Origin of the sequence: Rhodoferax sp. (genome assembly GCF_025354435.1) — a bacterium.
Taxonomy (GTDB): domain Bacteria; phylum Pseudomonadota; class Gammaproteobacteria; order Burkholderiales; family Burkholderiaceae_C; genus Rhodoferax_B.
Genome location: NZ_JANXMU010000049.1, coordinates 1 through 56,876 on the forward strand (window position 1 = coordinate 1; position 56,876 = coordinate 56,876).

The 56,876-nt window shown below is 65.0% G+C and carries 49 protein-coding genes and 2 pseudogenes (1 of these 51 running past the window's edge); 22 read left to right on the plus strand and 29 right to left on the minus strand.

The features are described 5' to 3' along the window. Nucleotides 1–380: 380 nt before the first annotated feature. From Q0T48_RS12970 to Q0T48_RS13010, 9 genes are all read right to left on the minus strand, one after another. Nucleotides 381–3,047, minus strand: coding sequence for an EAL domain-containing protein (locus Q0T48_RS12970; protein ID WP_295956987.1), 2,667 nt, complete (start codon nt 3,045–3,047; stop codon nt 381–383). 72 nt (nt 3,048–3,119) lie between these two features. Further along, nucleotides 3,120–6,092, minus strand: coding sequence for an EAL domain-containing protein (locus tag Q0T48_RS12975; RefSeq protein ID WP_366887955.1), 2,973 nt, complete (start codon nt 6,090–6,092; stop codon nt 3,120–3,122). A 165-nt stretch (nt 6,093–6,257) separates the two neighbouring features. Beyond that, nucleotides 6,258–7,052 carry a siderophore-interacting protein gene (locus Q0T48_RS12980; protein WP_295956988.1) on the minus strand — a complete coding sequence of 265 codons (795 nt, stop codon included), beginning with the start codon at nt 7,050–7,052 and terminating at the stop codon, nt 6,258–6,260. Then, nucleotides 7,052–7,678, minus strand: coding sequence for a PadR family transcriptional regulator (locus tag Q0T48_RS12985; protein ID WP_295956990.1), 627 nt, complete (start codon nt 7,676–7,678; stop codon nt 7,052–7,054). The genes Q0T48_RS12980 and Q0T48_RS12985 overlap by 1 nt, the downstream gene beginning before the upstream one ends. 158 nt (nt 7,679–7,836) lie before the next feature. After that, the gene (locus tag Q0T48_RS12990) at nt 7,837–9,204 is read right to left on the minus strand and encodes an aldehyde dehydrogenase family protein (RefSeq protein ID WP_295956992.1); all 1,368 of its coding nucleotides are present in this window, start codon (nt 9,202–9,204) and stop codon (nt 7,837–7,839) included. Beyond that, on the minus strand, nt 9,201–9,992 hold the full coding sequence (locus Q0T48_RS12995) for a gamma-glutamyl-gamma-aminobutyrate hydrolase family protein (RefSeq protein WP_295956994.1): 792 nt from the start codon (nt 9,990–9,992) through the stop codon (nt 9,201–9,203). The genes Q0T48_RS12990 and Q0T48_RS12995 overlap by 4 nt, the downstream gene beginning before the upstream one ends. Beyond that, a complete protein-coding gene (locus Q0T48_RS13000) occupies nt 9,989–11,122 on the minus strand; it encodes an iron-containing alcohol dehydrogenase (protein ID WP_295956997.1) in 1,134 nt (377 codons plus the stop codon). The genes Q0T48_RS12995 and Q0T48_RS13000 overlap by 4 nt, the downstream gene beginning before the upstream one ends. After that, entirely contained in the window at nt 11,119–11,634 is a 516-nt protein-coding gene (locus tag Q0T48_RS13005) for a GNAT family N-acetyltransferase (protein ID WP_295956999.1), read from the minus strand. The genes Q0T48_RS13000 and Q0T48_RS13005 overlap by 4 nt, the downstream gene beginning before the upstream one ends. Beyond that, a complete protein-coding gene (locus Q0T48_RS13010) occupies nt 11,634–13,010 on the minus strand; it encodes a glutamine synthetase family protein (RefSeq protein WP_295957000.1) in 1,377 nt (458 codons plus the stop codon). Before Q0T48_RS13010 ends, Q0T48_RS13005 begins: the two co-directional genes overlap by 1 nt. A gap of 219 nt (nt 13,011–13,229) precedes the next feature. Between Q0T48_RS13010 and Q0T48_RS13015 the strand changes: the two genes are divergently transcribed. Both Q0T48_RS13015 and Q0T48_RS13020 read left to right on the plus strand, forming a co-directional pair. Further along, on the plus strand, nt 13,230–14,699 hold the full coding sequence (locus Q0T48_RS13015; RefSeq protein WP_295957002.1) for an amino acid permease: 1,470 nt from the start codon (nt 13,230–13,232) through the stop codon (nt 14,697–14,699). Between the two features lie 27 nt (nt 14,700–14,726). Beyond that, complete coding sequence (locus Q0T48_RS13020) at nt 14,727–15,452, plus strand: phosphonate utilization associated transcriptional regulator (RefSeq protein WP_295957004.1); 726 nt, start codon at nt 14,727–14,729, stop codon at nt 15,450–15,452. Here Q0T48_RS13020 and Q0T48_RS13025 read toward each other — a convergent pair. Both Q0T48_RS13025 and Q0T48_RS13030 read right to left on the minus strand, forming a co-directional pair. Beyond that, entirely contained in the window at nt 15,417–16,793 is a 1,377-nt protein-coding gene (locus tag Q0T48_RS13025; protein WP_295957006.1) for a tetratricopeptide repeat-containing glycosyltransferase family protein, read from the minus strand. The genes Q0T48_RS13020 and Q0T48_RS13025 overlap by 36 nt on opposite strands. A gap of 154 nt (nt 16,794–16,947) precedes the next feature. After that, nucleotides 16,948–17,559 carry a TetR/AcrR family transcriptional regulator gene (locus tag Q0T48_RS13030; protein WP_295957008.1) on the minus strand — a complete coding sequence of 204 codons (612 nt, stop codon included), beginning with the start codon at nt 17,557–17,559 and terminating at the stop codon, nt 16,948–16,950. A 133-nt stretch (nt 17,560–17,692) separates the two neighbouring features. On the opposite strand from Q0T48_RS13030, the gene Q0T48_RS13035 reads away from it, so the two are divergent. Together Q0T48_RS13035 and Q0T48_RS13040 are read left to right on the plus strand one after the other, a co-directional pair. Further along, nucleotides 17,693–18,394 carry a glutathione S-transferase N-terminal domain-containing protein gene (locus tag Q0T48_RS13035; protein WP_295957011.1) on the plus strand — a complete coding sequence of 234 codons (702 nt, stop codon included), beginning with the start codon at nt 17,693–17,695 and terminating at the stop codon, nt 18,392–18,394. Nucleotides 18,395–18,543: 149 nt separating this feature from the next. Further along, the gene (locus Q0T48_RS13040; RefSeq protein WP_295957013.1) at nt 18,544–19,533 is read left to right on the plus strand and encodes an MDR family oxidoreductase; all 990 of its coding nucleotides are present in this window, start codon (nt 18,544–18,546) and stop codon (nt 19,531–19,533) included. An 82-nt stretch (nt 19,534–19,615) separates the two neighbouring features. Here Q0T48_RS13040 and Q0T48_RS13045 read toward each other — a convergent pair whose 3' ends face one another. From Q0T48_RS13045 to Q0T48_RS13090, 10 genes and pseudogenes are all read right to left on the minus strand, one after another. After that, nucleotides 19,616–21,397: an IlvD/Edd family dehydratase gene (locus Q0T48_RS13045; RefSeq protein ID WP_295957015.1), complete on the minus strand. Its 1,782-nt coding sequence runs from the start codon at nt 21,395–21,397 to the stop codon at nt 19,616–19,618. Between the two features lie 31 nt (nt 21,398–21,428). Next, complete coding sequence (locus Q0T48_RS13050; RefSeq protein WP_295957017.1) at nt 21,429–22,151, minus strand: SDR family oxidoreductase; 723 nt, start codon at nt 22,149–22,151, stop codon at nt 21,429–21,431. Nucleotides 22,152–22,155: 4 nt separating this feature from the next. Then, on the minus strand, nt 22,156–23,304 hold the full coding sequence (locus Q0T48_RS13055; RefSeq protein WP_295957019.1) for a fumarylacetoacetate hydrolase family protein: 1,149 nt from the start codon (nt 23,302–23,304) through the stop codon (nt 22,156–22,158). 51 nt (nt 23,305–23,355) lie between these two features. Then, a complete protein-coding gene (locus Q0T48_RS13060; protein ID WP_295957020.1) occupies nt 23,356–23,997 on the minus strand; it encodes a ThuA domain-containing protein in 642 nt (213 codons plus the stop codon). After that, on the minus strand, nt 23,990–25,129 hold the full coding sequence (locus Q0T48_RS13065; protein ID WP_295957022.1) for a Gfo/Idh/MocA family oxidoreductase: 1,140 nt from the start codon (nt 25,127–25,129) through the stop codon (nt 23,990–23,992). The genes Q0T48_RS13060 and Q0T48_RS13065 overlap by 8 nt, the downstream gene beginning before the upstream one ends. 81 nt (nt 25,130–25,210) lie before the next feature. After that, complete coding sequence (locus tag Q0T48_RS13070; protein WP_295957024.1) at nt 25,211–27,604, minus strand: glycoside hydrolase family 3 N-terminal domain-containing protein; 2,394 nt, start codon at nt 27,602–27,604, stop codon at nt 25,211–25,213. 25 nt (nt 27,605–27,629) lie between these two features. Beyond that, nucleotides 27,630–28,761: pseudogene (ugpC, locus tag Q0T48_RS13075) on the minus strand (sn-glycerol-3-phosphate ABC transporter ATP-binding protein UgpC). A 14-nt stretch (nt 28,762–28,775) separates the two neighbouring features. Beyond that, nucleotides 28,776–29,642, minus strand: a complete 867-nt coding sequence (locus tag Q0T48_RS13080; RefSeq protein WP_295957026.1) for a carbohydrate ABC transporter permease — start codon at nt 29,640–29,642, stop codon at nt 28,776–28,778. Nucleotide 29,643: 1 nt separating this feature from the next. Further along, entirely contained in the window at nt 29,644–30,570 is a 927-nt protein-coding gene (locus Q0T48_RS13085) for a sugar ABC transporter permease (RefSeq protein WP_295957028.1), read from the minus strand. A gap of 26 nt (nt 30,571–30,596) precedes the next feature. Next, complete coding sequence (locus tag Q0T48_RS13090; protein ID WP_295957030.1) at nt 30,597–31,889, minus strand: extracellular solute-binding protein; 1,293 nt, start codon at nt 31,887–31,889, stop codon at nt 30,597–30,599. 158 nt (nt 31,890–32,047) lie between these two features. Here Q0T48_RS13090 and Q0T48_RS13095 point away from each other — a divergent pair, with 158 nt between their 5' ends. The 9 genes from Q0T48_RS13095 (at nt 32,048) to Q0T48_RS13135 (ending at nt 38,763) form a co-directional block, all read left to right on the plus strand. Next, a complete protein-coding gene (locus tag Q0T48_RS13095) occupies nt 32,048–33,082 on the plus strand; it encodes a LacI family DNA-binding transcriptional regulator (protein ID WP_295957032.1) in 1,035 nt (344 codons plus the stop codon). Nucleotides 33,083–33,463: 381 nt separating this feature from the next. Beyond that, nucleotides 33,464–34,462 carry a GTP-binding protein gene (locus Q0T48_RS13100; RefSeq protein WP_295957034.1) on the plus strand — a complete coding sequence of 333 codons (999 nt, stop codon included), beginning with the start codon at nt 33,464–33,466 and terminating at the stop codon, nt 34,460–34,462. A 10-nt stretch (nt 34,463–34,472) separates the two neighbouring features. Beyond that, a complete protein-coding gene (locus Q0T48_RS13105) occupies nt 34,473–34,973 on the plus strand; it encodes a DUF1097 domain-containing protein (protein ID WP_295957036.1) in 501 nt (166 codons plus the stop codon). Between the two features lie 26 nt (nt 34,974–34,999). After that, nucleotides 35,000–35,746 (plus strand): nitrile hydratase subunit beta, encoded by a 747-nt coding sequence (gene nthB / locus Q0T48_RS13110; protein WP_295957038.1) that lies wholly within the window; start codon nt 35,000–35,002, stop codon nt 35,744–35,746. Nucleotides 35,747–35,758: 12 nt separating this feature from the next. Next, nucleotides 35,759–36,385, plus strand: coding sequence for a nitrile hydratase subunit alpha (gene nthA / locus Q0T48_RS13115; RefSeq protein WP_295957040.1), 627 nt, complete (start codon nt 35,759–35,761; stop codon nt 36,383–36,385). Nucleotides 36,386–36,394: 9 nt separating this feature from the next. Next, nucleotides 36,395–36,751: a nitrile hydratase accessory protein gene (locus Q0T48_RS13120; RefSeq protein WP_295957042.1), complete on the plus strand. Its 357-nt coding sequence runs from the start codon at nt 36,395–36,397 to the stop codon at nt 36,749–36,751. Next, the gene (locus tag Q0T48_RS13125) at nt 36,748–36,936 is read left to right on the plus strand and encodes a CbtB domain-containing protein (protein WP_295957044.1); all 189 of its coding nucleotides are present in this window, start codon (nt 36,748–36,750) and stop codon (nt 36,934–36,936) included. The genes Q0T48_RS13120 and Q0T48_RS13125 overlap by 4 nt, the downstream gene beginning before the upstream one ends. Nucleotides 36,937–36,947: 11 nt before the next feature. Beyond that, complete coding sequence (locus Q0T48_RS13130; RefSeq protein ID WP_295957046.1) at nt 36,948–37,730, plus strand: CbtA family protein; 783 nt, start codon at nt 36,948–36,950, stop codon at nt 37,728–37,730. A 34-nt stretch (nt 37,731–37,764) separates the two neighbouring features. After that, nucleotides 37,765–38,763, plus strand: coding sequence for a GlxA family transcriptional regulator (locus tag Q0T48_RS13135; RefSeq protein WP_295957048.1), 999 nt, complete (start codon nt 37,765–37,767; stop codon nt 38,761–38,763). Nucleotides 38,764–38,805: 42 nt separating this feature from the next. Here the strand turns inward: Q0T48_RS13135 and yjjJ are convergent, their stop codons facing one another. Both yjjJ and Q0T48_RS13145 read right to left on the minus strand, forming a co-directional pair. Then, nucleotides 38,806–40,110, minus strand: a complete 1,305-nt coding sequence (gene yjjJ, locus Q0T48_RS13140; RefSeq protein WP_295957050.1) for a type II toxin-antitoxin system HipA family toxin YjjJ — start codon at nt 40,108–40,110, stop codon at nt 38,806–38,808. 87 nt (nt 40,111–40,197) lie between these two features. Then, a complete protein-coding gene (locus tag Q0T48_RS13145) occupies nt 40,198–40,758 on the minus strand; it encodes a DUF2062 domain-containing protein (RefSeq protein ID WP_295957052.1) in 561 nt (186 codons plus the stop codon). A gap of 325 nt (nt 40,759–41,083) precedes the next feature. On the opposite strand from Q0T48_RS13145, the gene Q0T48_RS13150 reads away from it, so the two are divergent. Genes Q0T48_RS13150 through Q0T48_RS13175 form a run of 6 tightly spaced genes read left to right on the plus strand, consistent with a single transcriptional unit; the run spans nt 41,084 to nt 47,528 of the window. Further along, nucleotides 41,084–42,118, plus strand: coding sequence for a substrate-binding domain-containing protein (locus tag Q0T48_RS13150; RefSeq protein ID WP_295957054.1), 1,035 nt, complete (start codon nt 41,084–41,086; stop codon nt 42,116–42,118). Between the two features lie 19 nt (nt 42,119–42,137). Continuing rightward, nucleotides 42,138–42,521, plus strand: a complete 384-nt coding sequence (locus Q0T48_RS13155; protein WP_295957056.1) for a Gfo/Idh/MocA family oxidoreductase — start codon at nt 42,138–42,140, stop codon at nt 42,519–42,521. Between the two features lie 3 nt (nt 42,522–42,524). Then, on the plus strand, nt 42,525–43,211 hold the full coding sequence (locus tag Q0T48_RS13160; protein WP_295957058.1) for a hypothetical protein: 687 nt from the start codon (nt 42,525–42,527) through the stop codon (nt 43,209–43,211). Between the two features lie 16 nt (nt 43,212–43,227). Then, nucleotides 43,228–43,983, plus strand: coding sequence for a sugar phosphate isomerase/epimerase (locus Q0T48_RS13165; RefSeq protein WP_295957060.1), 756 nt, complete (start codon nt 43,228–43,230; stop codon nt 43,981–43,983). A gap of 6 nt (nt 43,984–43,989) precedes the next feature. After that, a complete protein-coding gene (locus Q0T48_RS13170) occupies nt 43,990–45,051 on the plus strand; it encodes a sugar phosphate isomerase/epimerase (RefSeq protein ID WP_295957061.1) in 1,062 nt (353 codons plus the stop codon). A 14-nt stretch (nt 45,052–45,065) separates the two neighbouring features. Then, the gene (locus tag Q0T48_RS13175; RefSeq protein WP_295957063.1) at nt 45,066–47,528 is read left to right on the plus strand and encodes a glycoside hydrolase family 3 C-terminal domain-containing protein; all 2,463 of its coding nucleotides are present in this window, start codon (nt 45,066–45,068) and stop codon (nt 47,526–47,528) included. A gap of 239 nt (nt 47,529–47,767) precedes the next feature. On the opposite strand, the gene rarD is transcribed toward Q0T48_RS13175, so the two are convergent. After that, nucleotides 47,768–48,634, minus strand: coding sequence for an EamA family transporter RarD (gene rarD, locus Q0T48_RS13180; protein WP_295957078.1), 867 nt, complete (start codon nt 48,632–48,634; stop codon nt 47,768–47,770). Nucleotides 48,635–48,879: 245 nt separating this feature from the next. Next, entirely contained in the window at nt 48,880–49,329 is a 450-nt protein-coding gene (locus tag Q0T48_RS13185) for an Lrp/AsnC family transcriptional regulator (RefSeq protein WP_295957064.1), read from the minus strand. 117 nt (nt 49,330–49,446) lie between these two features. Between Q0T48_RS13185 and Q0T48_RS13190 the strand changes: the two are divergent. Next, nucleotides 49,447–50,055, plus strand: a pseudogene (locus Q0T48_RS13190) (glutathione S-transferase family protein). Nucleotides 50,056–50,191: 136 nt separating this feature from the next. On the opposite strand, the gene Q0T48_RS13195 reads toward Q0T48_RS13190, so the two are convergent. Beyond that, entirely contained in the window at nt 50,192–51,469 is a 1,278-nt protein-coding gene (locus Q0T48_RS13195; protein WP_295957066.1) for a YXWGXW repeat-containing protein, read from the minus strand. A gap of 228 nt (nt 51,470–51,697) precedes the next feature. After that, the gene (locus Q0T48_RS13200; protein WP_295957068.1) at nt 51,698–52,726 is read right to left on the minus strand and encodes a helix-turn-helix domain-containing protein; all 1,029 of its coding nucleotides are present in this window, start codon (nt 52,724–52,726) and stop codon (nt 51,698–51,700) included. A gap of 148 nt (nt 52,727–52,874) precedes the next feature. Here Q0T48_RS13200 and Q0T48_RS13205 point away from each other — a divergent pair, with 148 nt between their 5' ends. Together Q0T48_RS13205 and Q0T48_RS13210 are read left to right on the plus strand one after the other, a co-directional pair. After that, on the plus strand, nt 52,875–53,642 hold the full coding sequence (locus tag Q0T48_RS13205; RefSeq protein WP_295957071.1) for an SDR family oxidoreductase: 768 nt from the start codon (nt 52,875–52,877) through the stop codon (nt 53,640–53,642). Between the two features lie 58 nt (nt 53,643–53,700). Next, the gene (locus Q0T48_RS13210) at nt 53,701–55,233 is read left to right on the plus strand and encodes an amino acid permease (protein ID WP_295957072.1); all 1,533 of its coding nucleotides are present in this window, start codon (nt 53,701–53,703) and stop codon (nt 55,231–55,233) included. 130 nt (nt 55,234–55,363) lie between these two features. Here Q0T48_RS13210 and gap read toward each other — a convergent pair whose 3' ends face one another. Then, nucleotides 55,364–56,362 carry a type I glyceraldehyde-3-phosphate dehydrogenase gene (gene gap, locus Q0T48_RS13215; RefSeq protein ID WP_295957074.1) on the minus strand — a complete coding sequence of 333 codons (999 nt, stop codon included), beginning with the start codon at nt 56,360–56,362 and terminating at the stop codon, nt 55,364–55,366. 78 nt (nt 56,363–56,440) lie between these two features. Beyond that, nucleotides 56,441–56,876 carry part of the coding region annotated (locus Q0T48_RS13220) for a transketolase C-terminal domain-containing protein (RefSeq protein ID WP_295957076.1) on the minus strand (this coding region is incomplete at its 5' end). 254 nt of the annotated region lie beyond the right edge of the window, so 436 of the 690 annotated nt are shown.

Consider the following 56,876-nt stretch of genomic DNA (forward strand, 5'->3'; position numbering starts at 1 on the left):
ACCTCCAGATAAAAAACGCAGCATAGCGCAGCCCAGGAATGGCCGCGCCCGGCAAAGCCTGTGGATAGTTTTTGCATAAGCCACCAGTTATCCACAGCTTGCGACAGATTCCCAAAGTTGTTCATTTGGACGGTACACCCCAGAAGCGCAGTCACACACACCCGTCAAAACAGGCTAAGTGCTTGGCCTGCAAGGCTTAAAAGCACTTATCCACAGCGGAGGGGCATCCTTACTACTACTACTATTGAGTAATAGAAATATTAGAAGTATTAGAAGAAGAGATAACAAAACCGGGACCGGCGAGACCGCCTTGAATTTTCCGTGTTCCGCTATCAAAAAAATAGCTACTCCCCTTGAGGAAATATGCGCTAACCCCGGTTTTATATAAATTCACCAATGTGTCCACCATCCGGCCCGCCAACAAGCACCATGGCGTGTGACAGCTGGTCGGCGGGCAAGGGCCGCCCAAACAGATAACCCTGGTAGGCCAGGCAACCGTGCAAAGCCAAGAAGTTGCGCTGGTCAGCAGTTTCCACACCCTCGGCAATCACATTCAGCCCCAGGCTTTGGCCCAGGCCAATGATGGTGCGCACGATGGCGGCATCGTTGGGGTCGGTCATCACATCGCGCACAAACGACTGGTCGATCTTCAGCAGATCCAGGGGCAGGCGCTTCAGGTAGGCCAGCGATGAATAGCCCGTGCCGAAGTCGTCCAGCGAAAAGCCTACGCCCTGGGCTTGCAAGGCTTCCATCTTGGCGATCACTTGCTCGATATCGTCCACCAGTAGGCTTTCGATCAGCTCCAGCTTGAGCTGAGAGGGCCTGGCTCCGGTGGTGCGCAGAATTTCCAGCACCTGCTGCACAAAACCAGGGTGTTTGAACTGGCGGGAGCTGACATTCACCGCCATGGTCAGGTGCTGGGCGCTGGCGCGGCTTTGCCAGCTGGCAAGCAAGGTGCAGGCTTGCAGCAGCACCTGGCGGCCCAGTTCCAGGATCAGGCCAGTTTCTTCGGCCAGCGGAATAAAGGCAGCGGGCGACACCAGGCCGCGCACAGGGTGGTGCCAGCGTGCCAAGGCCTCCACACCGGTCAGCAGGCCTTGGGCATTGTGCTGGGTCTGGTAGTGCAGAAACAGCGCTCCCTGTGCCAGGGCCAGGCGCAAATCGGCCTCCAGTGTGGCTTTGTCGGTCACGGCGGCCTGCAGTTGCGGGTCGAAAAACCGCAGGGTATTGCGCCCGGCGGCTTTGGCCTGGTACATGGCGATATCGGCTTGCTTTAGCAATTCACCCACGGTATTTGGGCTGCTGCTGAACGGCGCAATACCGATGCTGGAAGTGCTTAGGTGTTCGTGCTGGTCCAACTGGTAGGGTTGGGCCAGGGTGGACAGGATTTTTTCGCCCACCCGTTTGGCTTGTTCGGCTGCCGCGATCGGGTCGTGCCCTAGCTCTTCGAGCATGACCACAAATTCATCGCCGCCCAGGCGGGCCACGGTGTCCATGGTGCGCACGCAGTGGCCCAGGCGCAACGCCACTTGCTGTAGCAGCAGGTCGCCCTTGTCGTGGCCCAGGGTGTCGTTCAAGGTTTTGAAATTGTCCAGGTCGATGAACAGCAGCGCCCCACCCTGGCCATGGCGTGCACTGGTGGCCAGCGCGTGGCCCAGACGGTCCAGCAGCAGCTGGCGGTTGGGTAGCAGGGTTAGCGTGTCGTAAAACGCCAGCTTTTCAATTTCGCGTTCGGTAGCCTTGCGCTGGGTGATGTCGCTGCTGATCGACAGGATGGAATGAGGCTGGTTATCGGTATCGGTGATCAGGGTCCAGCGGACTTCGGCTTCGATGCGCTGGTCGTCTTTGCGGTAAATGGCCAGTTCGCCGCGCCACTCACCCTTTTCCATCACGGCTTCGTAAGCGTGGGCCACGGCTGTGGGGTTTCGGTACACCTGGTGCAGCAAGGCGGAGCCCACGGCTTCTTGCGAGGTCCAGCCGTACAGCTGCTCTGCCCGTTTATTCAGGTACAGCACGCGCTGGTCCAGACCGCGCACGACGATGGCATCCTGGGCCTGGTCCAGCACGGTGGCCTGCTGCCGGATACGGGCATCCGAAAGGCGCTTGTTTTCCTGGGCGCGCAAATGCTGGATGCCGAACGCAATGTCCTCTGCCAGTTGCAGCAGCAGGGGGATTTCATCAGAGGCGATATCCACCGTGGTGTTGGCATACAGATAGAACAGGCCCAGCGTACGTTCTGCGCTACTGTCGCTGCTGCGCAAGGGCAGGCTGGCTACACCGCGCAAATCATCTACCCAGGGCTCTTTCAGCCAGCTTTGGAAGATGGCTTCACGCCGGATGTCGGGCACCACCACCATTTCCCCCGAGCGGATGGCCCGCCCTGCCGGGCCCTGTCCATAGGGCGACTCCGACGACCAGGACATGGGCCAGACGGTGAAGTGCTCGGCAATGCTGCCGGCATGGGCCACGATCAAAATGTTTTTATCGGCATCGTCCTGCGCAAACCCGACCCAGGCCATGCGGTAGCCGCCGATATCCACGGCGATGCGGCAAATATCGTGCAACAGCGTGGATTCCGAGCTGGCCCGCACCAGGGCTTCGTTGCAGGTGGTCACCATGGAATGGGCCCGGCTCAAACGTGCCAGGTCTTTTTCGGTGCGCAGATGCTGGGTTACGTCATGTGCCAGCACCATGCGGGCCGCTTGGCCGTTGAACTGCAGGCGGTCGGTAGATATTTCTACATCAATGGCACTGCCGTCTTTTTTGACATGGCATCGGGGCAGCGCATGCAGGGGGTCTTCGGGCGGCAGGGCTTCTGCCTGCACGCCACCCAGGCCCATGCCCAGAAACTCGGCCCGCGAATACCCGTAGCGGCTGATGGCCGCCTGGTTGACCGCCAGGATGGCAAGGCCCTGCGGGTCGGTGACCCATATCGGCAACGGGTTGTTGTCGAAAAGTGTGCGGTACTGTTGTTCAGATGCCTGCAACTGGGCGTGGAGGGCGACCTGGGTGTCTGCGGGTAGCGTGTTCCGGGGGGTCTCTGCCATATGCTTTTTCTATTTCTGGAGGGGGGTCGTGGTGGTGGCTTACACCGTGGTGCACGCCGCCATACGATGATCTTACGGAATGCCCGGCAGGCCCATGGATTGCGCCAACTGGTCTGCGGGCAGTGGCCGGGCAAAGAAATAGCCTTGAAAGGCTTGGCAACCGTGCTGGGCCAGAAAGTCGCGCTGCTCGGCGGTTTCCACGCCTTCGGCGATCACGTTCAGCCCTAGGCTTTGGCCCAGGCCGATGATGGTGCGGGCAATCACTGCATCGTTGGGGTCGGTCATCACGTCGCACACAAACGACTGGTCGATCTTCAGCTGGTCCAGCGGTAGGCGCTTCAGGTACGACAGCGACGAATAGCTGGTGCCAAAGTCGTTCAGTGAAAAGCCCACCCCCTGGGCTTGCAAGGCTTCCATCTTGGCAATCACCTGCGCGATGTCGTCTACCAGCAGGCTCTCAGTGAGCTCCAGCTTGAGCTGCCGCGGGTTGGCACCAGTCTCGGCCAGGGTGTCCATCACCTGCTGCACAAAGTCGGCATGCTTGAACTGGCGCGAGCTGACGTTGACCGCCATGGTCAGGTGCTGCGTGTCGACCCCCTGGCCCCAATCGGCCAGCAGGCTGCAGGCTTTGGCCAGCACCAGGCGACCCAGCTCCAGGATCAGGCCGGTTTCTTCGGCCAGCGGAATAAAGGCCGCTGGCGACACCAGACCGCGCTGCGGGTGCCGCCAGCGCACCAGGGCTTCCACGCCCGTCATGCCACCTTGGGCGTTGTGCTGCGACTGGTAATGCAGGAAGAATTCGTCTTGTGCCACGGCCTGGCGCAAATCGGCCTCCAGTGCTGCGCGGGCGGTCACCTCGGCCTGCAACTGGGGGTCAAAAAAGCCCAGTGTGTTGCGCCCTGCCCCTTTGGCCTGGTACATGGCAATGTCGGCTTGCTTGAGCAGCTCGCCCACGGTATCGGGCTGGTGGCTGAACGGCGCGATGCCGATGCTGGAGGTGCTTTGGTATTCGTGCCCGGCCAGCGTGTAGGGCATGCTCAGCGCGGCCAGGATTTTTTCGCCGATGTGTTTGGCCTTGACCCCGGCGGCGCGCGGGTCGGGGCCCAGGTCTTCAAGCATCACCACAAACTCATCGCCGCCCAGGCGGGCCACGGTATCGGCGCTGCGCACGCAGGCCGCCAGGCGCAGAGCGACCTGTTGCAGCAGCAGGTCGCCCTTGTCGTGGCCCAGGGTGTCGTTCAGGGTTTTGAAATTGTCCAGGTCGATGAACAGCAACGCTCCACCTTGGCCGTTGCGGGCGCTGGTGGCCAGCGCGTGGCCCAGGCGGTCCAGCAGTAACTGGCGGTTGGGCAGGTTGGTCAAAGGGTCGTAGAAGGCCAGCTTTTGCACTTCGCGCTCGGTGGCTTTGCGCTGGGTGATATCGGTGTTGACGGCCATGATGGAGTGCGGCTGGTCTTGCGCGTCGCGCACCAGCGTCCAGCGGGCCTCGATCACCATCTGGCTGCCGTCTTTGCGGTTCTGGGTAATTTCGCCATGCCATTCTCCCTGCTCCAGCACGCATTGCGATGCGGTCGCAAAGGCCTGCGGGCTGGCGGTGTAAATGTGCTCCACCATCGACCGGCCCAGCACTTCGATGGCCGTCCAGCCGTAAAGCCGTTCGGCGCTTTTGTTCCAGAACAGGATCCGGTGGTCGATGCTGCGCACCACGATGGCATCTTGCGCCTTGTCCAGCAGCGAAGCCTGGTGGTGGATCTGCGTATCGGCCAGGCGCTGGGCTTGCTGGGTGCGCAGGTGGTCGATACCAAAGGCAATGTCGTTGGCCAGCTGCTGCAGCAGCGGCAGCTCGTCCGCCCCGGCTTCCAGGGTTTCTGTAGCCGTGAGGCAGAACAGCCCGTAGGTGCCGCTGGCATTGCGCAGCGGCAGGCAGACAATGCTGAGCGGCGTGGCGGAGGGGTAGCGGGCCAGCCACAGCTGCAGGCTGGGGTCTTGCCGCATATCCGGCACCAGTACCACTTCGCCCGAACGCAGGCAGCGCCCGGACGGTCCTTGGCCAAAGCGCGATGTGGCGGACCAGGAGAACGGCCACTGCTTCATATCGGGGTCGATATCGCCCACACCGGCCACCAGCCGGATGGACTTCGCGTCGTCGTGCTCCGCAAAGCCTACCCAGGCGTTTTTATAGCCCCCAATCTCCACCGTGATGCGGCAGACCTCGTGCAGCAGCGCCGATTCGCTGCTGGCACGCACCAGGGCTTCGTTGCAGGCGCTGAGCATGCGCTGGGCGCGGCCCAGGCGGGCTAGACTGCGCTCGGCCCGCAACCGGGCGGTGATGTCGTTGACCATCACCATGCGGGCGGCCTGGCCGTTGAATTGCACGGTGCTGGTGGACATTTCCACGTCGATCACGCTGCCATCGGCACGCCGGTGGCGGCGGTGGCGGTGCAGCAGGCTGTGTGTGCTGTCGCCCAGCAGGGTGGCCTCGGTATCGGCATCCGTGGGGTTTTCGGCACAGTTGGTCGGGGTCAGAAATTCGGCCTGGCTGTAGCCGTAGTGCGCCACTGCCGCGGAGTTGACCGCCACGATGCGCTGGCTGTGCAGCTGCTGCACCCACATGGGCAGCGGGTTGCCTTCAAACAGGGCGCGGTACTGCTGCTCGGAGGCCTGCAATTGCAGCAGCAGCTGGATTTGCGTGGCCAGGCTGGTCAGCGCTGTGCGCTGGACGGCATCCAGCAAATGCGGCGGGTCTTGAGTCCACATGACCCACAGCACCGCGATGCAGCCCGCGTCGGCGCTCCACACCGGCGTGGCGACGCACAGGCCCAGGCTGTCGCTGGGCAGAACTTGGGGTTCGGACGTGGGGGCCAACTGCTCTGCCACATGTTGCAGTTGCGCTAGTGGCCATTCGCTGGGGCCCGTGTGTGCGACCAGGCTGTGTGTGCCCTGGTAGACCTGGGTCAGGCTGGCGCTGGCCGCGGCGCAGAGCTGGGCCGCCAGTTGCGCCAGTTGCTGGAACTGCCCGGCGCCCAGGGTCCCGGTGCTGGGCATCAATGCCGCACCCCACTAAAAGACCTAAAGCGCCGGACGCACGGCTTCCCGGCGGTGGCAGTGGCTGAAAGACCCAGAGGTGCAGACATGGTGGAGGGGAAGTTGTTAGCAAATGTAGCTTTAATCCCCCCGCAATGTATCTGGCGGGCCCGGCTTTGCGGGTATTTACCCGTCGATGCTGTCGTGCGTGGCCGCGCTGCCCTGGCGCCAGTAGCCTGCGGCCTTGGTCCATTGCGGTTGCACGCCGCGTTCGCCCACCAGGTGGGCACGCAAGGCCTTGGCGGTGTGGGTTTCGCAGCCCACCCAGGCGTGGATGTCGCCGGGCGGCAGGGCCAGGCTGCGCAGGCGCTCCAGCAGCAGCGGCTGCTGGCCGTGCGGCTGGCCCTGGCGGTGCACCCAGACCACGGTGGCCTGGGCGGCGCTGGCCAGGGTTTGTTCGTCGGCGGGACTGTCCACTTCAATCAACACCAGCGCGGGGGCTCCGGCGGGCAGTTCGCCCAAGCGCCGGGCAATGGCCGGAATGGCGGTGTCGTCGCCGATCAGCAGGTGGCCGTCAAAGTCGGTTGGCAAGATGAAGGAGCCACGCGGGCCGCCCACGCCCAGCGTCTGGCCCACCTGCGCCTGCGCCGCCCAGGTGGTGGCCGGGCCTGCGTCGTGCAGGGCAAAGTCGATCACCAGGGTCTGCGCCTGTGGGTCGAACTGCTGCGGCGTGTAGTCGCGCATGGTGGGGCGCGGGCCGTCTTCGGCACCGCCGGGCAAGATGACTTCGCCGGTGGCGGGGTCAGGGAAGAAGACTTTCACGTGGTCGTCAAAGCCGGGGCTGGTAAAGCCCGCCAGATCCGGCCCGCCAAGTGTGATGCGGACCATGTGGGGCGTGAGTTGCTGGGTGCGTGTAACCGTGAGCTGGCGAAATTTCAGCTCGTGGCGGACGCGGGTGGCGGTGCGGTTGGGGGTGTTCATCAAATACGTTCCAGTTGTTGGGCTGCGTTGTCCAGAATCTGGGCAAAGGCGTGGGCTTGTTCGTCGCTCAAGGGGGCTCCGCCCAGGCGCATGCGGGCGGCCAGTTTGAAGTTTTCCAGCGCGCGCACCACCTGGGGCGGGCGGCCGGGGTGGGGTGCGTCGGCGTTGGCCATGCGGGACAGCAGGGCATCGGCTTCGGCGCGGTTTTCGGCCAGAAAAGCTTGGCCTGCGTCGGTGATGCTGTAGAGCTTGCGCCCACCACCGCTCTCGGCCATGGTGGTGTAGCCCAGCTCTTCCAACAGGGTCAGCGTGGGGTAGATCACGCCGGGGCTGGGGCTGTAGCTGCCACCCAGACGGTCGCCGATTTCCTTGATCAGCTCGTAGCCGTGGCGGGGCTTGTCGGCGATCAGTTGCAGCAGCACCAGGCGCAGGCCGCCGTGGCCAAACACCCGGCCCGGCCCGCCGCCGTGGCGACCGCCGCGCCCGGGGTGTTCACCGCCGGGATGGGGATGCTCGCCACGCACATGGTGGCCATGGTGGTGACCGTGCAGGTGGTGGTGATTTGCGCGCCCATGGCGGGGGCCGCCGTGGTCCGAGTGGTCGCAGTGTTTTTCAAAATGGGGCATAGGTTTTTTCGATGCGATTTAGATGCCATTACGATATATCTAAATCAAATCGAAAGATACAAATGAAGACAATACCCCTGCAACGAAAACGGGATATTTGCTATATAATATGTAGCAATTAACGTAAGTAATATATGGGCTATAGGCCTATTTGATGCTTAAACTTGCCGCAGATGCCAGGCTTTGGTCCGGGTAAAGGTCTGGATGCCGTAGGTGGACAGGGTCAGGCCCACGCCCGAATCGCCGTGGCCGCTCCAGGGCAGGCGGGGGCTGACGCGGTCGCAGCAGTTCCAGTAGACGCTGCCGGCGTTCACCTGGGCCAGCACGGCGCGGGCACGGGCCTCGTCGGGGGTGAAGACCCCGGCGGTCAGGCCGTAGCGGGTGTCGTTCATCAGGGCTACCGCCTCGGTATCGCTGGCCACCTTCTGGATGCCGATGACGGGGCCGAAGCTTTCCTCGCGCATCAGGTCCATGCTGTGGCCCACATCCACCAGCACGGTGGGGGCAAAGGTGTTGCCCGGCAGGCGCGTGCCACCGGTGAGCAGCTTTGCACCCTTGGCCACGGCATCGGCCACCTGCGCGTCCAGCACATCGAGCTGGGCAGCGCGGGTGATGGCACCGATGTAAGTGTCGTCCGCCATGGGGTCGCCCACCTTGAAGCCGTGCACCGTGTCGACAAACGCGGCCACAAAGGCATCGAACACTTTTTCGTGCACGTAGATGCGTTCCACCGAGCAGCAGCTTTGGCCGGTGTTGTACATCGCGCCGTCGGCCAGGGACGCGGCGGCGGTGGCGGGGTTGGCATCGTCGCAGACGTAGGTGGGGTCCTTGCCGCCCAACTCCAGCTGCAGCTTGACCATGCGCGGGCCCAGCGCCTGGGTGATCTTGGCCCCGGTGGTATACGAGCCGGTGAAGAACAGGCCGTCGATGCGCTGCGTCTGCAGGGCCGCGCCCACCTCGCCGCCGCCCACGCACAGCGCCAGCACGTCGGCAGGCACGCCCGCAGCGTGCAGCAGCCGGGCGATGGCCATGCCGGTCAGCGTGGCGAATTCGGACGGCTTGTAGAGCACGGCGTTGCCGGTCAGCAGTGCGGGCAAGATGACATTGCAGCCCACAAACCAGGGGTAGTTCCAGGCCGAGATATTGGCCACCACGCCCAGCGGGATGTGCTGGATCTGCTCGGTCATGCCGCCGTCGGTAAACACGGTCTGGGTGGCGGTGCTGGCTTCGGCTTCGGTCAGAAAGAAGTCGATGCGGCCCAGCAAGCCATTGAGCTCATTGCGCGACATGCTGATGGGCTTGCCGGTTTCGGCCGTCATAGTGGCGGCCAGGGCCTCCAGCTCGGCCACCACGGCGGCGCGGAAGCGGGCCACGCAGGCCAGGCGCTGCGGCAGCGGCGTGGCGGCCCAGGCGGGCTGGGCGGCGCGGGCGGCCTGAAATTTGGCGGCGACGCTGGCGGCACCGTCGGCGGGCACCTGGGTGATTTGCGTGCCGGTGGCGGGGTTGTAGATAGCAAGGGTGGTCATGCGGTGTCCTTGGCAGCCTGGGCGGCGGCCAGAAAGTGGGTGAGCAAAGGGGTGTCGTCCAGCGTGCCCAGGGCAGGCTGGTGGAATTCGGGGTGCCACTGCACGGCGGCCACATAGGCCGGGCCGGTGCTGCGGATGGCTTCGATCATGCCGTCGTCCGGGCTACGGGCTTCGACCATAAAGCCGGGCGCCAGGTCTTTGATGGCCTGGTGGTGGATGCTATTGATTTGGTGGCTGCTTGCGCCCGCCAATAGGGCACTGAGGCGTGTTTCGGGCACGATTTCCAGCGCGTGAAAATGGTGGTCGTAGGCATCGGCATCGCGGTGCAGCACGGCCTCGGGGCGCTGGGTGGCGATGTCCTGGTACAGCGTGCCGCCAAAAGCCACGTTGATCAACTGCAGGCCCCGGCACACGCCAAACACCGGCTTGCCTGCCGCCACAAAGGCGCGCACCAGGGCTTGCTCGTAGCCGTCGCGGATGCGGTCGCCGCTCCAGCGCTCTTGCAGCGGGGTTTCGCCATAGCTGCCGGGCCACACGTCGGCCCCGCCGTGCAGCACCAGGCCGTCCAGCCAGTGGGCGTAGTCATCAAAGCCAATCTCGCCGCGGGCGGTGTCGCCCACCGGGGACGGCACCATCACCGGCAGCGCACCGCCGGACATGATCCAGTGCGCCATGGACTGCTCGACGTACTGCAGCGTCTTTTTGGCAAACGCGGCGCGCGCCGGGTCGGGGTGCAAAAAGCAGGCGCTGATGCCGATCTTCAGACGGTCTTTCGGATGGTGTGTCACATCGCCTCCAAAAACAGCGCCTCGAAATCTGCCGCCGTGCAGGGCCGCGGATTGGTCTGGTGGCACATGTCGGCGGTGGCAATTTCCACCAGGCGCGGCAGGTGCTCGGGTTTCACGCCAAAGTCGGCCAGCCGGGTGGTGATGCCCACGTCCACCTTGAGCTGGCGCAGCCAGGCGACAAAGGCCGGGCCACCGCCGGGCACCTTGCACACATGGGCCAGCTCGTCGAACTTGTGCGGTACGGCGGCAAAGTTCCAGGCCATCACGGTGTCGATCATCAGCGCGTTGGCCAGGCCGTGGTGCAGGTCGCACACGGCACCCAGGGCGTGGGCGCAGGAGTGCACTGCGCCCAGGTCTTTCTGGAACGCAATCGCGCCCATCATTGAGGCCATCATCATGTCGGACCTGGCCTGCAGGTTGCCCGGTTCGCGCACTGCGGTGCGCAAGGCGGCGGCGGCGATGCGTATGCCCTCCAGCGCAATGCCGTCGCATAGCGGGTGGTAGGCGGGCGACAGGTAGCTTTCGATGTTGTGGGTGAGCGCGTCCATGCCGGTGGCGGCCGTCACGTGGGCGGGCAGGCCCAGGGTGAGTTCGGGGTCGGCAAACACGGTTTTGGCCAAAATATGGGCGCTGAACACCACACGCTTGAGGTGGGTGTCGTTCTCGCTCACCACGCTGGAGCGGCCCACTTCCGAGCCGGTGCCCGAGGTGGTGGGCAGCGCCACAAAGTAAGGCAGAGGTTGGCTGATGGGGCGCACCTGCGGGTGGTCCCACACGTATTCCAGAATGTCACCCGGGTGCGTGGCCGGAATGCCCACCACCTTGGCCACGTCCAGCGCCGCGCCGCCGCCAAAGCCGATCACGCAGTCGGCGTGGTGGGCTTTGAAGGCTGCGGCACCGTCCATCACCTGGCTACAGGTTGGGTTGCCAAACACGCCGCTGAACACGGCCACGTCCAGCCCCTGCAGGTGGGTCAAAAATTCGGCCATCACCGGCAGCGCGGCCAGGGCCTTGTCGGTGACGATGAGCGGGCGTTTCAGGCCCTGGTCCAAGAGGTGTTGGGCCACCAGTTTGCGGGCACCGGGGCCGAACTTGATCGGCGTGGGGAAGGCGAAGGAGGAGATGGTCATGGTGTATTTGAAGCGAGCGTGTTGATGGGCTGGGTCATATGGGTTTTGCCAAAGGAAATGCCGTCTACGCGGATGGCATCTGGCTCAGTGCCAAAGGCGGTGAAGCCGGTTTTTTGATACAGGGCCAGGGCCGCAGGGTTGTTGTCGGTGACGGTGAGAACTACGCGCGCGATACCGGATGCGCGTGCAGCGTGCAGTGCTGTTTCTACCAGCGCATGTGCCAAGCCACGCCGGGTGTATTCGGGTGCTACGTACATGCCGACCAGGGTAGCTTTATGGTGGTTTTTGGTGCGGGTCTCTACGCTCAAGCCCACCATCGCCGCCAGCGTGCCGTTGACGAAAGCGCCCCAGAGTTTGTCGGTGCCTGCCAGGCGCTTTTCAGTGTCCGCAAGAGGGCGCGCGCTTTCTTCTTCAAAGCTGGAGGTAAATGCGTCGGCATGCTCACGTAAGGCCCGCAAACGCAGGGCCCGGTAGGTGGTGGCATCTGAGGGGTCAAGTCGTCGAATTTGCATCAAATAATTTCAAAATAGCGTTTCATTTCCCAGTCGGTCACCGCATCCAGCCACTGCCGCCATTCCCATTCGCGGGTGGCGGCGAAGTGGTCTACGAATGCGTTGCCCAGCCAGTCGCGGGCGATGGTGGACTGCTGGAAGTTGCGGGTGGTTTCAATCAGCGTGCGGGGGGCTCGGGCGATATGTTCCGCGCCGCCGTTGGTGCCGGTGATGGGCGGGGTGGTGAGTTTGAGGCCCTTCTCCACGCCATCCAGCCCGGCGGCAATCACCGCGGCCATGGCCAGGTAAGGGTTCACGTCGGCCCCGGGGCAACGGGTTTCCAGCCGCGTGGCCTTGGGGCTGCCGGCAATCACGCGGAAGCTGGCAGTGCGGTTATCTATGCCCCAGGTGGGTTTGACCGGCGCCCAGAAGCCATCGACCAGGCGTTTGTAGCTGTTGATGGTGGGCCAGATCATCGGGCCGAATTCCATCAGGCAGGCTACCTGCCCGGCCAGGTAGCTCTCGAACAGCGGGCTCATCCTGCGGGGGCTGGCCGCATCAAAAAACAGGTTGTTCTTGCCGTCGCTCAGGCTCTGGTGGATGTGCCCGCTGCAGCCCGGCATATTCTGGTGCGGCTTAGCCATGAAGCTGGGCATGATGCCGAAGCGGGCACCGATTTCCTTGGCCCCGGTTTTGAACAGAATCGCCCGGTCGGCCTGTGCCAGTGCTTCGCTGAAGCCGATCGCCACCTCGAACACGCCGGGCCCGGTTTCGGTGTGCAGGCCTTCGATGGGTACGCCAAAGGCCAGCATTTCGTCCATCAACGCGTTGAAGAAGGGCCGGTTCTGGTTCATGCGCAAGAGCGAATAGCCAAACATGCCGGGGGTGAGCTGCGTGGCCCCCACGCCTTTTTTGTCGGCCCAGGTTTGCGGCGTTTCCAGGAAGTTGAACCACTCGAACTCCATGCCGGTCATCACCTGGAAACCCATTTTTTCGGCACGCTTGAGTACTTTTTTCAGGGTTTGGCGCGGGCACAGCGGATGGGGGCTGCCGTCGGCCAGCACAAATTCGCCCAGAAAAAACGGCACCTTGTCGTCCCAGGGCACGTTGCGGGCGGTGTCCAGGTCGAGCCGTGCCAGCGCATCGGGAAAGCCGTGCTGCCAGCCGGTGACGGTGGTGTTGTCGTAGCAGGTGTCCGTCATGTCCCAGCCCAGCACCACGTCGCAAAAGCCGAAGCCACCCGCCGGGTAGGGTTCGGCTGCGCCCATGAACTTGTCGATATGCAGGTATTTGCCGCGCAGCACGCCGTCAATGTCGGCCACCGCGACCTTGACCTTGGCGGCGCCGGAGGTTTGCAGCGCGGCCAGGGCCGGGTGCAGGGGGGAAGTTGTTGCCATCTTGTCTCTCGCTGTATTTTTAGTCCTTGTATTCAAGCGCGTCGCCCGGTGCTTGTCAATTGCGATTCTGTAGATTGTTAACAATCTGCATTTTTATCTTGCCTTGGAGGCCTATCGCGGTTACACCGCCAAGGCAGTTTCCATCGTCGCACGCTCTCGGGATCAGGCATGGGATGTGCATGTGTTCATTTTCCATTCATACTTTTTGAGAGGTACTTGATGTCACTATCGCCCCAACAGGTTGTCGACGATGCCAGCGTGCTGCAAAGCATGGGCTACAAGCAAGAGCTGTCGCGCACGATGAATCCGTTTTCCAACTTCGCGATTTCCTTCTCCATCATTTGTATTTTGTCGGGCGGCATCAACTCGCTGTCGCAAGGCATTTCCGGGGTGGGCGGCGCGGCTATCGGCATCGGCTGGCTGGTGGGCAGCGCCATCAGCCTGGTGTTTGCGCTGGGCATGGCGCAGATCGGCTCGGCCTTTCCCACCGCCGGGGGCCTGTACCACTGGAGCTCGATCCTGGGCGGGCGCGGCTGGGGCTGGCTCACTGCCTGGCTCAACCTGCTGGGCCTGGTCACCGTGCTGGGTGCCATCAATGTAGGCACGTTTTACTTCTTTATGGGTGCGTTTGGCACCAGCTTGGGGTGGGAACCCAACTTTGCCACCCAGGCCGCATTCGTGGTGGGCATCACCGCCGTGCAAGCTCTGGCCAACCATGTGGGTATCAAGCTGACGGCGTTTTTGACCGATATCAGCGGCTACCTGATCTTCGCCACCGCCATTGGCCTGACCGTGGCTTTGTTGGCCTATGCGCCCAGCTGGGACGTGTCGCGTCTGTTCACCATCAAGAACTACAGCGGCCCCATTGGTGGCGACGTCTGGCCCGCCACCCAAAGCATGTGGCTGCTGTTCGGCCTGGGCCTGCTGCTGCCGATCTACACCATCACTGGCTTTGATGCCTCGGCCCACACCGCCGAAGAAACCGTAGGAGCGTCCAGCGCCGTACCCAAGGGCATCGTGACCTCGGTGTTGTATTCGTCGCTGTTTGGCTATCTGATGCTGTGCGCGTTTGTGATCGCCATTCCTGACATGGACAAGGCCGCAGCCTCGGGCGGCAATGTGTTTTTTGGCACCATGGATGCGGTGCTGCCGGTGGGCCTGAAAACCGCGCTGTATTGGGCCATCACCGCCTCGCAATTCCTGTGTGGCCTGGCCACGGTCACCTCGGCCTCGCGCATGATCTTTGCGTTTGCCCGCGACGGCGGCCTGCCTGCTTCCAACGCGCTGAAAACCGTGCACGCCACCCTCAAGTCGCCGGTGGCCGCCATCTGGACGGCCTGCACCATCGCTGTGCTGTTCACCCTGTACACCCCCGCCTACACCACCATCGTGTCGGTTACCGTGATCTTCATCTTCATCTCTTACGGCCTGCCGATTGCTCTGGGTGGCCTGGCCTACGGCAAGACCTGGACCAAGATGGGCCCGTGGAACATGGGGCCGGTGTTTCGGGTAGTGGCCTTGCTGGTGAGCCTGAGTGCCGTGCTGATCCTGTTCCTGGGCGTGCAGCCACCCAACGACGCGGCGCTGCAGATCACGCTGGCTTTTCTGGCGCTGACGGCGGTAGTCTGGTTCGGCTTTGAACGCCGCCGTTTCAAAGGCCCTCCCGTGGCCAGCATGACTGCCAAATAGGCCTGAATTTGTGATTCAATTTGGGGTATGCCTGCCGTGCCCCATCCCACCATCGCCCTCTTGCAAACCAGTTCCCTCACCAGCGTGGTGCAGCAGGAGCTGGAGAGGGCGATTTTGGTTGGCGAATACGCCCCTGGCACCAAGTTGATCGAGGCCGCGCTGGCCCTCAAACTGGGGGTATCCCGCGGCCCGGTGCGCGAGGCCTTTCGCATGCTGGAAGAAGGCGGCCTGCTGCGCGTGGAGAAGAACCGGGGCGTATTCGTGCGCGACATTCCCACCGCAGAAGCCATCGAGATTTTTGACCTGCGCGCCACGCTGGACGAGCTGGTGGGCCGCCAGCTGGCGGTGCACATCACCGCCGTGCAGCTGAAGGAAATCAAGGCCCTGGTGGCCGACATGGAGCGCCAGGTGAAGGCGCAGGATGCCTACACCTACCACCTGCTGAACCTCAAGTTCCACGACCGCCTGGTCGAGCTGGCGGGCAACCGCAAGCTCACTGAAATCTACCGTAAGCTGATCAAGGAACTGTCGCTGTTTCGCCGCCTGAACCTGGCCGACAGCTGGCTCATGCCCATCACCGCCAACGAGCACCGCCCCATCGTCGCCGCCATCGCCTCGGGCGACCCGGATGCCGCCGGCCGCGCCATGTTCGAGCACGCTATGGACAGCAAAAACCGCACCATTGCCAACGAGCTGGAGCGCGCTACCAGTACGCCACTACCGGTCACAACGCCGCGCCGCGAACGCCTGTAGCTCCATCGCTACGGCCTCCACCACCGGCCCCCAGCCACTGCCCGCCGGTTGGCGGAACAAGCGCATTGCGCCCGGGTACCACGGCGAATCGGACCGCTCCGTCAGCCAGCGCCAGTCGGGCAGGTAGTCGGGCAACAGCACCCAGCAGGGCTTGTTTAAAGCACCCGCCAGATGGGCCACCGCGGTGTCTACGCTGATGAGCAGGTCCAGTTGCGCCACGATGGCCGCCGTGTCGGCAAAGTCCTGGATCTGCGGGCCCAGCCCGGTGGCGACCCAGGGCGCAAACTCATCCTCCCCCGCGCCCTTTTGCAGGCTGATGAAGGCCACCCCGGGCACCGCCGCCAGGGGTGCGAGTATGTCCAGGTGGGGCAGCGAGCGCTCGGCATCGTTTTCAAAACGCGGATTGCCCTTCCACACCAAGCCGACGCGCAAACCATGGACCGGCATGCGCGGTGCCCAGGCGGCCACCAGCGCCGGTTCTGCGTGCAGGTAGGGCAGGGCGGCGGGCACCGTGTCCAGCCGCGTCTGGCACAGCGCAGGCAGGCTGAGTAGTGGCGTCCAGCAGTCGGTGGGCGGCACGTCTTCGTCAAATCCTACCAATGCATCCACGCCGGGCAGCGTAGCCAGCAGGCGTTTCAGCGGCGGGTGGCACAGCAAGGTCACGCGCCCGGCCCCACGGGCCTTCAATTCCGCGCAGTAGCGGCCAAACTGCAGCATGTCGCCATGCCCGGCCTCAAAACCCACCAGCACCGACCGGCCGGCCAGCGGCTCGCCCTGCCAGCGCGGGCAACGCAGCTGCTGCGCCAGGGCGGCGTACCAGTCGCGCCACTCAAACTGCGCCCAGCCCCCTTCCTCACCCTCCCATCGCCCTTGGCGCAGCAGCAGATAGGCCAGGTTGAAACGGGCCTTGGCGTGGCCCGGCTGCAGGTGGATGGCCTCGCGGCAGGCTTCTTCGGACTCCAGCTCCAGGCCCATGCGGGCGTACACCGCGCCCAGGTTGCACCAGGTGTCGGGGTCGTCGCGCCGCAGCCGCAGCGCCTGGGCGCAGGCCATTTCGGCTCCATCGAGCTGGCGCAACAACAACAGCACCCCGGCCAGGTTCACAAAGGTTTGCGGCAGCGTGGGGTTGTGGCGAATAGCCGTGCGGTAGCTGTCTGCGGCCTCGGCCAGTGCGCCACGCGCTTCCAGCGCCAGCCCCAGGTTGGCATGCGCCTCGGCCAGCGTTGGTGCCAGGGCCAGGGCCGCCCGCAGGCAGGTTTCGGCCCCGGTGGCATCGCCTGCGGTCAAGCGCTGGGTGCCGTCGAAAAACAGCGCTTCGGCATCAGCTATGGTCTTTGCCATTGGGGTTTTGATTCCGCTTATTTATAGACGTATGCCACGCAGGCTGCGACTTGCTCCACCCAGGCAACGCAGGCCGAATCTAGTTTGTCTGGATTTGTCTTAACGGACAAGCTGTAGTGGTTCTTTTACCAGGCAAGTGGGCAGGATTGCCCCGCTATGCCGGGAGTAAACCGACCACGCGGTAGGTCTCAATCAACGCGTCAAAGAGCGCGATGTTCGAGCGGCTCCTCGCCATGAGTTGAGCGCCGGCGACGGCGGCATAGATGGCACGAGCCCGCTGTTCGCTGTCTTCGGCGCTGACGGTCGCCGCAGCGGACAGCACCTGGCACAGCCACGCCACATGGACATCGGCAAAAGTCTGTACTTCCTTCTTTACCGTCTCAGGCAAGTCGTCATATTCGGCCGCCATGAAACTGCCGAGGCACAGGCGGTTGTTGCTTTCGAGCGACCTGCGGAATATGTCGGGATAGTCGTGCAGGCAGCGTAGCGGATCCGAGGTGTCGGCCAGCATCGCGTCCAGGGCCACCGCCGAGTCCTCCCAATAGCGCCTCGCAACCGCGGCGCCAAGATCGGCCTTGCTCGGGAAGTGGTAGTACATGCTGGCGCTCTTGATACCAACCTGCTCCGCAAGGTCACGAAAATTCAATCCGCCATAGCCACGCGCCTGCGCGACCCTGGTCGCGGCCGCCAGGATGTTCTCCCTGGAGTTTGAGCTCACTTCATTTTTTGCTGTTGCGGCCATCGAAATGAAAAAAGGTGTTGACATCGAATATTGTATCTTCTATAGTTTACCTACCAAGTGATCGGTAGGTATAAATTCTAAACGACATGCTTGGCCCAACGGGCGTTCTTCGCTGAGGCTCGCCACACTATTTTTCTCACTTTTCGAAACCACCACGATGACAACCCAGCTCCGCCTCTTTACCTCGCCTTCGGCGTTCCCGAATCCACAGCGCCTGCGCCTGTTCCTGCACGAAAAGGGCATTGCCGATCAGTTCGAGGAGACCATCTACGACATGAGCCCGGTCGGCGAGCAGCGAGGATGGCGCCACTTGAACATGAACCCGTGGGGCGAGACGCCCACTCTGCAGCTGGCCGATGGCCGCTTTATTTCCGAGACCGCCGCCATCGTCCGCTATCTTGACCAGGCCTACCCTGGGCGGAAGATCATGGGCGCGACCGCGCTGGAGCAGGGTCTCGACAATATGTGGGACAACCGCATCTGGGTGCACATCCTCTACCGGATCGTCACGGCGTTCCATGTCCTGCATACCGGGCTCGGATTCAAGCTGGAACTGACCAAGAACGAGGCCTGGGGCGAGCATTGCCGCAAGGAGGCGCTGTCGCATGCGGCCCTGGTCAACCAACATTTGTCCGATGGACGCGAATGGATACTCGGCGGGGACGCGCCCACTTTCTCGGACATCACGCTGGCAACCGCCATCGCCTTTTCCAAATTTCCGGTCAACGCCACCCCGCTGGACGAGCGTTTTGAGCATCTGGATGGATTCTGGAAGCGCTGGCAGCAGCGCCCTGGCTTTCAAGCTGCCTATGCCGACGGCAACAGTGGCGTACCGGAGTTGGATGGCCTGCGCCCATGATCCGAGCAACGCGATGCCGGTGGCGGTTACAGGGATACGCTTAGCATTGCATCGAATTTGAAGATAGTCCTAAAAAGAGAGCTGCTTGCGCGGGTGGAATATGCGCAAGAGGCTAATTTTTCTCAGAAACACCCGCTAGGAGACAAACCATGTTCAAAGGCATTCTGGTCACCAAGGACGACGCTGGCACCCACGCCGCGCTGCAAGACATCGACGACAGCCATTTAGGCGACGGCGATGTCACCGTGCGGGTGGAATGGTCCACCCTCAACTACAAAGACGGCCTGGCCTTGACCGGCGCGTCGCCCGTGGTGCGGCGCTTTCCGTTGGTGCCGGGTATCGACTTTGCGGGCACGGTGACCCACAGCGCCCACCCGGCCTGGAAGCCCGGCGACCAGGTCATTTTGAACGGCTGGGGCGTGGGCGAAAGCCACAGCGGCGGCCTGGCCCAGCAGGCCCGCGTGCCGGGCGACTGGCTGGTGGCCTTGCCCGCGGCCTTCAGCACCCGCCAGGCCATGGCCATCGGCACCGCAGGCTACACCGCCATGCTGTGCGTGCTGGCGCTGGAAAAGCACGGCATCCGGCCCGCGGATGGCGAGGTTTTGGTCACCGGGGCCAATGGGGGTGTGGGCAGCGTGGCCATCGCCCTGTTGGCCCAACTGGGCTACACCGTGGCGGCCAGCACCGGCCGCCCGGCCGAGGCCGACTACCTGCACGCCCTGGGTGCCACCCGCATCATCGACCGCACGGAGCTCAGCGCGCCCGGCAAGCCGCTGGGCAAAGAGCGCTGGGCCGGTGTGGTCGATGCCGTGGGCAGCCATACCCTGGCCAACGCCTGCGCCACCACCCGGCGCGCAGGGGCCGTGGCGGCCTGCGGCCTGGCGGGCGGCATGGATTTCCCGGCCAGTGTGGCCCCGTTCATCCTGCGCGGCATCAGCCTGTACGGCATCGACAGCGTGATGTGCCCCCTGCCCCTGCGCCAGCAAGCCTGGCAGCGCCTGGCGCAAGACCTGGACATCGCCAAACTGGAGGCCATGATCCGCGAGATCGGCCTGGATGCCGCCGTGGCGACTGGGGCCGAGCTGCTCAAGGGCAGCGTGCGCGGGCGGGTGGTGGTGGACGTGCAGCGCGCGCTATAAAAAATAGAGCTGCTTGTGTAGGTGGAATCTACGCTAGCAGCTCTTTTTCTATAAATTTGGCGCGCAATGACGTTAATCGGCCCTAGTGGTTGTGGCGTGGAAGTGTGTTGGCGATGCCGCGGTATTGCAATGCAAACTCCAGCACGCCGCCGCCATCCAGCTGGCCGGTTTTCTCGCGGTACAGCTGCTGCCATGGGGTGGCGCTGGCAGGTATAGGTGGTGGCGGCAGCAGCTTGCGGCGGGCAATCTCGGCAGCGTCGACCAGCGCGTTGCACTGGCCCTGGCGCAAATCCACCCGCACGATGTCGCCGTCTTGCAGCCAGGCCAGGCCGCCGCCTGCGGCGCTTTCGGGGGCGGCGTTGAGGATGGACGGGCTGTCGGCGGTGCCCGACTGGCGGCCATCGCCCAGGGTCGGCAGGCTGGTGATGCCGCGCTTGAGCAGGTGGTCGGGCGGCTGCATGTTGACCACCTCGGCCGAGCCCGGCCAGCCCAGCGGCCCGGCACCCCGGATGACCAGGATGGAATGCTCGTCGATGCCGAGCGCCGGGTCGTTGATGCGGGCGTGGTAGTCGTCCGAACCGTCAAACACCACGGCTCGGCATTCGAACACGTCTTCTGCGCCCGGCGTGCTGAGGTAGCGCTGGCGGAAGTCGTCCGAGATGACGCTGGTCTTCATGATCGCAAAATCAAACAGGTTGCCCGACAGCACCAGGAACCCGGCCTGCGCGCGCAGCGGCTCGGCATAGGCGTGGATGACCTCGCGGTCGGGGCTGGCGCGGCCTTGCAGGTTGTCGGCCATGCTGCGGCCGGTGACGGTGGGCCGCTCGGCGTGCAGGCGGCCGGCCTGCAGCAGCTCCCACATGATGGCGGGCACGCCGCCCGCGCGGTGGAAGCGCTCGCCCAGGAACTGGCCTGCGGGCTGCACGTTGGCCAGCAGCGGCACGTCGTAGCCCTGGCTCCAGTCGTCGGCGGTCAGCGTGACCCCGGCGTGGCGGGCCATTGCCACCAGGTGCGGCTGGGCGTTGGTGGAGCCGCCAATGGCGGCGGTGACGGTGATCGCGTCCAGAAACGCCTCGCGGGTCAGGATGTGGCTGGGCCGCACGTCGGCATAGGCCAGCTCGACGATGCGCCGACCGGTGGCGTAGGCGATCTGGCCGCGCTCGCGGTAGGCGGCAGGAATGGCTGCGCAGCCGGTGAGCGACAGGCCCAGTGCCTCGGCAATGGCGTTCATGGTCGAGGCCGTGCCCATGGTGTTGCAGTGGCCCACGGACGGGGCCGAGGCGCAGGCGGCCTCCAGGAATTCTTCTTCGGTGATCTCGCCCGCGGCCAGGCGGCGGCGGTTTTGCCAGATCACCGTGCCCGAGCCGACCAAAGCGCCGTTGTGCCAGCCGTCCAGCATCGGCCCGCCCGAGAACACCATGGCCGGGATGTCCACCGTGGAGGCGGCCATGATGCCCGCCGGGGTGGTTTTGTCGCAGCCGGTGGTCAGCACCACCGCGTCGATCGGGTAGCCGTGCAGGATCTCGACCAGCCCCAGGTAGGCCAGGTTGCGGTCTAGCGCGGCGGTGGGGCGGCGGCAGTTCTCGAAGATGGGGTGCATCGGGAATTCCATCGGGATGCCGCCCGCGTCGCGGATGCCGTCGCGGATGCGGCTGGCCAGCTGCACGTGGACCCGGTTGCAGGGGCTCAGGTCCGAGCCGGTCTGGGCGATGCCGATGACGGGCCGACCCGAGCGCAATTCGGCCGGGGTGATGCCGTAGTTCATGAAGCGCTCCAGGTACAGCGCGGCCAGGTCGATGTGGCCGGGCGCATCAAACCAGTCCTGTGAGCGGAAGCGGCGGGGGGTGGCGGGTGGGGTGGTCATCGTGGGCTTTTGTGTTGCAGAGGGTTCGGGTTCAGCGCCAGCCGGCATCGACCCAGTAGTTGTGGCCGGTGCACATGCGGGCATCGGCGGAGGCCAGAAACAAGGCCATGGCGGCGATGTCGGCGGGCTGGATGCGCTCTTTCAGGCACTGGGCGGCGATGATGGCGGCCTCGCCCTCGGCCGTGTACCACTGCGCTTGGCGCGGGGTTTCGACGTTGCCGGGCAGGATGCAGTTGACCCGGATGTGGTGGCTGCCCAGCTCGCGGGCCAGCGCCCGGGTCATGCCTTCGATGCCCGCCTTGGCCGTCTCGTACAGCACCAGGTTCTCCAGCCCCAGGTGCCAGGCGATAGAGCCAAAATTGATGATGGAGCCGCCGCCCCGCGCCTGCATGCCGCCCACCACCGCCTGGGAGCAAAACAGCAGGTGGCGCAGGTTGACCCCGATGCGGTCGTCAAAGTAGGCGGGGGTCACCTGCGCCAGCGTGTGGCGGTCGTCATTGCCTGCGTTGTTGACCAGCACGTCCAGTGGGCCGATGGCCGCAAAGGTACGGGCGATGGCTTCGGTGTCCTGCAGGTCGCACAAATGGAATTGGGCCGACTCGGGGGCCGCGGCGGGGGCCATGCGGTCCAGAAAATGCACCTCGCAGCCCTGGCGTACAAAGGCCGTGACCAGCGCTGCGCCAATGCCGCTGGCACCACCGGTAATGGCGATGCGTTGGCCCGCCAGGCTGGGGTAGAGGGTGTGGGTCTGCATGGTTTCAGCGCAACAGATTGCGGCGGGCCAGGTTCAGCATCAGCGCGGTGATGCCTTCCGTCCAAGGTGGCGCCTCTTCGCAGGTGCGGACCCGATTGACCAGGGTGCCTAGCCGTTCGCTGGCCACCCGCACCACATCGCCGACCTGGTGGGTAAAGCCCTGGCCCACCGCCCCCCGGTCCTGGATGGGCGCAAACATGGTGCCCAAAAACAGCGCCATGCCGTCGGGGTACTGGTGGCTTTTGCCCATGGCCTGGTGCACCAGTTCCAGCGGGTCGCGGCTGATGAGCGACATCGAACTGCCGCCGGTGAGGCGAAAGCCGTCGTCGCCGGTGATTTCCAGCTGCACTTCGGCGCGGCGCACATCGTCGATGCTAAAACCGCTATCAAACAGGCGGATGAACGGGCCCAGCGCGCACGAGGCGTTGTTGTCTTTGGCCTTGCCCAGCAGCAGGGCGCTGCGGCCTTCGATATCGCGCAGGTTCACATCGTTGCCCAGCGTGGCCCCGAGCACGCGGCCCGTGGCATCGGCGACCAGCACGACTTCGGGTTCGGGGTTGTTCCAGGCGCTGTCCGAGCGCACGCCCACGTAGTCGCCCCAGCCCACCGACGACAGCACCGGTGCCTTGGTGAAAATCTCGGCATCTGGCCCAATCGCCACCTCCAGGTACTGCGACCACAGGCCGTCGGCGATCAGCACCTCTTTCAGGTGCGCCGCGGTGGCCGAGCCGGGCTGCACGGCGCGGATGTCGCTACCGATGCGCGCACTCAGCGAAGCCCGCAGGGCCTGCGCGGCCTGGGCATCGCCGCGGGCCCGTTCCTCGATCACCCGCTCCACGGCGGATACCGCAAAGGTCACCCCGCTGGCCTTGACCACCTGCAGATCCACCGGTGCCAGCAGGCGGAGGCCCGTGGCTTCGCCTTCCCCGGCTTCCCAGGTGGGTTGCAGGGCCAGGTCGGCAATATCCCCCAGGTCCACCCCGGCAGAGATGTCGCAAGGCCACAGGGCCAGCAGCTGCGATACGGTGGGCGCAACCGCCGACACGTCGATCACGCGACCGGCTTGCAGCACCACCGGGGTAGGGCCCGCAGGCAGCTGCAGGCGCCCCACAAACAGCCCGGAACGAAAATCGATGGGTAGATGGTCTAGCATGGCAATGTCTCTATGTGTTGTGGAAAAGGCGAGGTAAGTTCGACAGTCTAACTAACGCGCAGCCCAGTGCATACCCCTGCTCAGAATGGTACGCATCTGGGGCACCTCAAACTCTTTCGCCACATGGCCCAAGGCGCTGTAGAACACCCGGCCTGCGCCGTGGCGGCGCTTCCACACCACCGGCATCACGGTGCCATCGATCCACGGCGCGTGCTCCGCCGAAAAGGTGGTGGTGGCCAGCACCTGGTTGGACGGATCCACGTGCATGTAGTACTGCTCGGAGTGGTAGTCAAAGTCGGTAATGCCGGCCACCACCGGGTCGTCGCCCGCGCAGATGTGGACCCGGTAGTCGATGACATTGCCCGGGTGCGCCACCCACTGCCCGCCAGTCATGAACTGGTATTCCACCGACTCGCGGAAGGCGTCGCCCATGCCGCCGTGGAACCCGGCCAGCCCGACGCCCGACTGCACCGCCTGGCTCAGGTTGGTGACCGCTTCCTTGCTGATCTGGGACATGGTGCAGATCGGCACGATCAGGCTCAGCTTGGCCAGCGCCGGGTCGGCAAAGGCTTCGGTGGAGGTTTCCACCCGCACCTTGAAATCGGCCTGGCGGAGCATGTCGGCGACGATGGCGGCACATTGTTCGGGCTCGTGGCCGCTCCAGCCACACCAAACGATCAGGGCTTCACGCATGTTCAAATCTCCAGGGGGCTGTGGTTTTTCTAACGGTTTGCAGGGTGGGCAGCATGGGCGGGCGCTCCGGGCGGCTGGCAATGGGCACGTGGCGGCCCGTGTCGGACGAAAGCTGGAACGCCTCCATCACTTCCAGCACGTGCAGGGCCAAGGCGCCGGATGCCCGGTGCGACCGGTCGGCGCGGATGGCGTGGGCCATGTCGGCCACGCCGATGCTGCGCAGGGTGCTTTCCGCCCAGCCGTGCTCGGTGGGCTGGGCCCGCCAGTCTTCGCCGGGCCGGGCCAGTTCGATCTGGCCGCCAAAGTGGTTCGGGTCGGGCACCAGCAGGCTGGCCTCGGTGCCGTACAGCTCGATGGGGCTGTGGCGGTGCTTGGGTACATCAAAGCTGGTGGCTATCGACACCACTGCGCCCGACACGAATTCCAGCGTGCCCGCCACGTGGGTGGCCACCTCTACCGCAATCGTGCTGCCGTTCAGCGGTTCGCTGGTGATGCGGCGCTCGCTGCGGGCGCGCAGGGTGCTGCCCGAGACCCGCGCCACCGGCCCGATCAGGTTGACCAGGGCGGTGATGTAGTACGGCCCCATGTCCAGCATCGGCCCGCCGCCCTGGGCGTAGTAGAAGGCCGGGTTGGGGTGCCAGCGCTCGTGGCCGGGGCACAGGAAAAATGCGGTGCCCGCCACCGGCTGGCCAATGGCCCCGGCATCCACCAGTTTGCGGCAGGTTTGCTGCGCACCGCCCAAAAAGGTGTCGGGCGCGCAGCCCACCCGCAGGCCGCGCGCATCCGCCAGCGCCAGCAGGTTGCGCGCCTGGGCCGTGGTGGTGCCCAGCGGTTTTTCGGAGTACACATGCTTGCCTGCGTGCAGCACCTGTAGGCCTACCTCCACGTGCACGGCAGGGATGGTCAGGTTGACGATGATCTCGATGGCCGGGTCGGCCAGCAGGGCTTCGACCGTGCGGTAGGGCACGCCAAATTCCGTGGCGCGGGCCTGCGCCGCCGGGGCGTGCAGGTCGGCCACGCCACGGATGTCCAAAATGGGGAAGTTCGCCGCGCCCTGCAAATAGGCCGCGCTGATGTTGCCGCAGCCGATGATGCCAATACCCACTTTCTCGACTCTTTCGTGGTGTTCCATGCTGTTTGCCTTTCAGGTGATTACTACTGTTTTAATAGCTACTAGCGTAGGTGCTTATTGCGCTAGAGGCCGATTTGGTGCTTAAACTTCCAGGTGAACGCTGCAGCTGCTTTCCATGCGCCAGTCGCGGCCCAGCATGCGGGGGGCATCGCCCAGCACCTGCACCGCGGTGGTCAGCGGGGTGTCGGCACTGGACGGGCCGACCATCACGTCGAACCAACCCGGCTCCACGCAGCGCTGACCGTTCGGATGGGTGAAGCACAGCATGTCCACCGGCACGCTAAAAGATAGCCGCGCCACCTGCCCTGCCGCCAATTCCACGCGCTGGAAGGCCTTGAGCTCTTTCACCGGCCGCACCACCGAGGCCAGCCGGTCGCGCACATACAGCTGCACTACCGCCACGCCGGGGCGGCTACCGGTGTTGGCCACCACGCACTGCACGTGGACATCACCGTCGGCAAGGTCCACTGCGTCGCTCTCCAGCACCAGATTCCGGTAGGCGAACTGGCTGTAACTCAGGCCGTGGCCAAACGGGTAGCGGCTGCCGAAATGGAAGGCGATGGGCGTGCCGCCACTCTTGAGCGAATGGTTGTAAAAGTACGGCATAGCCCCGGCGCTGGTGGGCACCGACACGGTCATGCGGCCCGACGGCTCCTGCAGCCCGGCCAGCACCTCGGCCAGTGCTGTGCCGCCCTCTTGCCCGCCCGCAAACGCCATGAGGTAGGCGGCCACGCGGCTCTCCAGCCCGCCCAGGTTGTAGGGCCGCCCGGCCATCATGACCACCACGGTGGGCGTGCCAGTGGCCACGATGCGCTCCAGCAGCGCTTGCTGCACGCCGGGCAGGCTGAGCGAGTCGGTATCCGAGCCTTCGCTGACGGTGCCGGTCTGGAACAGGCCCGCCAGGTCGCCCACGCAGACGATGGCCACGTCGGCCGCCTGGGCGCAGGCCACGGCCTCGTCCATGCCATCGGTGCCTTGCGATACGGGCGACACCCGTTCGACCCCGGCGGGGGCCACATCGCCGGGGAACACCGGCGCGCCGCTGCGCCGCTGCTCCAGGATCGCGCAGCCCTGGGCGTAGTGCACATTCGCCGCGCCAAACACCGCCTGCAGCCCTTGCAGCGGGGTGACGATGTGGGCTGTGCCCTCGGTCTTGTCCTGCAGGATCAGGTGTGCCGGAAAGCTGTAGCCGCTGAGCAGGGCCATGGGGTCGGCGGCGGTGGGGCCGATCAGCGCAATCCGCGGTTTTTGGGATGGTTGCAGCGGCAGGATGCCGTTGTTCTCTAGCAGCACGATGGCCTGGCGGGCCACGTCCAGCGCGGCCTGGCGGGCGGCGGGTTGGCGCAGCGGTACAAAAGCGTGGTCGGTAAAGTCGCGCTCGAACAGGCCCAGGCGGAACTTCTCGGTCAGGACGCGCGAGACGATTTCATCTGCCTTGGCCATCGTCAGCAGGCCGCGCTCCAGGGCGGTGGCCAGGTGCTGGGCGCAGTCGTCGCCCGGTAGCTCCATGTCCAGCCCGGCGTTGAAGGCCAGCGCCGCCGCCTCGGCTGCGTCGCGGGCCACGCCGTGGTGCTGGTACAGCAGGCTCACGCCCACGTAGTCGGCCACCACCAGGCCGTCAAAGCCCCACTGCGTGCGCAGTACCTCGGTGAGCAAGTGCGTGGAGGCGTGCACCGGCTCGCCGTCGATGTCGTGGTAAGCGGGCATCACCGAACCCGCATCCGCCTGTTTGACCGCCATCTCGAATGGCAGCAAAAAGGTGTCGTTCAGCGCCCGCCAGCCCAGGTTCACCGGCGCGTGGTTGCGTGCGCCTTCGCTGAACGAGTGGCCGACAAAATGCTTCAGCGTGGCCAGCACATCGCGCTGCGGGCCTTGCAGGCCGCGCACATAGCGGGTGGCCAGCACGCCGACCAGATAGGGGTCTTCGCCCAGGGTTTCTTCGGTGCGGCCCCAGCGCACATCGCGCGACACGTCCAGCACCGGCGCCAGCCCCTGCTGGCAGCCCACGGCGCGGCATTCCAGGCCGATCTGCGTGCCCACCTGCTCCATGAGCGCCGGGTTCCAGGTGGCGCTCATCGCCAGGGCCGACGGGAACAGCGTGCCGTCGCGGGTCATCATGCCCATCAGGCATTCTTCGTGGGAAATGGCCGGAATGCCGAGCCGGGTCTCGAAGCGCAAGGTGCGCTGTAGTTTGTTCAGTGCCCGCAGGCCGCTGGCTGCATCCACGCCGTGGGTGCCCAGCGGGCGGGTGATCTGGCCCAGACCGTGGGCCAGGCGGCGACGCACTTCGACCGGGTCGCTGCGGCCAATGAAGGCTTCGCCGGGCCGCACCTGGTGTTCGCCGTCTTCGGCCAGCACCAGCCAGAAGGCGTGCATCTGGGCGGTCTTCTCGGCCAGCGTCATGCGCGCCAGCAGGTCGGCGACGCGCTGGGGGATGGGTTGCAAGGGGTCTAGGTAGAGCGGAGTGGTGGACATGGTGGGGGCTGGGGGAAGTTGAAAATCAGTGCGCGGCAATCGCAAAGCTGGCATCGTCAAACAGGTGGTAGGCCTGGGCGGGCACAGTGAACGGCGTGCGTTCGCCCGTCACGGCCGCGCTGCGCCCGGGCACTTTGGCAATCAGCGCCTCGCCCGGCAGGCCTTCGAGATACACGTAGCTGTATTCGCCGAAATGCTCCACCTGCTGCACGGTGCGCAGCAGGGTGGTACTGCCGGTTGCGCCCGGTTCGAGGTGCTCGGGGCGGATGCCCAGCGTGACGCGGGCACCGGGTGCCACGCTGCGGCCCTGGCGCGGCAGTTGCAGGTGCTCGCCGCCTGCGTTGGCATCGGTCTGCAAGGTCAGCGTGTCGGCATCCACGGCCTGCACGGTGGCGGGCAGAAAGTTCATGCGCGGCGAGCCCAGAAAGCTGGCCACGAACATGTCGCGCGGATGGTGGTACAGGTCCAGCGGCGCACCCACCTGGGCGATGCTGCCGTGCTTGAGCATGCCTTCGCCCGCGCGCAGCAGCACGATCTTGTCGGCCAGGGCCATGGCTTCGGTCTGGTCGTGGGTGACGTAGACCGCGCTGGCGCGCTGGAAGTCGCGGTGCAGCCGGGCGATCTCGGTGCGCATGTGCACGCGCAGCGCGGCATCCAGGTTGGACAGCGGCTCGTCAAACAAAAACACGTTGGGGTGGCGCACGATGGCCCGGCCAATCGCCAATCGCCACCCGCTGGCGCTGCCCGCCGGACAGGGCTTTGGGCAGGCGGTCCAGCATATGGGTGATCTGCAGCACCTCGGCGGCCTCGCTCACGCGGCGGTGGATTTCGGCTTTGTCCACCTTGGCCTGGCGCAGGCCGAAGGCCATGTTTTCGTACAGGCTCATGTGCGGGTACAGCGCATAGTTCTGGAACACCATGGCCACCTCGCGCTCGGCGGGCGGCACGTCGTTCATGTGCACGCCGCCGATGTGCAAGGCCCCGGCGGTGATCGACTCGATACCGGCAATCATGCGCAGCAAGGTGGACTTGCCGCAGCCCGAGGGCCCGAGGAACACGCAGAACTCGCCCGCGGCGATGTCCAGGTCCACATCGCGGATGACTTGCACGCTGCCCAGGTAACTTTTCTGGATGGATTGGAGGGTGATTTGGGTCATGTTGTGTCTCTGTGTCAGCCCTTGAGGGAACCGGCCATCATTCCCTTGACGATGCGCTCCTGGCCAAAGGCATAGGCCACGATCAGCGGCAGCGAGGTCAGCGTCACCACCGCCAGCATGGCCGGGATGTTGGAGGCGTATTCGCCCTGGAAATCCCACAGCGCCAGCGGCAAGGTGCGGTTGGATGGGGACGAGGTGAGCACGTAGGCGAAGATGAATTCGTTCCACAGCCCGATGCCGTTGTAGATGGCCACCGTGGCCAGGCCGGAGCCAGACAACGGGAAGAACACCTTCCAGAAGATGGCAAACGGCCCGCAGCCATCGAGCTTGGCGGCCTCTTCCAGCTCGCGCGGAATCTGCCGCATGAACTCGGTCAGGATGAAGATCGACACCGGCAGACTGGTGGCCACATACGGGCCAATCAGTGCAAACGGCGTGTCGTACAGGCCCAGGCTGCGCGTCAGCAGGTAGATCGGTACCAGGGTGATGTGGATGGGCACGATCATGCAGGCCACGATCAGGCCAAACAGCGGCTTGTTGAAGCGAAACTCCAGCCGCGCCAGGGCATACGCGGCCATGGAGCTGGCCGCCAGAATCAGCACGATCGACAAGCCCACCACAAACACGCTGTTGCGCAGGTACACCAAAATGCCGCCCTGCAGCACCGCCGCGTAGTGGCTCCAGTCGATCTGCCGGGGTAGCGCCCACACCGGGCTGTCAAAGGTTTCCTCTTGCGACTTGAGGCTGGTGAACACCACGAACAGCAGTGGCAGCAGCGTCACCACGAGCCACACGGTGGCCAGCAGTTTGACCAGGCTGCGCACACCCACGTCGCGCACCTTGGGGTAGGCCAGGGCCGGTTTGGTAGTTACGGTTTGCATGTCAGACCTGTGTTTCAAAGCGCCGCGTCAGGCGCATGCCGAACCCGGCAATCAGCGTCACCACCAGGAACATGGCGGACGCAATGGTGCTGCCGTAGCCCAGCTGGAACGAGGCAAATACCGTGCGGTACATGTAGGTGGCCATGACCTCGGAGGAGCCGTCGGGCTCGCCGCCAGTCATCACGTAGATTAGGTCGAAATAGCGCAGTGAGCCGATCACCGAGAGCATGGCCGCCGTGCGGATGGTGCCCTGCAGGTGCGGCATTTTGATGCGCCAGAAGATGGTGGCGGGCGTGGCCCGGTCCAGCGTGGCAGCCTCGTGCAGCTCGGGCGGAAAAGAGGCCAGCCCGGCCAGAAACAGGATCATGTAGAAGGGCACGTTCTGCCAGCAGATGACAGCGATCACGCTGCCCAGGGCATAGCGCTTGTCGCCCAGCCAGTCCTGCGCCAGCGCGTCCAGCCCCAGGGCGTGCAGCCCGGCATTGATGGGGCCGAAGTTCGGGTCCAGGATGTTCTTGAACACCACCCCCACCGCCACACTGGAGAACAGCAGCGGCAGAAAGTACAGGATCTTCAGGATGCGCGAGCCGCGGCTGGCTTTGTCCAGCATCAGCGCCAGGGCCATGGCAATGGGCAACTGCACCAGCACCGACATCAGGCCCAGCAGCAGGTTGTTGCCCAGCGCGTGCCAGAACACCGTGTCGTGCAGCAGCGTCACCCAGTTGTCTGTGCCGGTGAAGATGCCGTTGGCCCCCAGGCCGTTCCATTTCAGCAGCGACAGGTGGAAGCTCTCTAGCAGCGGGTAGAGCAAAAACAGCAGCAGCAGCGCCACCGACGGTGCCAAAAAGAGCACCGGGGCCCAGCGGGCCGCCAGGTGCCTGCGCCGCCGGGTAACCGGCAGCGCCAGGGAGATCGAGGAACTGGTCAAGGCAGACTCCTGGGCGGATGCGCGGGTTAGTGCAGCTCGGCCTTGGCGGCGGTTTCCATTTTCTGGGCCGCTTCCTCGGGGGTGATGGACAGCGCGAACAGCGACTGCACCAGGTCCTTGTGCAGTTCGCCCAGCTTGGGCGGCAGGTCCTGGTCGTACCAGAGCTGTACGCTCTTGGAATCGGCCAGCATGGCCATCAGCCGCTGCTGGTTGGGCTCGGTGACCTTCAGGCCCTTGATCGGCACGATGCGGTTGTCCGCCAGGCGCGCTTGCACCGAGGTGTCATCCACCATGGCCTTGATCAGGTTGAAGGCCAGGTCGGGCTGCTTGCAGGCCTTGGAGATGCTGTAGAAGTTGTCGCCCACGGTGCCCACCACGCCGGTGGCGCTCTTGCCGCCGGGCAGGCTGGGGAAGGCGAAGAAGTCCAGCTTTTTGGAGAACTCGGGGTTCTCGTTCTTGATGGTTGTGCCCTCCCAGCTGCCCATCAGCGTCATGGCGGCTTTGCCCGAATACAGCAGGCGGCGCGAGCTGCCGATGTCGTAGTCCAGCCCGTTGAAGCCCTGGGCAAAAGCTCCGGCCTTCACCAGCTCCTGCAGCCGCTTGCCTGCTTCGACGAAAGCCGGATCGGCAAAGCTGCCGCCAGGTGCGCGGTCGGCCGCTTTGCGGAACACCTCGGCACCGCCAATCCGGTCTACCAGGTACATGTAGAACATTGAACCGGGCCATTTGGACTTGTTGGCCAGCGCAAACGGGGCCACGCCGTTGGCCTTCAAGGTCTCCACCGTCTGCAGCAGCTCGGGCCAGGTCTTGGGCGGCTGCAGCTTGAGCTTGGCAAACAGCTCGGTGTTGTAGTAGATGACGGACAGCGAGGTGTTCTCGGCCGGTACGCCATAGGTTTTGCCATCGGTCTTGGCGGTGTCGAACGACGAGGCCACGAAGCGCTCGCGGAAAGCCTCGTCCTTGGCCAGGTAGGGCGACAGGTCGGTCACCTGCCCGGCGCGCACGTACTCGCGCAGCGGGCCACCGCCCCAGCTGGAGAACACGCAGGGCGGCTCGTTGGCACCAAAGGCGATCTTGATCTTGGTTTTGTACGGGTCGTTCAGGATGGCCGAGCGCACCACCTTCACCTGCGGGTTGGCTTTTTCAAAGCGGGCCTGGGCCTCCGCCAAGATCTTGGACGGTACCGGCTGGGTCTGGATGTCCCACTCGGTCAGGGTCTCGGTGCCCTGGGCATGGACCGGCGCGGCCCATGCGGCCCAGGCCAGGCCGCAGGCGGCGAGCGGCATTTTCAGTAACTTCAACATCTTGGCGGATTGCATGGTGTGTCTCCTCGTTGGAAAGGGGGATGGTTCTTGTGTTGAGAGCCGTAACGTTAACGCTAACGTTAAAAATACAAAATCAGGCTAAACCCTAGGATTGCGCGGTTGATAATCGGTCCATCCTTCGCCCTCCCGCTACACGCCCGCCCCTGCCCTCCATGCTCAAAACCACACCGACCCTGGCCGAGATCGCCACCGCCGCGGGGGTGTCCACCATGACGGCCTCCCGCGCGATGAACGACCAGCCCGGTGTCTCGCGCAGCACCCGCGACGCCATCCTCAAGCTGGCCCAGAACATGGGCTACGTGGCCAACCGCAGCGCGCAAAAGCTCTCCGGCGGGCGCAGCCGGGTGATTGGCTTGCTGGCCTCGGACCTGGGCAATGCCTTCACCAGTTCGCTGGTCTCTGGCGCGGTGCAGGCCGTGGCAGCGGCAGGCAACGAGGTGCTGATCTACTCGCTGCTGGACCGCGCCCAGCGGCCCAACGACAACGTGCTGCAGTTGCTGCAGCAGTTCACCGACGGCGTGATTGCCATCCTGCCCTACCAGTTTGGTTTTGTGGAATCCTTGAGTGCGGCCCAGCTACCGGTGGTGACCATCGACCAACACACCGAGCACGCCGAATTTCCATCTATCGCCGCCGACAGTTACGGCGGCGCGCGCAGCGCCATGCAGCACCTGGCCGAACTGGGCCACCGGCGCATTGCCTTCATCACCGGCGACGAACGCATGAATTCGGCCCGCGATCGGCACCGCGCCTACGACGATGCGGTCGCCATCCTCGGGCTGGAGCGCGACGCGGCGTTGGTGCTGCCGGGGGACTATTCGCTGGGTAGTGGCCGTGCAGCCGCCCAGCAGTTGCTGGCGCTACCCGTGCGCCCCACGGCCCTGTTTGCCGCCAATGACCTCAGCGCCTTTGGCGCCATGTCGGTGCTGCAAACTGCCGGGCTGCGGGTGCCGCAAGACATCTCGGTGGTGGGCTTTGACGACCTGGAAGCCGCCTCGCTGGTCCACCCCGGCCTGACCACCGTGCGCCAACCCATCGCCGAAATGGGCCGTGCCGCTGCCAACACCCTGCTGGCCCTGATTGCCGGGCTGGATGTGGCGACGCAGCAGGTCAGCCTGCCGACCGAGCTGGTGGTGCGCGCATCGACTGCGGCCTGCAAGCGGGCGGCCAAAGCGCCGAAGAAGTAAGCAATCTCCTGCTTGCGCGGCTGGAGGCGTATTTGCTATTGAAAAAATAGTTACTTGTGAAGGTGGAATAAGCGCAAGAGCTCGATTTGGCTTATATATTGCAGTGGGCGTGGACGCATCCGCTGACGGGATTGCACAAAAAAGGGTTCTGGGCTGCGGTGTTTTGCACCACCGCGAGGCATCGGCTGGGGCCCATCCACGCATGCCGCCGCCGCCCATCTGGCCGATTGTGGTGACACCGCCGATTTAGGCCAATGCACAGGGCTTGTTGCGACAACTTCGCCCCTATTTCGGCCAAGGCCCCGGCGTGGGTCCATTACTGGCAAGCAGTAGCGGTACAGGTTCCGGACATTCCCGGCACCGCTTTGCCCCAGGAGTCCCATGCCACTTGCACGCATTCCCGTCACGCTGATTTCCGGCTTTCTCGGTGCCGGTAAAACCACCTTGGTCAACCAGTTGCTGGCGCAGCGCAGCTTTGAAACTATCGGTGTCATCGTCAACGAGTTTGGCGAGGTCGGCATTGACGGCCAGCTGATCCTGGCCGACGACAACCCGGTGATCGAGATCAACAACGGCTGCGTCTGCTGCACCGTGCGCAAAGACCTGGCGCTGGCGGTGCACGACATGCTGCAACGCAGCCCGCGCCATATCGACCGGCTCATTATTGAAACCTCGGGCCTGGCCGACCCGGCACCGGTGCTGCAGACCTTTCTGGCCGACCCGGAAATGCTGCAAAAGGTGGCGCTGGAATCGGTCATCACCGTGGTCGACGCGGGCCATGTGCACTGGCACATCCACGACGAAATCGTGCGCGAACAGATCGCCTTTGCCGACGTGGTGGTGCTGAACAAAACCGCGCTGGTCGATGCCGCCAGCCTGCAGCGCGTGGAGCGCGAAATCCAGCGGCTGAACCCGGCGGCCGTCGTACTGCACACCAACCATTCGCAGCTGGCGGCCAGCGCCTTGCTGGGCACCCAGCGCTTTGCCCTGAGCAACGTGCTGGCCATCGAACCCGACCTGCTGGACGGCGGCGAGCACGACCACACACACGACCTGTCCATCCAGTCGCTGTGCCTGGTGGCCGAGGGCTCGCTGGACCCGCAGCGCTTCAACCGCTGGATCAACCAGCTGGTGCAGGCCCAGGGCGCGCAACTGCTGCGCACCAAGGGCGTGCTGTCGCTGCACGGCGAGGCGCGTGAATTCTTCTTCCACGGCGTGCACATGCTGCTGGACTCGCAGCCCGGCCGCCGCTGGCCTGCCAACCGGCCACGCCAGAGCACGCTGGTGTTCATTGGCCGCAATCTGGATGCCGCCGCGCTGCGGCAAAGTTTTCTCGCCTGTCTGTTCTCTCTCCCTGTTCCCACCCTCGCCCACCACTGAAAGGAAAACCATGCAATCCAAAGAAGCCTATACCGTCAGCATCGGCCTGCTGGCCGTTGCCGATACCTACCTGACGGCCACCGCGCTGCCCGTGCCGGTGTGGGTCACCTTCATCGCCTGGGCCTCGTTCTTTGTGGTTGGCGGCGGCAGCAAAGGGCTGGTGCAAAGCATGGCCTCGAATCTCAGCGGCCTGGCCATCAGCGCGCTGACCTTGCTGGCGATTGCCTTCAGCAGCGGCTCGCCGCTGGCGGCAGCGGTATGCGTGGGCATTGGCAGCGCGGCCATGGTGCAGGCCTCCAAGGCCACGTTGCTGGCCATCTTGCCTGCCGTGGTCTGGGGCTTTGCGTCCACCGTCGGCACCACGGTGGCCACCGGCAAACCCATCACCACGCTGGGGCTGGACAACCCGGCGCTGGTGGCGGCCACCGCCCTGGTAGTGGGTGGCCTGTTTGGTTACCTCTCCGAGCTGCTGGGCGAGGCGCTGACTGCAAAGCGCCTGGGCCTGGCCTGAATTTCTTACCCACCACTGGAACCACGATGAAACTCCAACATTCCCTCGGCGGCCTGGAAAACCTGGGCCCGGTCAGCGTCGAACCCAAGGTCTTTGTGCAGGACTGGGAAAAGCGCATCTTCGGCATCCACACCGTGATGATGGCCGAGAGCACGCACCTGGCCGATGCCCTGCCGCAGTACCCGGTGGCCAGCCTGCCCACGGCCTTCAAAGACCACTGGACCTGGGCCTCGCTGCGCACCGGTGCAGAGGGCATGCAGCCCTTCGAATACTTCAAGTACCGCTATTACGAAAAGTGGCTGATGGGCATCAGCCAGTTCTTTGTCGACAAGGGCTATATCAGCGCCGACGAGCTGGCCGCGCAGACCGCACACTACCGTGCCCAGCCTGCCGCGCCGCTGCCCGACCAGCCCAACACCGCCATCAAGGACCAGATCGTCGACTACCTGCTGCGCGGCGACTCGGGCCTGCGGCCCCTGCCGCACCCGCCGAAATTCAGCACCGGGCAAAACGTCACCGTGGCCGACCCGCTGGCCGCCGACCACACGCGGCTGCCGGGCTATTTGCGCAACAAGCAGGGCACGGTCAGCGAGGTGTACCCGGGTGCCTTTGAGTACTTCGTCTCCACCGGGCCCGACGGCCTGGAGGGCGCGATGCCGGTGTACCGCGTGGCCTTTGAGGCCGCCGACATCTGGGGTGCCCGTTTCAGCGAACCCCACACCACCATCTATGCCGACCTCTTCGAGGTCTATCTGCAAACCCCCAGCATCTGAAAGGTGACACCCATGAGCGACTTATTCCAATACGACAGCGAGCGCGAAGCCACCAGCGCCGCCAAAGTGCGGGCTCTGGAGGCCTTGCTGATCCAGAAAGGCGTGATCGGCAGCGACTCGGTCGACGCGGTGCTGCAGCACTTTGAAAGCGTGGCCGGGCCTTTCAACGGCGCCCGCATTGTGGCCCGTGCCTGGATGGACCCAGCCTACCAGCAGCGGCTGATTGCCGACACGCCCAAGGCGATTGCCGAGCTGAACATGGCCCAGGGCATGGACGGTGCCGAAGGCGAGCACATGGCTGCCGTGGCCAACAGCCCAGGCGTGCACAACCTGGTGATCTGCACGCTGTGCTCTTGCTACCCCTGGCCGGTGCTGGGCCTGCCGCCCTACTGGTACAAAGACCCGGTGTTCCGTGCCCGCGGTGTGCGCGAGTCGCGTGCCGTGCTGCGCGAATTTGGCGTGCCGGTGGCCGATGCCACCGAGGTCAAGGTGTGGGACAGCAGCGCGCAGATCCGCTGGTTTGTGCTGCCCGAGCGCCCCGCCGGGACCGAGCATTTGAGCGAAGCCGAATTGGCCGCGCTGGTCACCCCCGAAGCCATGATGGGTGTGGCCCTGGTGGCCGCGCCCGCCACGCACTGAAGCCCTGCCATGTTCACCCGCTTTGAAGAATTTGCCGCCGCCCAGATGCTGGGCCACGCCGATTCGCCACCGCGCAGCCAGGGCAAGCTGCATTTCAGCCAGGACTGGCAGCGCACCCTGTTCGGCCTGACGCTGGCCGTGTCGAAAGAAGGCCATTTCGAATGGGAAGATTTCCGCAAGCACCTGATCCAGTCCATCGGTGCCTGGGAAACCATGGACTGCGCCGACCAGCCCCCCTGGGACTACTACGAACGCTTTCTGCTGGCCCTGACCCAGGTGCTGCAGCAGCACGCGGTGGTGAGCGCCGCCGAAATCGCCCACAGCTTTCCCACCCCTTCCACCCTTGATGCCAGGAGCACCGTATGACTACCCCCGTTCTGTCCCCCGCCCGCCCCTGGGTCGGCCCCACCGCCGCCAGCGTCCTGCCTCCCTTGGCCGCCGCCGCCGGGCTTGGCCTGGCGCTGCTGTACGGCGTGGCCTTTGCCGACAGCCCGGTGCTGCACAACGCCGCGCACGACGTGCGCCACATCACCGTCAAACCCTGCCACTGAAGGAGATGGGCATGCTTTTCCAACGTTTGATCTGGTGCGCCCTGGGCGTGGCCGTGCTGGTGGGCAGTTTGCAATCGGGATTGCAGCAGTTCCAGACCCTGCCCATCCTTCTGGCCGCCGAGGTGTTTGAAGGCCAGAAGTCCGAGCCCGCCCCGGTGCCTGCCCATGCACACGCCGAGGCGGCTGCGCATGAGCATGCGCACGGTGCCGAAGCCTGGGAGCCGTCCGACGGCCTGGAGCGCAATGCCTGGACCTGGGTCGCCAATGTGCTGCACGCTTTCAGCATGGCTTTGTTGCTGCTGGCGGTGATGGGGCTGTGGGCCTACCGGCGTGGCAGCCGTACCGGTAGCCTGCGCTTGGCGCTGGCCGTAGCCGCGGCGGGGTGGTTGAGCCTGCACCTGTGGCCATCGCTGGGCTTGCCCGCCGAAGTGCCCGGCATGGAAGCGGCCGCCCTCGGTGCGCGCCAGGGCTGGTGGCTGCTGGCGGTGGTTTGCGCGGGCCTGGCTTGCACCACGGTGGCCGCCGGGTCGCAGGTCTGGCGCTGGCCGGTGGCAGGCCTGCTGCTGGCACTGCCGTTCATCGTCGGCGCGCCGCAGCACGGCGGCGATGCCCTGGTCGGGTTCAGTGGGGCCGCCCGCGCGCAGATGGCGCTGCTGGAAGCCCAGTTCTTTTGGGCCACCACCTGGATGTCGCTGTCGTTTTGGGCCGGCCTGGGGCTGCTGGGGGCCGCTGTGTTTGGCCGCTGGGTCCAGCCCTTGCTTGCAGGCCATTCGTCCGCAGCCCCTGCGGCATGATGTTTGGCAACTGACACGTTTCCGGAGGCGACCCATGCGCAAGATATCGGTGGCGGTGATGCTGTTCCCGCGCTTCCAGCTGCTCGATCTGTCGGGTCCGGCGGATGCTTTTGGCGAAGTGAAGGTGCTCAGCCAGGGGGAGTGCGAATACGAGATGCTGACCATCGGCACCACCCGCGGGCCGATCAAGTCGTCCAGCGGCATCACCATCAACCCGGACCGCACCATCTTCGATCCCTGCCCGCAGTTCGACACCGTGCTGGTACCCGGCGGTCTGGGGGTGTTTGATGTGCTGGAAGACAGCACGGTGCTGGACTGGCTGGCCCAGCAAAGCCGCTCCTGCCGCCGCCTGGGCGCGGTGTGCAACGGCGGCTTTGCGCTGGGGGCCGCGGGGCTGCTGAAGGACAAAACCGTCAGCACCCACTGGATGGACGTGGCCCGCATGGCCAGCATGTTCCCCAGCGCCCGCATCGAGCCCGACCGTATCTACATCAAGGACGGCGGGCTGTACACCACCGCGGGCGTGACCGCCGGGATCGACCTGTCGCTGCTGCTGATCGAGGAAGACTTCGGCAAGAAGATGGCGCTGGACGTGGCCAAGTACCTGATCGTCTACCTGCGCCGTGCAGGCGGGCAGTCGCAGTTCAGCCCGCTGCTGGAGATGCAGGCCGATGTGGACACCGAGGTGGCGGCCATCCAGGCCTTCATCCTCGGCAAGCTGCACCTGGGCCACACGGTGGAGTCCCTGGCCCAGCACTTCCACATGAGCGCCCGCAACCTGTCGCGCGTCTTCAGCAAGGGTAGCGGTGCGACCTTGATTTCGTTTTTGAACGATGCACGCATCGATGCAGCGCGGCGCTACCTGGAAACCACCGACCTGCCCATCAAGGACATCGCCAGCCGCTGTGGCTTTGACAACAGCGAAAGCCTGCGCCGCCTGTTCAGCCGTCGCCTGGACATTGGCCCGCTGGACTACCGGCAGCGTTTTCGCTCTGCCGACCCCGGCAAGCAAGCCGTTGCCAAGGGGGCATAAATGCTATTTAAAATATAGCTGCTAGTGCAGGCGTAGTCTGCGCTAGACCCCGATTTTCTTTAAATTTCCTGCCGCAATCGCCCGGAACCCGTCCGAGATGCGGGCATCACCTGCTGCCGCGGCCCAGAACACGGCTGCCAGCTGTTTAGCCCGCTCCCACTCCGGCAGCGTCGCCGTGGTGGGCTGCAACCGCCCTGCAGCGAAGTCCCGCGGTACCAGCTCGCCGCCTACCGGGGCGTAGAGCATGGGCAACATGTCGTAGGTGGGCGAGAGGGCCCAGTCGTCGTCTTCCAGCAGCAGCGAGATGTTGCCGTAGTGCCGGTCGGTGTTGGCGATGAGCACGCCAAAGGCTTCCAGAAAGCGCAGGTGCTGCGCGTCGGCGGGGGTCAGCAGGCCGCGGGCCTGCATGCGCTCGGCGGTGGCGGCCCAGTTGTCCATGGCGCCTACGTATTCCGCGTCGTAGACCATCAGCGAGACCATGCCCACGCGGCCATGGGCGGTGCGGTCGAAGCGCTCGGCTTCCAGAAACACCCGGCCTGCGCCGGTAAAGATCTGCGTCTTGGCGGCGGGCACGCCGGCCTGGGCCAGCGTTTCCAGCGCCAGATGCTCGCAGACCAGCAGGTCGCGGGTGCGCTGGTCGGTGGGGGCATCGCCTGCGGGCGAGAACTTGACGATCACGTGGCGACCGGCGGCGTTGGTGCAGAACTTGGGCTGCTCGCCGCCGGCCGACGAGCCCGACAGCGTGCCCTGCATGGCCTGCTCGGCCAGGGCGGGGTAGTCGGCGGGCGAGGCAGCGCGGCTGGCACGCTCGGGCAGGGTGTGGAAACGCTGGAACGCGGCCTCGCCCACCACCAGGTTGCCGGGCAGGTCGTCGCCGCACAGGGCCAGGGCGCGCAGCACGTCGTCGTCGCTCCAGAAGCGCGGGTCGGGCAGCAGCTGCAGTTCGGGATGGGCGTGGGCAAAGGTGCGGCCCATGAAGCCCTGGGGGCGCATGTCGTCCAGAAACCAGGGCAGGCCGTCGAAGCGCTTGCTCAGGCCGTCGGCCTCGTCCACCCACACGGCACCGCTGGCCAGCGGCGTGAGGCGCGCAAACGGGCTGGGCTGGCCCTGGGCATCAATCCGCACCACCGGAATGCTGCTGCCCACGCCGCGCACCGTGCGCGGCAGCACGTAGCGCTGCGAACGCGCCGCGCCCACCTTGTGCACCTGGCCGGACTGCAGCAGCGGCGCCAGCGCCCGCGACACCGTGGGCTGGCTCACGCCCAGGGCGGCTTGCAGCTCGGCTGCCGACACCACGCCGCCGCGCTGGCGCAGCGCTTGCAGGATTTGGGGGGTGAGAGCAGCCATGAAACTATCTATAGTTGAATAGATAAATTATAAAATATTTACAATATATTCAGTAAGTTAGCTTATTCCATGAATAGATACTTTAGATTAAATCTGTCTGCGCCGACGTGCCCGCAAGGCCAGCTGCCAGGCGCGTCGGATGGCCGGGGTCAGCCACAGGGCCTGCAGGGTGGCATAGGCGATGGCGGCGAAGCCTGCGCCCATCAGCGGCAGGCCGACCAGCAGCGGCCAGCCCATGGCCTGCGCCCAGTCCACCATGCCCTGCAACCAGTCGGCTCCCATGCTGGGTAGCGGCGGCAAGGCGTAGGTGCCGGGCAGCACCCACTGCCCGAGCTGGAAGGCCAGCAGGTACAGCGGCACGATGGTCAGCGGATTGGTGTAGCAGGTGGCCAGCGCGCCCGCAATCGCGTTGCCGCGCAGCCAGGCGCACAGCACAAAGGTGGACGGCACCTGGAGCGGCCCGGGGATCAGGCCGCAAAACATTCCGATCGCCACACCCAACGCCAGCGGACGGCGGTTGAAGTCGAACACGTCGTGCCGGTCCAGCCAGGGTTTGGCCCGCTCCAGCAAGGGGCCGTGCAAATGGGCCAGCACTTTGGGTTCCAGGCCGCGCAGCCAGTGGCGTAGTTTTTGGGAGTAGCTGAGCATCTGTGTGGGGGGCTCCAGGTAGGAAGGGGGCGGTCCGACCGCGCGGTGTTGCCGGGCCATAACCTGCGGGCAAATAGGCGTGATTTTAAAAACTAAACCATTCGCAAAAAACACTTTTACAAGGTACCGATATTTCGGAATTTACGAAATGTTCTTGCCCCACCTGAACGAAGTTTCCCGTGCCGAGCCCAGCGCGGGCTGCGGCCTAAAAACTGGGCCCACTAGGGTTTCCCGCAGTGCACGGCCCCCCGTGGTCGGTGGTAAATTTCGCATCCATTGTGGAACCGGTTCCATACACATCAATTTACCATGGAATGCAGGACAGATGGCGACGATTAAAGATGTTGCAAAGCTGGCGGGCGTGGGCGTGGGCACTGCGTCTCGGGCCATGTCGGGCAAGGGCGCGGTGTCGGCCGATGCGGTGGCCAAGGTGCAGGCGGCGGTGCAGGCGCTGGACTTTCGGCCGTCCAACGTGGCGCGGGCGCTGTCGCTCAAAACCTTGGGGATGGTGGGCGTGTACGTGCCCGAATTCGGCGGCTCCTTCATCTCGCGCATCCTCAACGCCATCGATGCCGAGCTGCGCGCCGTGGGCCGCCACATGGTGGTGGCCAGCGGCTGCGGCCAGGGCGACGCACGCCAGCAGGCGCTGGAGGGCGTGGAGTTTTTGGTGCAGCGCGAATGTGACGGCATTCTGGTGTTCAGCAACCACCTGCTGGAGGCCGATCTGCAGGCGCTGCAGGCCCGCTTTCCGCGCGTGGTGCTGCTGAACCGCCAGAGCCCGGTGCTGGGCGAGCGCGCGTTCTATGCCGACCACGAACTCGGCGGGCGGTTGGCGGCGCGGGCACTGCTGTCGCAAGGCCACCGCGCCATTGCCACCATCCAGGGCGCGCTGGACGCACCCGACAACGCGCAGCGCATGCAGGGCTTTTACGCGGCGCTGGCGCAGCACGACATTGAAGTGAAATCCGCCCACCGCATGGACGGCGGCTTCACCTTTGCCAGCGGCCACGCCGCCGCCACCCGCCTGCTCAAGCGCAAGGACCGCAGCTTCACCGCCGTGTTTTGCGCCAACGACGTGATGGCCATGGCCGCGATTTCGCGCTTCACCCAGGCTGGGCTGAAAGTGCCGCAGGACGTGTCGGTGATCGGCTACGACGACACCGATGTGGCCACCTACACCGCCCCGCCGCTGACCACCGTGCACATGCCCATCGCCGAGCTGGGCGCGCAAAGCTGCCGCCACCTGCTTAACCTCTGCTACGGGCTGGAGCTGGAGGTGCAGCGCGACTTTGCCCCCCTGGTGGTGTGGCGCGAATCGGTGGGCCCCGGCCCCCATTTTTCCAGTTCATTTGTCAAATAAAAAGAAGGAGACCCGTTCCATGGCTATCGCCCTCGGCATCATCGGTGCCGGCAACATCTTCCCGGCCTACCTGCGGACGCTCAAGCGCAGCCGCCTGTTTCGCATCGTTGGCGTGGCCGACGCGGTGCCTGCGGCAGCGCAAAAACGTGCCGAAGAATTCGGCCTGCCGTTCATGACCGTAGAGCAGCTTCTGGCCAGCGATGCCAGCATCGTGCTCAACCTCACGCCGCCCCAGGCCCACCACACCACCGGCCTGCAGGTGCTCAACGCGGGCAAGCACTTCTTCACCGAAAAGCCGTTGGCTGCTACCTTTGCGCAAGGCAAGGAACTGGTAGCCCTGGCCAAGCGCAAAAAGCTGCGCATCGGCTGCGCCCCGGACACCTTTTTGGGCGCGGGTGCGTAAACCGTGCGGGCCTTGGTGGACGCGGGCACGGTGGGGGCCATCCGTTTTGGTACGGCGCAGTTCATGGGCCACGGGCCGGACCATTGGCACCCGAACCCGGCCTTCTTCTACCAGCCCGGTGCGGGCCCGATGTTCGACATGGGCGTGTACTACCTGACGCACCTGGTGAACCACCTCGGCCCGGTGGCCAGCGTGCGCGGCACCGCCCACACGGCGCACACCACACGCACCGTGCCGCTGGGCGAGCGCAAGGGCCAGAAGATCGCGGTAGACACCCCCACCCACATCGTCAGCAATTTGAGCTTTGCCAGCGGAGCCGAGGTGGTGCTGACCTGCAGCTTCGACGTGTGGAAGCACAGCCACGCACCCATCGAACTCTACGGCGAAGACGGCAGCATCCTGGGCCACGACCCGAACCAGTTTGGCGGCCCGGTGAAGTTCGCCCGCCAGCTGGACGACTGGACGCGTAGCCAAGACAAGCGCCCCTACACCACCAACGCCCGCGGCATCGGCCTGATCGACATGGCCCAGGCCATCGCCGCCGACCGCCCGCACCGCTGCAGCGAAGCCCTGGCCCTGCACGTGCTGGAGGTGATGGAGCGCGCCCTGGATGCCGCCCGCACCGGCAAGCCGCAGCGCACCACCACCACCTGCGAGCGCCCCGCGCCGCTAACGCACAAACTGTTTTGACCCCCAAGGAAGCACGATGAAAATCTCGGTACAAATCTATTCCCTGCGCGAGGCGGGCGACCTCGATGTGCAACTGGCCCTGGCGCGCAGTTGCGGCTTCACCTGGGTGGAAACTGTGGCCACCCACGGCCTCACGCCGCAGGCTTTTGCCGACAAGGTGGCCGCGCACGGGCTGCAGGTGTCGTCCATGCACGCCGCGCTGGCGCTGCTGGAGACCGACATCGCCACGGTCATCGAAGCCTGCCGCCTGACAGGCTGCCCGCTGGTGGTCATGCCCTGGCTGCCCATGGGGGAGCGCTCGCCCACCGCGGCGGGCTTTGTGGCCCTGGGCCAGCGGCTGGCCGCGCTAGGCGATGCACTGCGTGCGCACGGTGTGCAACTGGCGTACCACAACCACGATTTCGAGTTCTTGCCCTACGAGGGCCGCACGGCGCTGGAATGGATCTTCTCGGCCGCTACGCCCGCGCAACTGGGCTGGGAGGCCGACCTGGGCTGGGTCAGCCGCGCCGGGGCCGACCCGCAGGTGTGGCTGGACAAGTTTGCCGACCGCCTGGTCGCGGTGCACGCCAAAGACATCGCCCCGCCGCGCATGGCGCTGGAGGAGGACGGCTGGACCACGCTGGGTCAGGGCATCGTGCCTTGGGTGGCGCTGCTGGCACAGCTCAAAACCCGTACCAACTTGGTGGTGTTCGAGCACGACCACCCGGTCGATTTCGCCAGCACGCTGCGCAACAGCCATGCATTTCTCACCCAACATCTCTCCAACACCTAGGCTGATATGACACACAACAGTATCCAAGGCCCGGCCATCTTTCTGGCCCAGTTTGCAGGCGACACCGCCCCTTTCAACACCCTGCCCAATATCGCCCGCTGGGCGGCGGGGCTAGGCTACAAGGGCGTGCAAATCCCCAGCTGGGATGCCCGCTTGTTCAACCTGGCCCGCGCCGCCGAGAGCCAAACCTACTGCGACGAAGTCACCGGCCAACTGGCCGAGCACGGCCTGGTCATCACCGAGCTGTCCACCCATCTGCAAGGCCAACTGGTGGCGGTGCACCCGGCCTACGACTTGCCGATGGACGGCTTTGCCCCCGAGGCAGTGCGTGGCAAACCGGCCGAGCGCACGGCCTGTGCCATCGCGCAATTGAAGTTGGCGGCCCAGGCCTCGCAGCGGCTGGGTTTGAAGTCGCACGCCACCTTCAGCGGTGCGCTGGCCTGGCCCTACCTCTACCCCTGGCCGCAGCGCCCGGCGGGGCTGGTGGAGGCCGCGTTCGACGAACTCGCCAAGCGCTGGCTGCCCATCCTGGACACGTTCGATGCTGCGGGCGTAGACGTGTGCTACGAGGTGCACCCCGGCGAAGACCTGTGCGACGGCGCCAGCTATGAGATGTTTCTGGACCGGGTGCACCAGCACCTGCGCGCCTGCCTGCTGTATGACCCCAGCCACTTTGTGCTGCAGCAGCTGGACTACCTGGCCTACATCGACCTGTACCACGACCGCATCAAGGCCTTCCACGTCAAGGATGCCGAGTTCCGCCCGAATGGCCGCACAGGGGTGTACGGTGGCTTCCAGAAATGGCAAGACCGCGCCGGGCGTTTCCGCTCGCTGGGCGATGGCCAGGTGGACTTTCGCGCCATCTTCAGCAAGCTCACCCAGTACGGCTACCGCGGCTGGGCGGTGCTGGAGTGGGAATGCTGCATCAAGCACCCCGAGCAAGGCGCAGCCGAGGGCGCGCCCTTCATCCAGGACCACCTGATCCGCGTGGCCGAGCGGGCGTTCGATGACTTCGCCGCCAGCGGCACCGATGCCGCCGCGAATCGCCGCATGTTGGGCCTGGAATAAAAGAAAGAGACACCATGACACCGAACATCGAATCCCTGCTCGACCAGATGACGCTGGAGGAGCAGGTGGGCCTGCTCGCAGGGGCCGACTTCTGGACCACCGTGCCCGTGCCGCGCCTGGGCGTGCCCGCCATCAAGGTGACCGACGGCCCCAACGGCGCACGCGGCGGGGTTTTCAAAGACGGCCCCACAACAGCCTGCTTCCCTGTCGGCATCGCCCTGGCCTCCACCTGGAACCCGGCGCTGATCGAGCAGACCGGCGCGGCCCTGGGCGCCGAGGCCAAGTTGAAGGGGGCCAGCGTGCTGCTGGCCCCCACCGTCAACCTGCACCGCACGGTGCTCAATGGCCGCAACTTCGAATGCCACTCCGAAGACCCCTGGCTCAGCTCCGAGCTGGGTGTGGCCTATGTGCGCGGCGTGCAAAGCACCGGCGTGGCCGCCACCATCAAGCACTTTGTGGGCAACGACAGCGAATACCAGCGCATGAGCATGAGCTCCGACATCCCCGAGCGGGCTCTGCGCGAGCTGTACCTGCTGCCCTTTGAGCGGGCGGTCAAGGAAGCCGGTGTGATGGCCGTGATGACCGGCTACAACCGCCTGGACGGCATTTACGCCGCCGACCACCAGCGCATGCTGCAACAGGTGCTGCGCGATGAATGGGGCTTTACCGGCCTGGTCATGTCCGACTGGATGGGCCTGCACAGCACCGTAGAAGGCGTGCTGGCCGGGTGCGACCTGGAAATGCCCGGCCCGGCGGCGGAGCGCGGTGCCAAGCTGGTGCAGGCCGTGAAGGATGGCCTGCTGCCTGCCGATGCCGTGCGCGCCTGCGCCCGCCGTGTGCTGCAACTCATCGAGCGCGTGGGTGCCTTCGACAACCCCGGCATCCCCGCTGAACGTGCCGACGACCTGCCTGCCCACCGCGCGCTGATCCGCCGCCTGGGCTCCGAAGGCGTGGTGCTGCTGAAGAACGACGGGCTGTTGCCACTGGCTCCTAAAGCGGGCCACACCGTAGCGTTGATCGGTATTGCTGCCGTCACACCCCAGGCCATGGGCGGCGGCAGCGCCACCGTCAACGCGCACTACCGCATCGCCCCGCTGGCGGCCCTGCAGGCGCAGTGCCCGGGGACCACATTCACCCACCACCCCGGGGCCGACATCCACCGCTATGTGCCGGTGCTGAACACGCCCATGCAGCTGGAGTTTTTCAACAGCCTGGACTTCAGCGGCCCGGTGGTTTGCCGCCAGACCGTGCACAACACCGAGCAGCTCTGGATCGACACCGTGGACGCAGCCGTCACGGCCGATGCCTTCTCGGCCCGCGCCACGCTGCGCTTTGTGGCCGCCGAGGCGGGCGAGCACCAGTTCTCGCTGGTCAGCGCAGGCCTGAGCCGGGCGTACATCAATGGCGACCTGGCGGTGGATGCCTGGAGCGGCTGGAGCCGGGGCGACACCTACTTCACCTTCGGCTGCAACGAGGTGCGCCACAGCCGCACCCTGGCCCAGGGCGAGGTCTGCGAGGTGGTGGTTGAGTTCAGCACCGGCACACCCGAATCCACCCCCATCCACGCCCTGCGCTTCGGCGCGTACCGCGTGCTGGGCGAGGCCGACATCGCCGCCGCCGTGGCTGCCGCCGCCCAAGCGGACGTGGCCGTGGTGTTTGCAGGGCTCAACGCCGAGTGGGACAACGAGGGCCTGGACCGCAGCGGCATCACCCTGCCGCACAGCCAGAACGCCCTGATCGCCCGCGTGGTGGCCGCCAACCCGCGCACCGTGGTGGTGTTGCAAACCGGCTCGCCCGTGGCCCTGCCCTGGTTGGCCGACGTACCTGCCGTGCTGCAAGCCTGGTACCCCGGCCAGGAGTGCGGCAACGCCATCGCCGACGTGCTGCTGGGCACGGCCGAACCCGGTGGCCGCCTGCCGCAAACCTGGCCGGTGCAGCTGCAAGACACTGTAGGTTTTGGCAACCCCCGGCACTACCCCGGCGTGGATGGCCATGTGGTGTACGACGAGGGCATCTTCATCGGCTACCGGCACTACCAGCAGAAAAATATCACCCCGCTGTTCCCTTTTGGCCATGGCCTGTCGTACACGCAATTTAGCTATGGTGCGCTGCGCTTGGCCAGCACCGTGCTACAGCCCGGCGGCGAGCTGCTGGTGGAAATGGACGTGCAGAACACCGGCAGCCGTGCCGGGCAGACTGTCGTGCAGCTTTATGTCAGCGACTCCAGCGCCAGCCAGCCGCGCCCGGCGCAAGAGCTGAAAGGCTTCGCCAAGCTGACTCTGGCCGCAGGCGAGACCGGTACGGCGCGGTTCCGGCTGGGCATGCGCGCCTTCGCGTTCTATGGCGTGGCGCGTGCGGCTTGGGTGGCGGAGGCGGGGGGCTACCAGGTGCATGTGGGCACCTCGGTGGATGTGCGGATTGCTTCGACGGAGGTGACGTTGAGCGGGGATTGGGTGCAAGCGGTGCAAGCAGATTGAGCGGACGGTAGCCCAGTGGGGTCAGATCATCCATGCGCGCTGAAACGTGGTTTGCAGCGCACTGCCAAACCGCATGCGTGCTCTGACCTCTCTGGGCTAGACCCGTCGAGCCTGCGACGGGGTAGGCTGCAATGGGCTTCACAGTAAATGCTCTGTTTTTCATAGCTGCTTGCGTATATTCCATATGCGACAGAGGCCATTTTTACCCAAAACTCCCTACACAGAGCTCCCAGCCAACCCTACTTCCGCCCCGCCAGCCACCCCTCCACGCTGTACACCCCCAGCGCCGCCCAGATCAGCCCAAAGCCCGCCAGCCGGGCCATCTGGAACGGCTCGTGGAAGATCCACACGCCCAGGGCGAACTGCAGGGTGGGCGAGATGTATTGCAGGATGCCCAGGGTGGCCAGCGGAATACGCCGCGCACCGGCGGCGAACAGCAGCAGGGGGATGGCGGTCAGCGGCCCGGCCAGCAGCAGCCAGGCGATGGACGGGGCATCGCCCTGCACCAGTACGCCCTGGCCTTGCCAGCTCCACCAGGCCAGCGCGCCCAGGCCCAGCGGGGCGAGCAGGATGGTTTCCAGCGCCAGGCCCTCCAGCGCGCCCAGGCTGGCCACCTTGCGCAGCAGGCCGTAAAAGCCAAAGCTCAGGGCCAGAACCAGCGCAATCCAGGGCAGGCGGCCGGTTTGCACGGTCTGCCACAGCACACCCGCAGCGGCTACGGCCACCGCCAGCCATTGGCCGGGGCGCGGGCGTTCGTGCAGAAATACATAGCCCATGGCCACGTTGATCAGCGGCAGGATGAAATAACCCAGGCTGGCATCCACCACGTGCTGGTTTTGTACGGCCCAAACATAGGTCAGCCAGTTGCCCGACAGCAGCAGGGCCGACAGCGCAAACGCACCCAGCACCCGGGGCTGGCGCACTACATCGCGCATCCACCCCCAGTGCCTGCGCACCAGCAGCACACCCAGCACGAACACCAGCGACCACACCGTGCGGTGCACCACCACCTCCAGCGCCGGAATGCCCGCGAGCTGGTGGAAGTACAGAGGAAACAGGCCCCAGGCCGCGTAGGCGAGGGTGGCGTAGACGATGCCGAGGTTCATGTGGGGTTTTGGCATACCCCCAAGCTGCAGCGCTACGCATCTTTCGCCAACCCCCCTCGCATCGGTTTGCCAAAACCGATGCGACATGCAGGGGGCGATACCAGAGGCCCGGCAAAGCCGGTTCCTCGGTATCTCTGGAAGTGTGCGTTCTTGCCTTCGCGGGGGGTGTGGTATTTGGGTTTTTAGATAAAAAGGGGCTGTAGCGTAGATGTTACCTGTGCTGTTAGCTATGGATTAAATAGCGATCAGGCGGGTGTGCTGTGCACCGTCACAAATTTGTGCACCGGGCTGGACAGCACCAGGGACGTGGTCACCGCGCCGTGCACCGCCAGCGCGTCCACCACGCGCTGCAGGTCTTCGGGTTGGGCGATGGCGCAGCGCACGATGAAGCAGTCTTCGCCGGTCACGCGGTCGGCCTGCAGCACCTCGGGCATTTGCTGGAACAGTTCGACGTAGGGCTGGATGCCCCGGTGCGTGGTCTGGATGCGGATGATGGCCTGCAGGCCCACGCCCAGCGCGCGCAGGTTCACCCGGGCGCTGTAGCCTTCGATGACACCGGCTTCTTCCAGCTTGCGCACGCGCTCGCTCATCGCCGGTTGCGACAGGCCGATGCGCTTGCCGATAGCGGCCAGGCTTTGCCGCGCATCGGTTTGCAGGGCTTGCAGAATCAGCAGGTCTTTTTTATCGAGTTGCATGGGGTCAGATAAACCGATGGGTCATTGGTTTGCGGGGGTGTTTTCGAATGCGCGGCGGTGCACAACCGCCGCGTGGAGCGCTATCGTAAAGCCCTCTCCACCTCCTACCACCAAGCCATGCAACTCGTTGGAATGCTCGACTCCCCGTATGTGCGCCGCGTCGCCATTTCGCTGCGGCTACTGGGTCTGCCGTTTGCGCACCGCCCCGTCTCGGTCTTCAGCAGCTTTGCCCAGTTCCAGCAGACCAACCCGGTGGTGAAGGCCCCCACCCTGGTCTGCGATGACGGCGTGTGCCTGATGGATTCCACGCTGATCCTGGACTACGCCGAGAGCCTGGCCCCGCCCGAGCGCAGCCTGGTGCCGCGTGCGCCTGCCGCGCGCCGCCGCGATCTGCAGCTGCTGGGCCTGGCCCTGGCGGCCTGCGAGAAGACGGTGCAGATCGTTTACGAACGCAACCTGCGCCCGCCAGAAAAGCAGCACGCGCCTTGGCTGGACCGGGTGCACGGCCAACTGGCCGCCGCCTACGCCGCGCTGGAAACCGAGCTGGCCCGCGCGCCACTGCGGGCTGACGCGCTGACCCAGGCGGGCATCACCACCGCCGTGGCCTGGGGCTTTACCTAAATGCTGTTGCCCGGAGCCGTGGATGCCGCCGCGCACCCCACCCTGGTGGGCTTTGCCGCGCAGGCCGAACGGCTACCGGCATTTGTGGCAACACCAGCGGCTTGAAAGGGCCGCAGGGCGTATTGGCCAAAAATAAGGGTAAAAAAGGCCTATAGCGCATATATAACCTACGCTAGTAGCTATTGATTAAATAGCAAAAATCGTAAGCAGTCTGGCGCGGGTGCTCTGCGCCAGCAGGCCTTTACTCGATGATCTTTTTGGGTTCCCCTTCTTTGTCCTTCTCCGGCTTGTGCTCGCCATGGGCGGGTTCGTGGGGGTGGATGGCTTTTTCGGCCTCGGCCTTTTCTTTTTCGCGGGCGGCATGTTCTGCGTTGGCGTTCGCATTGCCATTCGCGGCGGCGGGTGGCACAGGGCGTGCCGCCTCGGGGCGCGGGGGCTCGTGGGCATGCTCTTTGGCGGCGGGCGGCTCTGGTGGTGCCGCGACCGGTGCCCGCGGGCGTACCGGTTGCACCTGGGGCGGTGGCGGTACGGCTTGCAGTACCGGCAGGGGTGCGGCCAGTGCCGGGCGTGCCATGGGGGCCTGCATGGGGGCGGGTGCAGGCGGCGCGACGGCATGCACGGTCTGGGGTGGTGGCAGCGCCACGGGTGCGCGGGTGGGGGTGAACGATGGAATCGGCTTGTTGGACACCGGCACCGGGGCCTGCATGTGCACTACCGGCGGCAGGGCGGCGGCCAGGTGCGCTTGCGCGGGTACCGCCGACTCAAACGCCCGGCCCGAGGCGGTGGCACCCGCCGGGGCCACGATGGTCACGTTCGTGATGTTGGTGATATTGGTGGTGCGGTTGTTGTTGACCGTGGTGTTGTTCTGGATGTGCATGCCCACGTTGACTACCGGCGGCGCGCTGACCACCACGGCGGGCGGCGTGCCCACCGGGGCGGGAATGATGATGCCGGGGCGCGACCCGGGCGGCGGCGGCACAAACACGCCTTGCGGCCCCATCGGCGGCGGGCCGTGCAGCACGCCTATGGCCACCGCCATCAGGCCCAGGCTGATGCCAATGGCCGGTGCCACAAACACCTGGCCCGGCGCGTTCCAGTGGCCAGTGATGAAGACCACCGCGTCGTTGCGGTGCTCGTAATACGGGTTGACCCAGTGGTAGCCCGGCTGCGGCACCGGTGCCCAATGCCCGGCGGCCCAGACCCAGTTGCCTTCCCAAACCCAGTAGCCCCCGACCCACACCGCCTCGTTGAACGGCATGGGCGGTGGTGCCTCTACCAGCATCGGTGGCGGGGCCCAGGGCACCAGAATCGGCGCGGGCTGCACCAGGGGTGGCTCCACAAACACGCTGACCACCGGCGCGGCCACGGCATATTGCATAGGGGCCACGTAGACGGCGGGTGCGCGTTGCACGATGTGCACCGGGGGAGGGGGTGGCGGTGCCACGATACAGCCCGATACACACAGGGCCGCCACGGTGCCCAGCGGCCAGACCAGGGTGCGAGAAAAAGAGGGAGACATGGATTCCTTCGGTAAAAACGACCCGCCAGAGGTTGAAAGAACCCTGCGCTTACCGGTGCCAACGCCAGTGCGGTCCGTGCCGTTGACCTGGGCCAGGTGCTGCGTTTTGCGGATACGGGCCATGGTGGCCTGCCGTGCGGGATGGCGGCGGCGGTCGGCCCAATGGGTGGCCAGTGTGCAGGGCTCCCATTGGGCCTATCACCCCGCCCAGGTCATTTTTTGTAAAGCCTAGCCCCGCCAGCCGGTGCTGGGCGGCTGCGGCGGCCTGGCCGGTGCCGCCAGGCCACGCCCCAGCCGGAAGGTGTCCGACGGCAGTTCACCAAACAGTGCGCGGTAGTCGCTGGCGAAATGGCCAAAGTGCCAGAAGCCGAAACGGGTGGCGGCCTCGGTCACTGAATCCGCATCGCCCCATACCCGCAACACCCGGCGCACGCGGTTCAGCCGCTCGGTGCGCAGGTATGAAGCAGGGTTCACGCCCAACGCATCCTGGAACGCGTACTGCAGGCAGCGGCGGCTGACGCCCAGCACGGCCACCAGTTCAGCCACCGACAAAGGGCCGTCCCGGGAGGCCTGTTCGATATGCGAGCGGGCGGTTTGCACCAGCCGCCAGTTGCGGTTGGTGCTGGGCGGCGGGGCCGCAGCGCGCAGTGGCTCGGCTTCCAGCAGGTCCAGCAGGCCGTAGACCAGCGACTTCTCGAAGGCTTCGCAAACTGCCGGGTTGTCCAGCACATCGGGCGCATGGCCCACGGCATCCAGCATGGCGCGCAGCATTTGGCGCAGCGCGTCCATGCGTTCGCCGGGCAGGTCCAGCACGGTGGCGCGCGGGCCCAGTGCCTGGGCGATGCGGGCCAGGGCTTCGCGCAGCGCCGGGTTGGCAAAGCGCGCCGGATAGAACTCGATATCCACCACCACATGCTGCTCGGGCGAGCGGAACTCGAAGCCGTCGACACCGGAAAAAACATGCAGGCCGTTGAGGTGGCTGCGCTGCCCGCACAGCAGCGAATGGCCTTCCAGTTGCAGCGGCACGCCCACCGCCACGCAATGGGGCGGCAATGCACCGCGTTGCAGCACGGCACGGTTTAGCCGCTCGACCACGATGTGCACCGCGCCGGTGTCGATCTCGGTGACGCTGCCCGCGAAGGCCCCGGCCGAGAGCTGGCAGTACGACTGGTTCCAGGCGCGCAGCACCGCCGCCTGCTCGTCGCTGTCGCTGCAATGGAAGACGTGGAAGTGTGGGAGGGCGGTGGCGGGCTGCATGGGGGACTCCGATCGCGTCCCGACATCCGGAACTGGACCGTAAAAATTAAGCAAGTCTTTTGCCAATTCGGGATAGTGCCATTACGGTGGAATTTTTAGACTGGGGCGAACCAGCACTTTCGATTCCATTCCACACAGGAGCATTTCCATGGCAGGCAGACTCGCAGGCAAGACGGCCATCATCTCTGGCGGTGCCACTGGCGCAGGCGGCGCGGCATCCAAACTCTTCGCCGCCGAGGGCGCGCGGGTGGCGATTTTCGATATCAACGTGGCCGCCGCTGAGACGGTGGTGGCCGAGATCGTGCAAGCCGGGGGCGAGGCCGCGTTCTTCCAAGCCGATGTGTCCGACCGGGCGCAGATCGAACACGCGCTGGCCGGGGCCAATGCCCGCTTTGGCACCGTCTCTGTGCTGTTCAACCATGCGGGCACCATCATCGTGAAGCCGTTTCTGGACACCACCGACGAGGACTACGACCGGCTGATGGACATCAACGTGAAAAGCATGTTCATGGTGACCCGCGCCGTGCTGCCGCAAATGCTGGCCGCAGGCAAGGGCAGCATTGTCTGCACCGCCTCCATCTCGTCCGTGGCCGCCACGCCCTTGGAGGTGCTGTACTGCATGACCAAGGGTGCCTGCGCCATGTTGGCGCGCGCCGTGGCGGTGGAGTACCGCGACCGGGGCATTCGCTGCAACGCGGTGTGCCCCGGCTTCATCGACACACCGCACGGCCAGCGCGAAATCGCGGCCCTGGCCCAGCATGGGTTCGAGGGCACGGTAGAGGCGCTGGCGGTGCAGCAAGGGCGACTCTGCCAGCCCGAAGAAGTGGCCAAGGCTGCCCTGTTCCTGGCCAGCGACGACGCCAGCTTCGTCAACGGCGCACACCTGTTTGTCGACAACTGCTTTACCGCCGCCTAGTTTTCACGCCACTTTTTTCCACACCACTTCTTCACACCATTCACCGAAAGGTTTGTTTATGAGCGCAATCTCTCCCCCCGCCATGGACGCGGATGTCAAACTTTTGCACGAGATGGGCTATGCCCAGGAGCTGTCGCGCCGCATGGGGCGCTTTTCCAACTTTGCGGTGTCGTTCTCGTTGATCTGCATCTTGTCGGGCGGCATTACGTCCTTCCAGATGGGCCTGTCGGCGGCGGGTGGCGCGTCCATCGGGCTGGGCTGGCCGCTGGGAGGCTTGTTCGCGATGATCGTGGCTGCGTCGATGGCGCAGATCGCCTCGGCCTACCCCACCGCGGGCGGCTTGTACCACTGGAGCTCTATCCTGGGCGGCAAGATCTGGGGCTGGCTGACCGCCTGGTTCAACCTGCTGGGCCTGGTGTTTGTGGTGGCGGCCATCAACTTCGGCACCTACGACCCGTTCTTCAAGACCCTGATCGCCCCGCTGTTTGGCGTGGCACCTGAGTCTTTGGGTTGGATGCACCAGACCTTGTTTTTGGCCGTGATCACCGGTCTGCAAGCGCTGTTGAACCACCGCTTTGCCTGGCTCACCAGCCGCATCACCGACCTGTCGGGCTACCTGATCTTTGTGGTCACGGTGGTGCTGGTGGTGTCGCTGATCGCCTATGCGCCCCAGCCGCTGGACTTCAGCCGCCTCTACACCTTCACCAACTTCACCGGCGTGGACGGTGGTGCCTGGCCACAGCAAACGCTGGTGATGGCTTTTTTGTCGGGCCTGCTGCTGACGGCCTACACCATCACCGGTTTTGATGCTTCGGCCCACACCGCCGAAGAAACCCACGATGCCGCCAAGAACGTGCCCAAGGGCATCATCAATTCGGTGCTGTGGTCGGTATTGTTTGGCTACGTGATGGTGTGCAGCTTTGTGCTGGTGATGCCCGATTTGACGGCAGGCATGAAGATGGGCACCGGCTTTTTTGAAGCCATCCTGGCCCCCATTCCCACCGCCTTGCGGGTCACCATCGAGGTGCTGATGTTTTTTATCAACTTCGTTTGTGGCCTGGCGGCGGTCACGTCTTGCTCACGCATGATGTACGCCTTTGCCCGCGATGGTGGCCTGCCTGGTTCGCACTGGCTCAAGCAGGTGCACCACGTACAGCGTACTCCGGGCGCGGCCATCTGGGTCACTGCCATCCTGGCGATTTCCATCACGCTGTATGGTGACGCGTTTACCGTGCTGAGCGCCGGCAGCGCGGTGTTTTTGTTCATCTCCTACGCCATGCCGATTGCCGCAGGCCTGTTGTCCGAAGGCAAGGGCTGGACCAAAAAAGGCCCGTTCAACCTGGGCGCCTGGTCCAAGCCGTTCGCGGTGCTGGGCGTGGTGGGTGCACTGGTGCTGGCCTACGTGGGCATGCAGGCACCGAATGAAAAAGTGGCCTACGTCACCGTGGCCCTGTTGGCGGTGCTGCTGGTGATCTGGTTCGCCTTTGGCGTGAACAAGCGCTTCGCTGGCCCACCGATCGGCCAGCGTATTGCCGAACGCCAGGCGCACATGGGCGAGATCGAGGCCGAGTTGATGGCGCAAAAGGGCTGAGCGCCGCAACTCTGTTTGCTACATAAAAAATAGCTACTAGCGTAGGTGGTACCTGCGCTAGAGCCCTAAAAGACTTGAAACATAAAAAAACGCGCCCGAGGGCGCGTTTTTGGGTCGCAGCAAGTGCTGTTTACTTGGCCATCACGCGGGCCATTTCCAACACTTTGTTGGAGTAACCCCATTCGTTGTCGTACCAGCTCACCAGCTTGACGAAGGTGCCGTCCAGGGCGATGGAGGCATCAGCGTCGTAGATGGAGGTGCGGCTGTCGCCACGGAAGTCGGTGGCAACGACCTTGTCTTCGGTGTAGCCCAGCACGCCCTTCATGGCGCCTTCGGACTGGGCCTTCAACTCGGCGTTGATTTCAGCGATGGTGGCCGAGGTGTTCAGCTCCACGGTCAAGTCGACCACCGACACGTCGCTGGTGGGCACGCGGAAGGCCATGCCGGTGAGCTTTTTGTTCAGTTCAGGAATCACCACGCCCACGGCCTTGGCGGCACCGGTGCTGGAGGGGATGATGTTTTCCAGAATGCCACGGCCGCCGCGCCAGTCTTTGTTCGACGTGCCGTCCACGGTTTTTTGCGTGGCGGTGGCCGCGTGCACGGTGGTCATCAGGCCGCGCTTGATGCCGAACTTGTCGTTGATCACCTTGGCCAGGGGGGCCAGGCAGTTGGTGGTGCATGAGGCGTTGGAGATGATGGCCTGGCCGGCGTAGGTCTTGTCGTTCACGCCATAGACGAACATGGGGGTGTCGTCCTTGGAGGGTGCCGACAGGATGACCTTTTTGGCGCCTGCGTCGATGTGCTTCTGGGCGGTTTCTTTGGTCAGGAACAGGCCGGTGGATTCGACCACGATGTCGGCACCCACGTCGGCCCATTTCAGGTTGGCCGGGTCGCGCTCTTGCGTCAGGCGGATTTTCTTGCCGTTGACGATGAGCACGCCGTTGTCCACCGACACCTCGCCCTTGAAGCGGCCGTGCACGCTGTCGTACTGCAGCATGTACGCCAGGTAGTCGGGCTCCAGCAGGTCGTTGATGCCGACGATTTCGATGTCGTTGAAGTTTTGTACCGCAGCGCGGAACACCATGCGGCCAATGCGGCCGAAGCCGTTGATACCAATTTTGATGGTCATGTCTCTATCTCCAGTAGTTAAAAGGTGAAACTTGCACGGATAGCCCCAGGCATACCTGGGGCTGGGCTGATGACTTCTTTACTTCTTCTTCTTTTTCGGGGCCAGCACTTTTTGCACCGTCGCGGCCACGTTCTCGGGCGTGAAGCCAAAGAGCTTGAACAGCACGGGAGCCGGTGCGGATTCGCCGTAGGTGTCCAGGCCAACCACGGCCGCGCAGCCGTATTTCCACCAGCCGTCGGTCACGCCCATTTCGACCGCGATGCGGGGCACGCCGACCGGCAGCACTTCGGTTTTGTAGGCTTCGGTCTGGCGGTCAAACACGCTGTTGCTGGGCATGGAGACCACGCGCACGGCGATTTTTTGCGTGGCCAGCAGGGCCTGGGCGGCCAGGGCCAGTTGCACTTCGGAGCCGGTGGCGATGATGACGGCCTGGGCCTTCTTCTTCAGGCCAACGGCGCTGGGCTCGGACAGCACGTAGGCACCGCGGCTGATCTCGCCCAGGTCGGTCTTTGCG

Coding starts and splice junctions, on each gene's coding strand:
- Q0T48_RS13130 (WP_295957046.1), top strand. CDS start 36,948: ATGCTTTTCCAACGTTTGATCTGGTGCGCCCTGGGCGTGGCCGTGCTG.
- Q0T48_RS13200 (WP_295957068.1), bottom strand. CDS start 52,726: ATGCAGCCCGCCACCGCCCTCCCACACTTCCACGTCTTCCATTGCAGC.
- Q0T48_RS13125 (WP_295957044.1), top strand. CDS start 36,748: ATGACTACCCCCGTTCTGTCCCCCGCCCGCCCCTGGGTCGGCCCCACC.
- Q0T48_RS13100 (WP_295957034.1), top strand. CDS start 33,464: ATGCCACTTGCACGCATTCCCGTCACGCTGATTTCCGGCTTTCTCGGT.
- Q0T48_RS12980 (WP_295956988.1), bottom strand. CDS start 7,052: ATGAACACCCCCAACCGCACCGCCACCCGCGTCCGCCACGAGCTGAAA.
- Q0T48_RS13005 (WP_295956999.1), bottom strand. CDS start 11,634: ATGCAAATTCGACGACTTGACCCCTCAGATGCCACCACCTACCGGGCC.
- Q0T48_RS13065 (WP_295957022.1), bottom strand. CDS start 25,129: ATGGAACACCACGAAAGAGTCGAGAAAGTGGGTATTGGCATCATCGGC.
- Q0T48_RS13210 (WP_295957072.1), top strand. CDS start 53,701: ATGAGCGCAATCTCTCCCCCCGCCATGGACGCGGATGTCAAACTTTTG.
- Q0T48_RS13020 (WP_295957004.1), top strand. CDS start 14,727: ATGCCTGCCGTGCCCCATCCCACCATCGCCCTCTTGCAAACCAGTTCC.
- Q0T48_RS13070 (WP_295957024.1), bottom strand. CDS start 27,604: ATGTCCACCACTCCGCTCTACCTAGACCCCTTGCAACCCATCCCCCAG.
- Q0T48_RS13050 (WP_295957017.1), bottom strand. CDS start 22,151: ATGCAGACCCACACCCTCTACCCCAGCCTGGCGGGCCAACGCATCGCC.
- Q0T48_RS13030 (WP_295957008.1), bottom strand. CDS start 17,559: ATGTCAACACCTTTTTTCATTTCGATGGCCGCAACAGCAAAAAATGAA.
- Q0T48_RS13195 (WP_295957066.1), bottom strand. CDS start 51,469: ATGTCTCCCTCTTTTTCTCGCACCCTGGTCTGGCCGCTGGGCACCGTG.
- Q0T48_RS13205 (WP_295957071.1), top strand. CDS start 52,875: ATGGCAGGCAGACTCGCAGGCAAGACGGCCATCATCTCTGGCGGTGCC.
- Q0T48_RS13165 (WP_295957060.1), top strand. CDS start 43,228: ATGAAAATCTCGGTACAAATCTATTCCCTGCGCGAGGCGGGCGACCTC.
- Q0T48_RS13040 (WP_295957013.1), top strand. CDS start 18,544: ATGTTCAAAGGCATTCTGGTCACCAAGGACGACGCTGGCACCCACGCC.
- Q0T48_RS13035 (WP_295957011.1), top strand. CDS start 17,693: ATGACAACCCAGCTCCGCCTCTTTACCTCGCCTTCGGCGTTCCCGAAT.
- Q0T48_RS13105 (WP_295957036.1), top strand. CDS start 34,473: ATGCAATCCAAAGAAGCCTATACCGTCAGCATCGGCCTGCTGGCCGTT.
- Q0T48_RS13015 (WP_295957002.1), top strand. CDS start 13,230: ATGTCACTATCGCCCCAACAGGTTGTCGACGATGCCAGCGTGCTGCAA.
- Q0T48_RS13185 (WP_295957064.1), bottom strand. CDS start 49,329: ATGCAACTCGATAAAAAAGACCTGCTGATTCTGCAAGCCCTGCAAACC.
- Q0T48_RS13145 (WP_295957052.1), bottom strand. CDS start 40,758: ATGCTCAGCTACTCCCAAAAACTACGCCACTGGCTGCGCGGCCTGGAA.
- Q0T48_RS13010 (WP_295957000.1), bottom strand. CDS start 13,010: ATGGCAACAACTTCCCCCCTGCACCCGGCCCTGGCCGCGCTGCAAACC.
- nthB (WP_295957038.1), top strand. CDS start 35,000: ATGAAACTCCAACATTCCCTCGGCGGCCTGGAAAACCTGGGCCCGGTC.
- Q0T48_RS12975 (WP_366887955.1), bottom strand. CDS start 6,092: ATGCCCAGCACCGGGACCCTGGGCGCCGGGCAGTTCCAGCAACTGGCG.
- Q0T48_RS13095 (WP_295957032.1), top strand. CDS start 32,048: ATGCTCAAAACCACACCGACCCTGGCCGAGATCGCCACCGCCGCGGGG.
- Q0T48_RS13025 (WP_295957006.1), bottom strand. CDS start 16,793: ATGGCAAAGACCATAGCTGATGCCGAAGCGCTGTTTTTCGACGGCACC.
- Q0T48_RS13080 (WP_295957026.1), bottom strand. CDS start 29,642: ATGCAAACCGTAACTACCAAACCGGCCCTGGCCTACCCCAAGGTGCGC.
- Q0T48_RS13060 (WP_295957020.1), bottom strand. CDS start 23,997: ATGCGTGAAGCCCTGATCGTTTGGTGTGGCTGGAGCGGCCACGAGCCC.
- Q0T48_RS13150 (WP_295957054.1), top strand. CDS start 41,084: ATGGCGACGATTAAAGATGTTGCAAAGCTGGCGGGCGTGGGCGTGGGC.
- Q0T48_RS13155 (WP_295957056.1), top strand. CDS start 42,138: ATGGCTATCGCCCTCGGCATCATCGGTGCCGGCAACATCTTCCCGGCC.
- gap (WP_295957074.1), bottom strand. CDS start 56,362: ATGACCATCAAAATTGGTATCAACGGCTTCGGCCGCATTGGCCGCATG.
- yjjJ (WP_295957050.1), bottom strand. CDS start 40,110: ATGGCTGCTCTCACCCCCCAAATCCTGCAAGCGCTGCGCCAGCGCGGC.
- Q0T48_RS13170 (WP_295957061.1), top strand. CDS start 43,990: ATGACACACAACAGTATCCAAGGCCCGGCCATCTTTCTGGCCCAGTTT.
- nthA (WP_295957040.1), top strand. CDS start 35,759: ATGAGCGACTTATTCCAATACGACAGCGAGCGCGAAGCCACCAGCGCC.
- Q0T48_RS13175 (WP_295957063.1), top strand. CDS start 45,066: ATGACACCGAACATCGAATCCCTGCTCGACCAGATGACGCTGGAGGAG.
- Q0T48_RS12990 (WP_295956992.1), bottom strand. CDS start 9,204: ATGACCACCCTTGCTATCTACAACCCCGCCACCGGCACGCAAATCACC.
- Q0T48_RS12970 (WP_295956987.1), bottom strand. CDS start 3,047: ATGGCAGAGACCCCCCGGAACACGCTACCCGCAGACACCCAGGTCGCC.
- Q0T48_RS12985 (WP_295956990.1), bottom strand. CDS start 7,678: ATGCCCCATTTTGAAAAACACTGCGACCACTCGGACCACGGCGGCCCC.
- Q0T48_RS13120 (WP_295957042.1), top strand. CDS start 36,395: ATGTTCACCCGCTTTGAAGAATTTGCCGCCGCCCAGATGCTGGGCCAC.
- Q0T48_RS13045 (WP_295957015.1), bottom strand. CDS start 21,397: ATGACCACCCCACCCGCCACCCCCCGCCGCTTCCGCTCACAGGACTGG.
- Q0T48_RS13000 (WP_295956997.1), bottom strand. CDS start 11,122: ATGACCATCTCCTCCTTCGCCTTCCCCACGCCGATCAAGTTCGGCCCC.
- rarD (WP_295957078.1), bottom strand. CDS start 48,634: ATGAACCTCGGCATCGTCTACGCCACCCTCGCCTACGCGGCCTGGGGC.
- Q0T48_RS13135 (WP_295957048.1), top strand. CDS start 37,765: ATGCGCAAGATATCGGTGGCGGTGATGCTGTTCCCGCGCTTCCAGCTG.
- Q0T48_RS13090 (WP_295957030.1), bottom strand. CDS start 31,889: ATGCAATCCGCCAAGATGTTGAAGTTACTGAAAATGCCGCTCGCCGCC.
- Q0T48_RS13055 (WP_295957019.1), bottom strand. CDS start 23,304: ATGCTAGACCATCTACCCATCGATTTTCGTTCCGGGCTGTTTGTGGGG.